This is a genomic window from Diplocloster modestus, from assembly GCF_019042245.1.
Taxonomy (GTDB): domain Bacteria; phylum Bacillota; class Clostridia; order Lachnospirales; family Lachnospiraceae; genus Diplocloster; species Diplocloster modestus.
Genome location: NZ_JAHQCX010000017.1, coordinates 57,672 through 115,342, shown reverse-complemented (window position 1 = coordinate 115,342; position 57,671 = coordinate 57,672). Strand labels below are relative to the sequence as shown.

At 48.3% G+C, this 57,671-nt stretch carries 54 protein-coding genes (2 of these 54 cut by a window edge); 48 read left to right on the top strand and 6 right to left on the bottom strand.

Annotated elements, in window-relative coordinates:
• The 9 genes from KTH90_RS19895 to KTH90_RS19855 all read left to right on the top strand — a co-directional run.
• On the top strand, positions 1-211 hold the final stretch of the coding sequence (locus KTH90_RS19895) for a substrate-binding domain-containing protein (protein ID WP_158354859.1). The gene continues 815 nt to the left of window position 1, outside the view; only the last 211 of its 1,026 coding nucleotides appear in the window; its start codon lies off the left edge, out of view; the stop codon is at positions 209-211.
• Positions 212-285: 74 nt separating this feature from the next.
• Positions 286-1,785 (top strand): sugar ABC transporter ATP-binding protein, encoded by a 1,500-nt coding sequence (locus tag KTH90_RS19890; protein ID WP_158354861.1) that lies wholly within the window; start codon positions 286-288, stop codon positions 1,783-1,785.
• Entirely contained in the window at positions 1,778-2,722 is a 945-nt protein-coding gene (locus KTH90_RS19885; protein ID WP_238727313.1) for an ABC transporter permease, read from the top strand. The genes KTH90_RS19890 and KTH90_RS19885 overlap by 8 nt, the downstream gene beginning before the upstream one ends.
• 12 nt (positions 2,723-2,734) lie before the next feature.
• Positions 2,735-4,015 carry an ArgE/DapE family deacylase gene (locus KTH90_RS19880; protein WP_238727312.1) on the top strand — a complete coding sequence of 427 codons (1,281 nt, stop codon included), beginning with the start codon at positions 2,735-2,737 and terminating at the stop codon, positions 4,013-4,015.
• Positions 4,016-4,198: 183 nt separating this feature from the next.
• The gene (locus KTH90_RS19875) at positions 4,199-4,942 is read left to right on the top strand and encodes a glutamine amidotransferase (RefSeq protein ID WP_158354867.1); all 744 of its coding nucleotides are present in this window, start codon (positions 4,199-4,201) and stop codon (positions 4,940-4,942) included.
• Positions 4,943-5,174: 232 nt separating this feature from the next.
• Entirely contained in the window at positions 5,175-5,696 is a 522-nt protein-coding gene (locus KTH90_RS19870) for a DUF1653 domain-containing protein (protein WP_158354869.1), read from the top strand.
• 253 nt (positions 5,697-5,949) lie between these two features.
• Positions 5,950-7,338 (top strand): beta/alpha barrel domain-containing protein, encoded by a 1,389-nt coding sequence (locus tag KTH90_RS19865; protein ID WP_158354871.1) that lies wholly within the window; start codon positions 5,950-5,952, stop codon positions 7,336-7,338.
• An 18-nt stretch (positions 7,339-7,356) separates the two neighbouring features.
• The gene (locus KTH90_RS19860; protein WP_158354873.1) at positions 7,357-8,040 is read left to right on the top strand and encodes a GntR family transcriptional regulator; all 684 of its coding nucleotides are present in this window, start codon (positions 7,357-7,359) and stop codon (positions 8,038-8,040) included.
• Between the two features lie 65 nt (positions 8,041-8,105).
• The gene (locus KTH90_RS19855) at positions 8,106-9,314 is read left to right on the top strand and encodes an NADP-dependent isocitrate dehydrogenase (RefSeq protein WP_158354875.1); all 1,209 of its coding nucleotides are present in this window, start codon (positions 8,106-8,108) and stop codon (positions 9,312-9,314) included.
• A 75-nt stretch (positions 9,315-9,389) separates the two neighbouring features.
• Here the strand turns inward: KTH90_RS19855 and KTH90_RS19850 are convergent, their stop codons facing one another.
• Positions 9,390-10,859 carry a GntR family transcriptional regulator gene (locus KTH90_RS19850; protein ID WP_158354877.1) on the bottom strand — a complete coding sequence of 490 codons (1,470 nt, stop codon included), beginning with the start codon at positions 10,857-10,859 and terminating at the stop codon, positions 9,390-9,392.
• Positions 10,860-11,013: 154 nt separating this feature from the next.
• Between KTH90_RS19850 and KTH90_RS19845 the strand changes: the two genes are divergently transcribed.
• From KTH90_RS19845 to KTH90_RS19750, 20 genes are all read left to right on the top strand, one after another.
• Positions 11,014-13,278, top strand: coding sequence for an EAL domain-containing protein (locus KTH90_RS19845; protein WP_238727311.1), 2,265 nt, complete (start codon positions 11,014-11,016; stop codon positions 13,276-13,278).
• Positions 13,279-13,500: 222 nt separating this feature from the next.
• Entirely contained in the window at positions 13,501-16,140 is a 2,640-nt protein-coding gene (gene mutS, locus KTH90_RS19840; protein ID WP_158354881.1) for a DNA mismatch repair protein MutS, read from the top strand.
• A 25-nt stretch (positions 16,141-16,165) separates the two neighbouring features.
• Complete coding sequence (mutL, locus tag KTH90_RS19835; protein ID WP_158354883.1) at positions 16,166-18,340, top strand: DNA mismatch repair endonuclease MutL; 2,175 nt, start codon at positions 16,166-16,168, stop codon at positions 18,338-18,340.
• 45 nt (positions 18,341-18,385) lie between these two features.
• Positions 18,386-19,312, top strand: coding sequence for a tRNA (adenosine(37)-N6)-dimethylallyltransferase MiaA (miaA, locus tag KTH90_RS19830; RefSeq protein ID WP_158354885.1), 927 nt, complete (start codon positions 18,386-18,388; stop codon positions 19,310-19,312).
• A gap of 128 nt (positions 19,313-19,440) precedes the next feature.
• Positions 19,441-20,718 (top strand): methionine gamma-lyase family protein, encoded by a 1,278-nt coding sequence (locus tag KTH90_RS19825; RefSeq protein ID WP_158354887.1) that lies wholly within the window; start codon positions 19,441-19,443, stop codon positions 20,716-20,718.
• The gene (locus KTH90_RS19820) at positions 20,715-21,950 is read left to right on the top strand and encodes a BaiN/RdsA family NAD(P)/FAD-dependent oxidoreductase (RefSeq protein ID WP_158354889.1); all 1,236 of its coding nucleotides are present in this window, start codon (positions 20,715-20,717) and stop codon (positions 21,948-21,950) included. The genes KTH90_RS19825 and KTH90_RS19820 overlap by 4 nt, the downstream gene beginning before the upstream one ends.
• A gap of 2 nt (positions 21,951-21,952) precedes the next feature.
• On the top strand, positions 21,953-23,545 hold the full coding sequence (locus KTH90_RS19815; RefSeq protein WP_158354891.1) for an NAD(P)/FAD-dependent oxidoreductase: 1,593 nt from the start codon (positions 21,953-21,955) through the stop codon (positions 23,543-23,545).
• 74 nt (positions 23,546-23,619) lie between these two features.
• Positions 23,620-23,880, top strand: a complete 261-nt coding sequence (locus KTH90_RS19810; RefSeq protein WP_158344347.1) for a DUF4321 domain-containing protein — start codon at positions 23,620-23,622, stop codon at positions 23,878-23,880.
• A 113-nt stretch (positions 23,881-23,993) separates the two neighbouring features.
• The gene (gene radC, locus KTH90_RS19805) at positions 23,994-24,692 is read left to right on the top strand and encodes a RadC family protein (protein ID WP_158354894.1); all 699 of its coding nucleotides are present in this window, start codon (positions 23,994-23,996) and stop codon (positions 24,690-24,692) included.
• 15 nt (positions 24,693-24,707) lie between these two features.
• Positions 24,708-25,724 (top strand): rod shape-determining protein, encoded by a 1,017-nt coding sequence (mreB, locus tag KTH90_RS19800; RefSeq protein WP_158354896.1) that lies wholly within the window; start codon positions 24,708-24,710, stop codon positions 25,722-25,724.
• A 17-nt stretch (positions 25,725-25,741) separates the two neighbouring features.
• A complete protein-coding gene (gene mreC, locus KTH90_RS19795) occupies positions 25,742-26,581 on the top strand; it encodes a rod shape-determining protein MreC (RefSeq protein ID WP_158354898.1) in 840 nt (279 codons plus the stop codon).
• Positions 26,582-26,619: 38 nt separating this feature from the next.
• Positions 26,620-27,138 carry a rod shape-determining protein MreD gene (gene mreD / locus KTH90_RS19790; RefSeq protein WP_158354899.1) on the top strand — a complete coding sequence of 173 codons (519 nt, stop codon included), beginning with the start codon at positions 26,620-26,622 and terminating at the stop codon, positions 27,136-27,138.
• Positions 27,131-29,989 carry a penicillin-binding transpeptidase domain-containing protein gene (locus KTH90_RS19785; protein ID WP_330656120.1) on the top strand — a complete coding sequence of 953 codons (2,859 nt, stop codon included), beginning with the start codon at positions 27,131-27,133 and terminating at the stop codon, positions 29,987-29,989. Before mreD ends, KTH90_RS19785 begins: the two co-directional genes overlap by 8 nt.
• 11 nt (positions 29,990-30,000) lie before the next feature.
• Complete coding sequence (gene minC / locus KTH90_RS19780; protein ID WP_158354901.1) at positions 30,001-30,666, top strand: septum site-determining protein MinC; 666 nt, start codon at positions 30,001-30,003, stop codon at positions 30,664-30,666.
• 21 nt (positions 30,667-30,687) lie between these two features.
• Positions 30,688-31,476 carry a septum site-determining protein MinD gene (minD, locus tag KTH90_RS19775; RefSeq protein ID WP_158354903.1) on the top strand — a complete coding sequence of 263 codons (789 nt, stop codon included), beginning with the start codon at positions 30,688-30,690 and terminating at the stop codon, positions 31,474-31,476.
• Between the two features lie 19 nt (positions 31,477-31,495).
• Complete coding sequence (minE, locus tag KTH90_RS19770; RefSeq protein ID WP_158354905.1) at positions 31,496-31,771, top strand: cell division topological specificity factor MinE; 276 nt, start codon at positions 31,496-31,498, stop codon at positions 31,769-31,771.
• Between the two features lie 11 nt (positions 31,772-31,782).
• Positions 31,783-32,886 carry an FtsW/RodA/SpoVE family cell cycle protein gene (locus tag KTH90_RS19765; RefSeq protein WP_158354907.1) on the top strand — a complete coding sequence of 368 codons (1,104 nt, stop codon included), beginning with the start codon at positions 31,783-31,785 and terminating at the stop codon, positions 32,884-32,886.
• 18 nt (positions 32,887-32,904) lie between these two features.
• On the top strand, positions 32,905-33,300 hold the full coding sequence (locus KTH90_RS19760; protein ID WP_158344356.1) for a methylglyoxal synthase: 396 nt from the start codon (positions 32,905-32,907) through the stop codon (positions 33,298-33,300).
• Entirely contained in the window at positions 33,284-34,261 is a 978-nt protein-coding gene (locus KTH90_RS19755) for a D-alanyl-D-alanine carboxypeptidase family protein (protein WP_158354909.1), read from the top strand. Before KTH90_RS19760 ends, KTH90_RS19755 begins: the two co-directional genes overlap by 17 nt.
• Positions 34,262-34,364: 103 nt before the next feature.
• The gene (locus KTH90_RS19750; RefSeq protein WP_158354911.1) at positions 34,365-34,784 is read left to right on the top strand and encodes a twitching motility protein PilT; all 420 of its coding nucleotides are present in this window, start codon (positions 34,365-34,367) and stop codon (positions 34,782-34,784) included.
• Between the two features lie 152 nt (positions 34,785-34,936).
• Here KTH90_RS19750 and KTH90_RS19745 read toward each other — a convergent pair whose 3' ends face one another.
• On the bottom strand, positions 34,937-35,524 hold the full coding sequence (locus KTH90_RS19745) for a DUF1349 domain-containing protein (protein WP_158354913.1): 588 nt from the start codon (positions 35,522-35,524) through the stop codon (positions 34,937-34,939).
• A 166-nt stretch (positions 35,525-35,690) separates the two neighbouring features.
• Between KTH90_RS19745 and KTH90_RS19740 the strand changes: the two genes are divergently transcribed.
• The gene (locus KTH90_RS19740) at positions 35,691-36,311 is read left to right on the top strand and encodes an HAD family hydrolase (protein ID WP_158354915.1); all 621 of its coding nucleotides are present in this window, start codon (positions 35,691-35,693) and stop codon (positions 36,309-36,311) included.
• Between the two features lie 124 nt (positions 36,312-36,435).
• On the opposite strand, the gene KTH90_RS19735 is transcribed toward KTH90_RS19740, so the two are convergent.
• Positions 36,436-36,657: a DUF378 domain-containing protein gene (locus tag KTH90_RS19735; protein ID WP_158344360.1), complete on the bottom strand. Its 222-nt coding sequence runs from the start codon at positions 36,655-36,657 to the stop codon at positions 36,436-36,438.
• 118 nt (positions 36,658-36,775) lie between these two features.
• Here KTH90_RS19735 and KTH90_RS19730 point away from each other — a divergent pair, with 118 nt between their 5' ends.
• The 15 genes from KTH90_RS19730 (at position 36,776) to KTH90_RS19660 (ending at position 50,570) form a co-directional block, all read left to right on the top strand.
• Positions 36,776-38,167 (top strand): HlyD family efflux transporter periplasmic adaptor subunit, encoded by a 1,392-nt coding sequence (locus KTH90_RS19730; protein ID WP_158354917.1) that lies wholly within the window; start codon positions 36,776-36,778, stop codon positions 38,165-38,167.
• A 46-nt stretch (positions 38,168-38,213) separates the two neighbouring features.
• Positions 38,214-38,918 carry a YggS family pyridoxal phosphate-dependent enzyme gene (locus KTH90_RS19725; protein ID WP_158354919.1) on the top strand — a complete coding sequence of 235 codons (705 nt, stop codon included), beginning with the start codon at positions 38,214-38,216 and terminating at the stop codon, positions 38,916-38,918.
• A 73-nt stretch (positions 38,919-38,991) separates the two neighbouring features.
• Positions 38,992-39,519: a cell division protein SepF gene (locus KTH90_RS19720; RefSeq protein ID WP_158354921.1), complete on the top strand. Its 528-nt coding sequence runs from the start codon at positions 38,992-38,994 to the stop codon at positions 39,517-39,519.
• Between the two features lie 286 nt (positions 39,520-39,805).
• A complete protein-coding gene (gene aroB / locus KTH90_RS19715) occupies positions 39,806-40,915 on the top strand; it encodes a 3-dehydroquinate synthase (protein WP_158354923.1) in 1,110 nt (369 codons plus the stop codon).
• Positions 40,908-41,462 (top strand): signal peptidase II, encoded by a 555-nt coding sequence (gene lspA, locus KTH90_RS19710; RefSeq protein WP_238727310.1) that lies wholly within the window; start codon positions 40,908-40,910, stop codon positions 41,460-41,462. Before aroB ends, lspA begins: the two co-directional genes overlap by 8 nt.
• The gene (locus KTH90_RS19705; RefSeq protein ID WP_158354926.1) at positions 41,449-42,366 is read left to right on the top strand and encodes an RluA family pseudouridine synthase; all 918 of its coding nucleotides are present in this window, start codon (positions 41,449-41,451) and stop codon (positions 42,364-42,366) included. The genes lspA and KTH90_RS19705 overlap by 14 nt, the downstream gene beginning before the upstream one ends.
• 148 nt (positions 42,367-42,514) lie before the next feature.
• On the top strand, positions 42,515-43,153 hold the full coding sequence (locus KTH90_RS19700; protein WP_158354927.1) for a cytidylate kinase-like family protein: 639 nt from the start codon (positions 42,515-42,517) through the stop codon (positions 43,151-43,153).
• 199 nt (positions 43,154-43,352) lie between these two features.
• Complete coding sequence (gene lepB / locus KTH90_RS19695; protein WP_158354929.1) at positions 43,353-43,907, top strand: signal peptidase I; 555 nt, start codon at positions 43,353-43,355, stop codon at positions 43,905-43,907.
• Between the two features lie 12 nt (positions 43,908-43,919).
• Complete coding sequence (locus tag KTH90_RS19690) at positions 43,920-44,453, top strand: Holliday junction resolvase RecU (RefSeq protein WP_158354931.1); 534 nt, start codon at positions 43,920-43,922, stop codon at positions 44,451-44,453.
• A 199-nt stretch (positions 44,454-44,652) separates the two neighbouring features.
• On the top strand, positions 44,653-45,918 hold the full coding sequence (gene hisZ / locus KTH90_RS19685; RefSeq protein ID WP_158354933.1) for an ATP phosphoribosyltransferase regulatory subunit: 1,266 nt from the start codon (positions 44,653-44,655) through the stop codon (positions 45,916-45,918).
• Between the two features lie 2 nt (positions 45,919-45,920).
• A complete protein-coding gene (gene hisG, locus KTH90_RS19680; protein WP_158354935.1) occupies positions 45,921-46,556 on the top strand; it encodes an ATP phosphoribosyltransferase in 636 nt (211 codons plus the stop codon).
• Positions 46,557-46,696: 140 nt separating this feature from the next.
• Positions 46,697-47,989 carry a histidinol dehydrogenase gene (gene hisD, locus KTH90_RS19675; protein WP_158354945.1) on the top strand — a complete coding sequence of 431 codons (1,293 nt, stop codon included), beginning with the start codon at positions 46,697-46,699 and terminating at the stop codon, positions 47,987-47,989.
• Between the two features lie 117 nt (positions 47,990-48,106).
• Positions 48,107-48,697 (top strand): imidazoleglycerol-phosphate dehydratase HisB, encoded by a 591-nt coding sequence (gene hisB, locus KTH90_RS19670; RefSeq protein WP_158354947.1) that lies wholly within the window; start codon positions 48,107-48,109, stop codon positions 48,695-48,697.
• A gap of 124 nt (positions 48,698-48,821) precedes the next feature.
• Entirely contained in the window at positions 48,822-50,069 is a 1,248-nt protein-coding gene (hisIE, locus tag KTH90_RS19665; protein ID WP_158354949.1) for a bifunctional phosphoribosyl-AMP cyclohydrolase/phosphoribosyl-ATP diphosphatase HisIE, read from the top strand.
• Positions 50,070-50,219: 150 nt separating this feature from the next.
• A complete protein-coding gene (locus tag KTH90_RS19660; protein WP_158354951.1) occupies positions 50,220-50,570 on the top strand; it encodes a hypothetical protein in 351 nt (116 codons plus the stop codon).
• Between the two features lie 42 nt (positions 50,571-50,612).
• On the opposite strand, the gene aroC is transcribed toward KTH90_RS19660, so the two are convergent.
• The 3 genes from aroC to KTH90_RS19645 form a co-directional block, all read right to left on the bottom strand.
• On the bottom strand, positions 50,613-51,713 hold the full coding sequence (aroC, locus tag KTH90_RS19655) for a chorismate synthase (RefSeq protein ID WP_158354953.1): 1,101 nt from the start codon (positions 51,711-51,713) through the stop codon (positions 50,613-50,615).
• Between the two features lie 97 nt (positions 51,714-51,810).
• On the bottom strand, positions 51,811-52,149 hold the full coding sequence (locus tag KTH90_RS19650; protein WP_158354955.1) for a cupin domain-containing protein: 339 nt from the start codon (positions 52,147-52,149) through the stop codon (positions 51,811-51,813).
• A gap of 281 nt (positions 52,150-52,430) precedes the next feature.
• Positions 52,431-54,833 carry a cation-translocating P-type ATPase gene (locus KTH90_RS19645; RefSeq protein ID WP_238727309.1) on the bottom strand — a complete coding sequence of 801 codons (2,403 nt, stop codon included), beginning with the start codon at positions 54,831-54,833 and terminating at the stop codon, positions 52,431-52,433.
• A 488-nt stretch (positions 54,834-55,321) separates the two neighbouring features.
• Between KTH90_RS19645 and KTH90_RS19640 the strand changes: the two genes are divergently transcribed.
• The 3 genes from KTH90_RS19640 to tgt all read left to right on the top strand — a co-directional run.
• Positions 55,322-55,741, top strand: coding sequence for a BlaI/MecI/CopY family transcriptional regulator (locus tag KTH90_RS19640; RefSeq protein WP_158354959.1), 420 nt, complete (start codon positions 55,322-55,324; stop codon positions 55,739-55,741).
• A complete protein-coding gene (locus KTH90_RS19635; protein WP_238727308.1) occupies positions 55,734-57,377 on the top strand; it encodes a M56 family metallopeptidase in 1,644 nt (547 codons plus the stop codon). Before KTH90_RS19640 ends, KTH90_RS19635 begins: the two co-directional genes overlap by 8 nt.
• A 157-nt stretch (positions 57,378-57,534) precedes the next feature.
• A protein-coding gene (gene tgt, locus KTH90_RS19630) for a tRNA guanosine(34) transglycosylase Tgt (protein ID WP_158354963.1) crosses the window boundary here: on the top strand, positions 57,535-57,671 show its start. The gene runs 994 nt beyond the window's last position; the window shows 137 of its 1,131 coding nt (coding positions 1-137); its start codon is at positions 57,535-57,537; its stop codon lies off the right edge, out of view.

The window sequence follows — 57,671 nt, the reverse complement described above, 5'->3', positions numbered from 1 at the left end:
CGGCTTCGACGCTTCGGCGGAGGAACAGAACGTGATCGCAGAAGGCGGATGCTATAAGGGAAGTATTATGCAGTTCCCCAGCAAGCTGGCGGAGACAGCGGTAGAATGCGTAGATAAAGTACTGGCCGGAGAAACTCTGGAAGCGGATACTACGGTAGAGGTCGGCGTGTACACGAAGGATAAGATCTTCTACGCATCGGATCTGCAGTAGAAGAGATCTGATACGGGAAGTCATGGAAAAGAACGCAGCTAAAAACAGGAATTTAAAAAGAGGGACGAAGGCTTATGGACAGCGGATACATATTGGAGTTTCTAGGCATCAGTAAATCTTTTGTAGGCGTACAGGCGTTAAAAGAGGTTAGCTTTGGCGTGAAAAAAGGTGAGGTCCATGCACTGCTGGGTGAAAACGGCGCGGGAAAATCAACGCTGATGAAGATTCTCTCAGGGGCATACAGCAAGGACACGGGCAGAATCCTGATCGACGGCCGGGAAGTGAACATCCGTCACACAAAAGATTCGGAAAAGCTTGGAATATCCATCATATACCAGGAGCTGAACCTGATACCGGAGATGTCGGTCGCGGAAAATATTTTTCTGGAACGGCAGCCGAAAAAGGCGGGATTCCTGGATTGGAAAAAAATGAATAAGGACGCCATTGAGGTCTTGAAAAGGATCGACATGAACATTTCGCCCAAAGTATTGATCTCAACGTTAAGTGTAGCCCAAAGGCAGATGATTGAAATTGCCAAGGCGATCTCGCTGAATGCCAGAATCGTGATCATGGACGAACCCACCTCCGCCCTGACGGAAGGGGAAACCCGAAAGCTGTTCCAGGTCATCGGGAATCTGAAGGAGCAGGGAATCACGATGATCTATATCAGCCACCGGATGGAGGAAGTATTTGAAATATGCGATTCCTATACGGTTATGCGGGATGGAACTTTTATCAGCAGCGGCAGTATTCAGGATGTGAATCTGGATAAGATTATCGAGTACATGGTCGGAAGGCCGATGTCCCAGGTGTTTCCGGAAAAGAAAAATAAAATCGGCGATGTCATTATGCAGGTACAGGACCTGCATAATGACAAGGAAGTCCGGGGAATCTCTTTTGACCTGCGCAAAGGGGAAGTGTTGGGATTCGCAGGACTGGTGGGAGCCGGAAGAAGCGAGACTTTAAAAGCGGTGTTTGGGTCGGATAAGAAGGCGAAGGGGACCGTGATGATAAACGGAAAGAAGGCATCGATCCATTCCCCGAAAGACGCGATCCACAATGGACTGGGATTCCTGCCGGAAGACCGGAAAGGGGAAGGCCTGGTCACCGAACTGTCCGTTGTGGACAATGTCGTGATGGCGAAACCGGAGAACGCCATGGTCAAAGGCTTCTTCTCCGCCAAACGGGCGAAAGAACTGTGCCGGCGGTATATTAAGGAGCTGATGATCAAGACTCCGTCTGAGACCCAGACAGCGAAGTATCTAAGCGGCGGAAACCAGCAGAAGGTGGTTCTGGCCAAATGGCTGAACTGCGGACCAGAGATCATCATACTGGATGAACCCACCCGCGGTATCGATGTCAACGCGAAGATGGAGATTTACAATATGATCACGGATCTGGCCGCTCAGGGAAAATCGATTATTCTGATCTCATCCGAGATGCAGGAAATTATCGGACTTTGCGACAGAGTAAATGTCATGTTTGAAGGAAAGATTGCAGGCGTACTGATGAAAGAAGAGTTAACACAGGAAAAGATAATGCATTATGCAACCGGGGGGAACCAGAATGAATGAAAAAGTAGAAACAAAGAAAAGGATTAACTGGAATGATCTGGCCATCGTCTTGATTTTACTTGTGCTGATCGTGATACTGGCGATCATCAAACCGGTGTTCCTGTCAGCGGAAAACCTGCTGAACATTATGCGGCAGGTGACGATCGTGGCCATTCTGGGCATCGGGATGTCCTATGTCCTGATATCCGCGGAGATCGACCTAAGCGTGGGTTCCCTGGCGGCATTATCCGGTATTATCGTAGCTTTCACCCTGAAATCCGGATGGAATATGGGAATCTGTATATTCCTGGCGCTTCTTGCCAGCGTGTTCTGTGGATTCTTAAATGGGGCCATACACACATTCGCGAAGATACCGTCCTTTATTGTGACTATGGGTATGCTCAATATCGCCAGAGGAGTCGTGCTGGTCATCACGAATTCCTATCCGATCACCGGTCTGCCCGCTGCTTTTAAGGTCCTGGGGAGGGGATATTTAGGACCGATCCCGATCCCGGTCATCATCATGGTGGTCTGTTATGTGATCGGCTACATCGTGTTAAAATACACGAAATTCGGCCGCAGCATCTATGCGATCGGCGGAAACATCGAAGCAGCCAGGTTATCGGGTATCCCGGTGTCCAGAAATAAGGTGTTGATCCATACCATCAGCGGACTGACCGCAGGAATCGCAGGGGTTGTCCTGGCTTCACGCGTGTTCTCCGGACAGCCGGGGGCAGGAAACGGACTGGAATTGGATGCCATAGCTGCATGTGTAATCGGCGGTACCAGTACTTCCGGAGGAAAAGGACGTCTCTGGGGAACATTCCTGGGAGCCCTGATTATGGGAATTATAGCAAACGGCATGAACCTGCTGAATATTTCGACCAACTGGCAGCTGATCATGCAGGGGACAATCATCATCGTGGCAGTCGGACTGGACAGACTGAAGAGCGATTAACTGGAGGGGAATATGGACGAGATTAAAAATAGCATACAGGAAAAGCAGGAAGATTATCTGGAATTCTTGAGAAAACTTATAGGAATGGATACTTCCGTCATCCGCCACGGAGAAGACGGACAGGAAGCTAAGGCGCAGGAGTTCCTGGCGGAGTACCTGAAGAATCTGGGCTGTGAAGTGGATATGTTCGAGCCGGATAATGAGCGCATGAGTAAACATCCCGGATATAACCGCGGGCATCAGTATAAAAACAGGCCGAACGTAGTCGGTACTTACAAAGGAACCGGCGGCGGCAGGTCCCTGATCTTAAACGGCCATATCGATACGATGCCTTCCGGAGAGCTGAAACGCTGGAAATATAATCCGTGGGAGATGACGGAGGAAGACGGAAAACTGTACGGACTGGGCACAGACGACATGAAAGGCGGCCTTTCCGCTGCGATACTGGCACTGGAACTGGTGCTTTCCACGGGATTTCGGCCGCGAGGCGATATCATGATCCAGAGCGTGGTAGATGAGGAAGGCGGAGGAAATGGTTCTCTCTCCTGCGTGGATATGGGATACCGGGCCGACGGCGTGATCATCGCAGAAGGAACGAATCTGGAAGTATTCCCGGTGAACCGGGGTGCCTGGCTTGGCGAGGTGGAGATCGACGGCCTGCCGATCCATGCCAGTTTAAGGGGATTTGGACAAAGCGCGATCGACAAGATGGTCAAGGTCATGAACTGTATGCGGGAACTGGAATTAAAATGGCTGACCACCAAGCGGCATCCCCTGCTGGATCCTCCAACGATCAACTTTGGTTATATTCAGGGCGGGATAGCGGCCTCCACCGTAGCGGAAAGCTGCCTGATGAAATTCGAAATTGAGTACTATCCATCGGAGCTGGATAAACTGGGCAACCGGTTTCTGGTAGACAAAGATGAAGTGGTGAAAGAAGTGGAAGATTATGTAAATGCCATGGCAAACGGCGACGAATGGCTGAAGGATCATCCGGTCCGCTTCCACTGGTTCCAGGACTGCGCCCCCTTTGAGACAGACGCCAATGACCCTCTGGTACAGACACTGGCGGATGTGGCTATGGATGTGACGGGCAGAAGAGTGATCGCGGGAATGTCCGCGGGCTGCGACGCCAGACACTTTACCAATATCGCTAAGGTTCCTACGGTCGTATATGGCCCCGGGACCTGCCAGAACGCCCATGTGGTAAATGAATATCTGACGAAAGACCAGTTTTTTAAAGCCATCGAGTCCTATGCGAAGATGATTATAAACTGGACCGGCCTGAGATAGAGGGGACTGGCTTCTTTCGGCGGTAAAGCAGGCAGGTATGCAGCTCATGGAGAAAGGTGCCTGTCCCCGGAAGTTGCCTCGGACAGGCCCACATCCGGGGATATACCTGTAAGCTGCGGAGCTATTCAGAAAGAGAAGCATTAGCCAACTTTACACAGTACATAAAATTTACAGGAGAATGGTATGAGAAAATTCAACGTTTTATTTGCGGGCGAATCCTGGTTTTTTACCACGACGGAAACAAAAGGTTTTGATCAGTTTACCATAGGGGGATATGAGACAGAGATCGGCCGCGTACGCGCTTATATGGAAGAATATGCGGATATCACGCATATTCCGGCCCATCTGGTAGCCACAGAGTTTCCGGATTCTGCGGAAAAACTGAAGGAATACGATGCTGTGCTGGTCAGTGATGTGGGAGCCAATTCTTTTCTCCTGCACCCGGACACCTTTCAGCGCAGTATCCGGACGCCTGACAAACTGAAGGCGATCGCGGAATATGTGGAGCAGGGCGGTGCGTTCGGAATGATCGGCGGTTACATGACCTTCATGGGAATCGAGGGGAAGGGCCGGTATCACGGTACGGTTATCGAGGAGATTCTGCCAGTAACTATGATGCAGACAGATGACCGCAGAGAGCATCCCGAGGGAATAACAGTGACAGCCTGCCAGGACCCGCTGGCTGATGGACTGCCTTCCCCATGGCCGTATCTTTTAGGATATAATAAACTGAGCGCCAAGGATGGAGCCAGGGTAATCGCGCAGTATGAAGGGGATCCGATCCTGGCGCTTGGAACCTATGGGAACGGCAGGACCTTCGCCTGGGCCAGTGACTGCGCACCGCACTGGATGCCGGCTGCATTCTGCGAAAGTGATTTGAACAAGGAACTTTGGAGAAGAGTTTTAACCTGGGCTGTTGGAGAATAAGAGAAACGGCAGGCATCTTGAACGGCTGGAAAAAATTGGTATTCTGATAATAAAATAAATAAACAGGCCGGGGTATGCGGTTTTACAGCCGCTGGCTCCGGTTTGTTTATTTTTGACAGTATTGCAAATTCAACCGGAATCAACTAAAATAGTGCTTATGTATATTGATATCTGTAAATGTATATCTGTAGATCTACTATAAATAAAGCGGCAGCATCGAAAGGAGACGGGTATGATGGATAAACAGCAGCCAGTACCGGGAGAGTTTTACAGGCGCGATCCGGATCAATTATATCAGATTATCACAGTGGCACAGGATATGGATGACGGGGAATGCAAAGTGGTTTACCAGGCTCTAAGCGGGGAGTTCCCGGTTTATGTGGAACCGTTGGAGCGTTTTGGGAGAGAGACGAACCGTGTGCGTCCAAAAAAATGCAGAGATGTTTCCAGTCGTGAGGAGACAATAGAAAGTAAGCGTATACAGGATGGAATCGCCCAACCAGAAGAGATCGATCCGGACGGCTTGGAGGAGGGGACAGTGAATCCCAGGCTACTGGAATTTCTGGATGCTTCCACCAATCAGGAGAAACTGGATATCCTCCAGAAAATCCGCAGGGAGATAGACGATAAATTAATGGATGATCTGGCGATGTCTATGGATCTTACTTTAAGCGGGAAAGATGTTCAGCAGAAATATAAGGAATTGCAGAATTGCCTGCTTACCTATATCAAATACGAGAGTGCCAGAAGATGAATTTGTATTCAGAAACGGGTGCGGCAGTAGATTTACTCTACTGCCGCATTTTGATTCCACAGAAAGATCCATGGACACAGCTGATTTAGTCAGCATCCTTGCATTCCAGTTTGTAAAAGCCTGGACCGGATATGAGATTTGGACTGGAAATGAGATTACGCTTGACACAGAGAGTATTATTGTATACAATGATACCTAAATAATGGAAAAAATAGTAAAGTCCAGAAAAAAGAGAAATAGGAGTGTGGCGATTATGGACAACAGACCGGTTAAAATGAATGAGCACACAAATTTGCTTCAATTGGAAGAGCATATCTACCCATTGGTGGACGTAGACAGGCCAAACGTATTCCGAAATTTATTTCCCTACGATGAGATCCCGAAGATCGCGTTCAACGACCGGATCGTGCCGCACAACATGCCGGAGCAGATCTGGATCACAGACACCACATTCCGGGACGGGCAGCAGTCCAGAGCGCCTTATTCCACGGAACAGATCGTGAAGATATATGATTATTTTCATAAGCTGGGCGGTCCAAACGGAATCATCCGCCAGTGCGAGTTCTTCCTGTACAGTAAGAAAGACCGGGATGCGGTCTACAAATGTATGGAGAGAGGCTACCGGTTCCCGGAGGTCACCAGCTGGATCAGGGCCAATAAAAAAGACTTTGAACTGGTAAAAGAGATTGGCATGAAGGAAACGGGTATCCTGGTCAGCTGTTCCGACTATCATATTTTCTATAAGATGAAAATGACCAGAAAACAGGCGATGGAACATTATCTGAGTATTGTCAGGGAGTGCCTGGAGACCGGGATCAGCCCCAGATGCCATCTGGAGGATATTACCCGGTCCGACATCTTCGGTTTTGTCATTCCGTTCTGTGTGGAGCTGATGAAACTGATGGAGGAATATCAGATACCGATCAAGGTAAGGGCCTGTGACACCATGGGATACGGGGTAAATTACGCCGGTGCCGTAATCCCTCGGTCAGTACAGGGAATTATCTACGGGCTTACCACCCATGCGGGCGTACCTTCGGAACTGATCGAATGGCATGGGCACAACGATTTCTATAAAGCGGTTTCCAACTCCACTACGGCCTGGCTCTATGGGGCCAGCGGAGTAAACTGTTCCCTGTTCGGGATCGGAGAGCGCACCGGGAATACACCGTTAGAGGCGATGATCTTTGAATACGCACAGCTGCGCGGTACCCTGGATGGTATGGATACTACCGTAATTACGGAGATGGCGGAATATTTCGAAAAGGAAATCGATTATCACATTCCGTCCCGGACCCCCTTTGTAGGCCGGAACTTTAACGTGACCAGGGCAGGCATCCATGCGGACGGCCTGCTGAAGAATGAAGAGATATACAACATCTTCGATACCGGAAAATTTCTGAACCGTCCGGCCTTGGTAGCGGTATCCAATACATCCGGCCTGGCCGGGATCGCCCACTGGATCAATACATATTATAAATTAAAAGACCAGCGGCAGGTGGATAAGAACTCCGAGCTTGTAATGAAGGTAAAAGACTGGGTGGATGCCGAGTATGATGCCGGCCGTGTCACCGTGATCACCGACAATGAACTGGTGGTTGTTATCACAAATGCTTGTAAAGAGCTGGGGATTGTTTTATAATCGATAGGAGGATCCGAATTGAGTGATTACGATGTGCAAAAAGAAGTGACGGATAAATTTTCACTCCGTGGCAGAGTGTTCCATAAGCTTCGCGAAGATATCTTAAGCGGAAAGTACAAGCAGAACGAGGAGCTTCGGGAGGTAGCCATCGCTACAGAGCTGGGAGTCAGCAGAACCCCGGTCAGGGAGGCGATCCGGCAGCTGGAGCTTGAGGGCCTGGTCAATCTGATCCCCAACAAGGGGGCCTATGTGACCGGAATCACCATCAAGGATGTGAAGGATATCTATGTAATCCGCTCGTATCTGGAAGGACTGTGCGCCAAGTGGGCCACGGAATTCATCACCGAACAGCAGCTTTGCGAGCTGGAAGAAAATATCTATCTGTCGGAATTTCACGCGGAAAAAGAACATTATGATCAGGTACTGGAACTGGATAACCGGTTCCATCAGCTGTTGTATGATGCATCGGGCAGTAAGATCCTGGATCATGTCCTTTCGGATTTTCATCATTATGTCCAGCGTGTACGTAAGATATCCATTGCAACCCCGGAACGGGCGCTTAAGTCCAACGAGGAGCACCGTAAAATCGTGGAGGCGATCCGCGAAAGGGATGAAGAGCAGGCGGAGAATCTGGCTAACGAACATATCATGAACACGATGGAAAATATCAGTAAATACGGTCTGGAAAATATTCTCGGCTGAGGAAGGGCAGAAACAATACGGCACTCCCAGGAGAATAAAGGCTACAATAACTAGGAGGATGAGTAATGGAAAAAATCAAAATGACGACCCCGTTGGTTGAGATGGACGGAGACGAAATGACCAGGATTCTGTGGCAGATGATCAAAGACGAGTTATTACTCCCGTTCCTTGAACTGAACACGGAATATTATGATCTCGGTCTGGAACACAGAAATGAGACCGATGACCAGGTAACCTTTGATTCCGCTGAGGCCACCAAGAAGTACGGCGTGGCGGTCAAATGTGCCACCATCACGCCCAACGCGGCCAGAATGGGAGAATACAGCTTAAAAGAGATGTGGAAGAGCCCCAACGGCACGATCCGCGCGATCCTGGACGGCACTGTTTTCCGTGCCCCCATCGTGGTAAAAGGCATCGAGCCCTGTGTGAAGAATTGGAAAAAACCCATCACCATTGCCAGACATGCCTACGGCGACGTCTATAAGGCTACGGAAATGAAGATTCCGGCAGCGGGCAAGGCAGAGTTAGTATACACGGCAGCAGATGGAACCGAGACACGGGAATTGATTCATGCATTTGACGGTCCTGGAATCATCCAGGGAATGCATAATCTGAACAAGTCCATCGAAAGCTTTGCCAGAAGCTGCTTTACCTATGCGCTGGATACCAAGCAGACCCTGTGGTTTGCCACCAAAGATACGATTTCCAAAAAATACGATCATACCTTCAAAGATATTTTCCAGGAGATCTTTGATAAGGAATACAAGGAAAGATTCGATGCCGCCGGTATTGAATATTTCTATACGCTGATCGACGATGCGGTAGCCCGTGTGATGAAGTCGGAAGGCGGTTACATCTGGGCCTGCAAGAACTATGACGGGGATGTGATGAGTGATATGATCTCCTCCGCGTTCGGATCTCTGGCTATGATGACCTCCGTACTTGTTTCTCCGGACGGATATTTTGAATATGAGGCGGCTCACGGAACGGTTCAGAGACATTATTACAAGCATCTGAAGGGAGAGGAGACTTCCACCAACTCTGTGGCCACGATCTTCGCCTGGACCGGGGCCCTGCGCAAACGCGGGGAGCTGGATCAGAACGCCGCGTTATCCGAATTCGCCAACCGGCTTGAGAAGGCCTGTATCAAGACCATTGAGGACGGCAGGATGACGAAAGATCTGGCCTTGATCACAACCATCCAGAATCCGACGGTATTGAGCAGTGAAGGATTCATCAAAGCGGTGAGAGCGACTTTGGAAGAAATGCTGTAAAAAAATGCTGTAAGAAAAAATCATTGCTGCATTTTTATCGCTATTATCGCTATGAGCATTTAGTGCCTGTATGGATTACGGGGTAAAAACCGGCGGCGTCCGGATCGACACGGCTTCCGGCAGCCCGTATTTGATTAAAAAATTACGGACCACCGTCAGGATATGGCAGTAGCAGGCGGAGAGTCCGGAGGCGAAGCTTCCGGCATCCCCGGCCTGAAGACAATGAAAAGCTTTCAGACTGAGTAGGCTTAGCTGGTTTTTACTATTGATTTCGCCGCTGTAAAAAGAGAAATAGTAACCCCATAACAGCAATTTGCTAACCTCCTCCAAAATAATCCGGTAGGGCTGTAAATCTAAATAATTCAGAATGCAGAAGAGAAGATCATTTAATGGTATCGCCGCTGGTTTCTCAAAGTGTGATTGCAGGGCGTTTAGATCCTCAGGTGTGATCCGGTCGAAAACGCGCAGCGCGGCAGGCCCGATCAGCAGAGCCATGAGCTGCAGGCCGCTCAGATAAAGCAGCGTATCATGCTGGAAAGTTTTGTCCTTCATGCAATGAAAGGTGGCCTGGTCATCCTGCATGATAACCAGAGTCCCTTTGGCATTTAAGGTTTGACCAAAGCCCAGTTGATTTATCAGGGAAAGCGCTTTTCGAATCGTGGATACGGATACGCCGTATTGTCCTGCCAGTTTGGCTTCCGGCGGGAGATAGGAACCGGATGGATAGAGTCCGGTTCCTATTTTATTGATGAGATCCCTGGCGATCTGGGTATAATAATGATCCCGGCCCCGCTCTGCATGCCAGACATAGGAGGCATTGGGATCCTCCTTCACGTTTGGATAACTCAATGCGAACGCATCAAGCAGGCAAAGGATATAGACGGTGATATCATGATAAATGTCCTGGAAACAGCGTTTGGCATCCTGGGGTGTGTTTTTTTCCAGAGCCTGGATTATGATGGCTATATACCTGCGGACATTCTGCAAATTCGACAGGCCGGCAGGTGAGCTGTATTCCACAAAAAACGGTGCGTGAGCATGAACCTGCAGACTCGAATACAATTCGTTGAACAGTGAATTACCAGACGCTTGTAATACATCATGCAGAAGGAAATTAATGGTGCGCCAGTTATTTTTTGAGTTAATTTTTTGGGTATATGCCAGTGCATTAGCGTAATGTTCCATGCTCCGCACATCACAGACAGAAACGGAGAAAGATAACAGAATGGGCATGATTATTTCTAACGTCCTATATGCGTCTGCAATGGCAGAACGGCATTTTAAGATATACGGGACGGAAGAGGGCGCTGTACCGTTACCGGGCCAACGGTAAATTACAACCGCCGGTTTCCGCTCCTGTGTACGGATAAGTCCTTCCTCTTTCAGCGCGCGCAGTACATCTTTGACCGTGCGTATCCCTACATGGTAAATCTCGCAGATCTGGCTCATGGACGGCAGAGAACTGCCATAATCAAATTGGCCGCTTATAATCTGCTTTCGCAAATTTTGATATAGATAGTCAAATAATGTTCTTTTATTATTCATCCCGATCCCTCCAGGTATTATATCATAAAAAATGGCAATAAGCTATATGCTTACGTACCCAAATACTATCTTGTGTGTCGGTTTTTGTTTTGTTAAAATAATATTAAAAAAACGAAAAATAAACAAGATCGAAAATTGTCATTCAGGAGCAGTTATGAAAAAAATAAAAATACTGACCGTGGGTAAGTATCAGAGAAAAATATCGCTTACCATAACAATACCAGTCATAGCTTTGACCGTGATCATTCTTGCCATGTCTGTCATTACGGTCTGGAATGCGGCTGAACTTCATTACATTATTTCACATAAGACACAGAGATATGTAAAAGATGTATCCCTTCAATTAGCCAGTGATATTGAGGGAAGGCTGAAGAAAATCACCCAGGATATGATGTCTCTGGAAGACAGCGTGCTGAAAATCTACGATGGTCAGGATGTAGAAGGGTTAAAAGAATTTTTATTGCGGAAGGCCGACATATTGGAATTTGATTCCCTGATGATAAGTTCTTGTTTGGGAAAAAGCTATTCGACCGGAAACAGCGTAGAAAATCTTTACGAGCTTCCCGGGGTACAGGACGCTTTAAACGGTGAAAATGGGGTTTCATTCCTGGACGGGCAGAGCATCCTCTATTCTGTTCCGTTCTATAAGGACGGACAGGTGGTGGGGGTCCTGTCCGGGATACGAAGCAAATCCAATATGCAGAAACTAATCCAGCCCCACAGCTTTGACGGGAAGGGCCTGACCTGTATCTCAGACAGCGAGGGAAAGGTCATCATTTCACCCACGGACCTGGATCCTTTTTTAAGGCTGGATAACATTTTTACACAAGAAACGAAACCCCGGCAGCGGGAACTTCAATCCATATATCAGATGCGGGATAATATGCGGAACCATCAGGGAGGGGTCTTTACCTTTACATCCATTAACGGCTCAGAACTGGTTCTTTCCTATGACGAACTGGAACCCTATGGCTGGATATTGCTGACACTGGTTCCAGCGGATCTGATTACTGGTGACACGGATCGGTATGTGACTAGAACCTTTCTGATCACTGCAGGGATCATTATAGTATTTGCGCTGTCCCTGCTGATCGTAACCAATACGTTCCGAAGTCACAGAAAAGTGCTGGAGCGGATCGCTTTTGAAGATGCCATAACCGGCGGTATGAGTAATGCAGCTTTTCAACTGCGATGCAAGGAAATGCTGCAGAAGGCTTCCCCAGGTACCTACACCGTGATTTCACTGAATATAAAAGATTTCAAATTGATCAATGAAAATTTTGGAAGCCCCTCGGGGGACGCCACCTTGCGCTATGTGGGAGAAGTGCTGAAGAGAAATCTTAAGGCGGATGAGCTTTGTGCCCGGGGAGAAGCCGATAATTTTTTCCTGTGTCTGAAAGAATCGGACAGGAACCGTATCCAATCCAGAATGGAACGGATACTGGAAGATGTGAACTCCTTTAACAAAAACAGAGAGGAACCATATTTTTTAACCATTTCCCAGGGAGCTTATCTGGTGGAACAGCCATCCATGGATATTATGCTTATCCAGGACCGCGCAAAGACTGCCTGCCGCACCCAGCGATACCAATCACAGCAGACAGTGACTTACTATGATTCTGCAATTACCAGGCAGCTGCAAAAGGAGCATGAGTTAAGCGACCTGTTCAGAAATTCCATACAGAATCACGATTTTCAGGTGTATCTTCAGCCCAAGGTATGTCCGTACAGCGGCCGCATAATGGGGGCCGAGGCATTAGTACGCTGGCAGCACCCGAAACGGGGAATGATCTATCCCTCGGAGTTTATCCCTCTTTTCGAAAGAAACGGTAATATCTGCTGTCTGGACAATTATATGTTCGAGGAAGTATGCGCCCTGATCGCACGATGGATCAAAAATAAGCAGCCGGTTATCCCGATATCCGTCAATCTGTCCCGCCAGCATTTCAAGAATCCGGATCTGCTGCCCCACCTGTCCGAAATCGCCCGAAAATATCTGGTGCCGGATGGAGTGATTGAGCTGGAACTGACCGAATCTGTTTTCTTTGACGACAGGAGAATCGAAATCGTAAAAGGAAATATCAAGACCATGCATCAACTCGGGTTTTTATGTTCCCTGGACGATTTCGGTACCGGTTATTCTTCTCTCGGCCTGCTAAAAGAGTTTGATATCGATACGATCAAGCTGGACCGCAAATTTGCCCAGGACATCACAAACCCCAAAAGCCAGCATATTCTGGCGTGCATCATGGAACTGACCAAAAATCTGAACATAAAAACAGTCGCAGAAGGGATCGAGACACAAGAACAACTCGACTGCCTAAAAGGATTGCACTGCGATCTGATCCAGGGCTACCTGTATTCAAAGCCCCTGCCCATCCCTGAGTTTGAGCAATGGGCAGAAAGCCGCCTATTCTAACATATCCATCTGCTGGAAAAACCGGGACTGATTCCGGAAGCCTCAGGCGCGGCACCGACGCCTCAGGTACGGAATCATCCCGTTTTTCAATTGGATTCAGAGTAACCCTCGGCAACCCAACATCTAGTGGTGGGATTTTCCTTGAAATCAGGTTGTTGTGTTCCGGGAATTCAGGTGCTATAATAAAACGGATAATACGCGAAGATAAGGAAGGTTTCACAGATGGCAGAATTAACACCGATGATGCAGCAGTATGTAAAGACGAAGGAAGAGTACCATGATTGTATTTTGTTTTATAGATTGGGCGATTTCTATGAGATGTTCTTTGAGGATGCGCTGACGGCTTCCCGGGAGCTGGAGATCACCCTTACGGGAAAGGACTGCGGCCTTGAGGAACGGGCGCCCATGTGTGGGATTCCCTACCACGCGGTGGAGGGGTATCTGACGAAACTGGTGAAAAAAGGATACAAGGTGGCGATCTGCGAGCAGGTCGAGGACCCTAAGATGGCCAAGGGCCTGGTGAAACGGGAAGTGGTCCGCATTGTGACGCCGGGAACGAATTTTAATACGCAGACTTTGGATGAGTCGAAGAATAATTATCTGATGTGCATCGTTTATCTGGATGAGAAATACGGGGTTTCGGTTTCCGATATTACCACCGGGGAGTTCCTGGTGACTGAACTGGATACAGACCGGAAACTGATTGATGAGATCCATAAATATATGCCTTCAGAGATTATCTGCAACGACTCTTTTTACGTCAGCGGGATGGATCTTGAAGATCTGCAGAGCAGGCTGGGCATCACAATTTATTCCCAGGACGCCTGGTATTTTGACGACGAGAAATGTATCCGGGTGCTCAAGGAGCATTTCCAGGTGGGCAGCCTGGATGGATTGGGACTAAAGGACTATGACTGTGGTATCATCGCCGCAGGGGCCATGCTGCAGTATCTCTATGAGACACAGAAGACGCCGCTCCAGCATATGACCACCCTGACTCCCTATGCCACTGGGAAATTTATGGTGATCGACAGCTCCACCAGGAGAAATCTGGAACTGGTGGAAACGATGCGGGAAAAGCAAAAAAAAGGTTCGCTGCTGTGGGTGCTGGATAAAACGAAAACTGCCATGGGGGCCCGTATGCTGCGCAGCTATATAGAACAGCCTTTGATCAATGAAAAAGAGATCGAAAAAAGACTGTCTGCGATCGAAGAACTGAACCGGAACGCGATTACCAGGGAGGAGATAAGGGAGTATCTGAATCCCGTCTATGACCTGGAACGGCTGATCAGCAAGATCAGCTATAAAACTGCCGGCCCCAGGGATCTGAATGCCTTTGCCGGTTCTTTGTATATGCTGCCGCATATTAAGTTCCTGTTAAAGAATCTGCAGGCGCCGCTGCTGCAGGAGATCTATGAGGAAATTGATGAGTTAAGCGACCTGTATGAACTGGTGAAAACATCGATCCAGGAGGAGCCTCCGATCACGATCCGGGAGGGCGGAATCATCCGGGACGGCTACCATGAAGAGGTGGACAAGTTAAGGCACGCCAAGACCGAAGGGAAGAACTGGCTGGCCGATCTGGAAGCCAGGGAAAAGGAAAAGTCCGGCATTAAAAATCTGAAAATAAAGTTTAATAAGGTATTCGGCTATTATTTGGAGGTTACAAATTCCTATAAGGATATGGTGCCGGATTATTTTGTGCGCAAGCAGACGATGGCAAATGCCGAGCGCTACATTACTCCTGAATTAAAAGAGCTGGAGGATATGATTCTGGGAGCGGAGGATAAGCTTACGGTGCTGGAATACAACCTGTTCTGCCAGGTCCGGGACAGGATCGCGGAAGAGGTCGTGCGGATCCAGACCACAGCCCGGGCGGTTGCGAAGACCGACGTGTTTGCCTCTCTGGCGCTGGTAGCAGAGCGGAATAACTATGTCCGTCCGAAGATTAATCAGAAGGGGATCATTGATATCAAGGACGGCAGACATCCGGTTGTGGAGCGGATGATTGCCAATGATATGTTCATTCCAAACGATACCTATCTGGATCACAGGGATAAGAGAATTTCCATTATTACGGGGCCGAACATGGCTGGAAAATCCACCTATATGCGGCAGGCGGCGCTGATCGTGCTGATGGCCCAGATCGGCAGCTTCGTTCCGGCCAAAAGTGCTAATATCGGGATCGTGGATCGGATCTTTACCCGGGTCGGCGCTTCCGATGATCTGGCATCCGGGCAGAGTACTTTCATGGTGGAGATGACGGAGGTTGCCAACATTTTGAGAAACGCCACTTCGGACAGCCTTCTGATCCTGGACGAGATCGGAAGGGGAACCAGTACGTTTGACGGACTGAGTATTGCGTGGGCCGTAGTGGAATACATAAGCAATCCGAAGCTTCTGGGGGCAAAGACGCTGTTTGCCACTCATTATCATGAGCTGACGGAGCTGGAGGGAAAACTGAACAATGTGAACAATTATTGTATCGCGGTAAAAGAAAAGGGGGATGACATCGTATTCCTGCGGAAAATCGTCAAGGGCGGTGCGGATAAGAGCTACGGGATCCAGGTGGCCAAGCTGGCCGGTGTGCCGGATCTGGTCATCGACCGGGCAAAAGAACTGGTGGAGGAGTTAAGCGACGCTGATATTACGGCAAAGGCCAGAGATATCGCGGCCGGTTCCAATGGATTTCTTACGGAATCCCTCCATTCTATGGACGTGGAACAGATGTCCCTGTTCGACACGGTCCGGGATGATGACATTATATTGGAATTAAGGGATATCGATATCAGCACTCTGACACCGATTGACGCGTTAAATACCATTTACCGCCTGCAGAACAAGATTAAAAACCGGTGGTAGGAGCCTTGCGCCACGGGAGGAAAATATGGGTAGAATAGAAGTATTAGATCAACACACAATCGACAAAATCGCGGCCGGTGAAGTGATCGAGCGGCCTTCGTCTGTGGTTAAGGAGCTGGCGGAGAATGCCATCGATGCAGGGGCCAGCTCGGTTACGGTAGAGATAAAAGAGGGAGGCATCAGCTTCATCCGGATCACAGATAACGGAAGCGGTATCGAGAAAGATCAGGTGCCGACGGCGTTCCTGCGCCATTCCACCAGTAAGATCCGGGCAGTGGAGGATTTAATGACGATTCATTCCCTGGGATTCCGGGGCGAGGCTTTATCCAGTATTGCCGCGGTTGCCCAGGTGGAACTGGTGACAAAGACCCATGCGGAGGGCACGGGAATCCGCTATCTCATCGAAGGGGGAAAAGAAGTCAGTCTGGAGGAAGTGGGAGCCCCTGACGGGACCACATTTCTGGTTAGAAATCTTTTCTATAATACGCCGGCCCGGAAAAAGTTTTTGAAAGCTGCCATGACGGAGGCCGGCTATATCAATGACCTGCTGATCAAATTAGCGCTGTCGCATCCGGACATTTCCTTTAAATTCATTAATAATGGGCAGGTAAAGCTGCACACTTCCGGGAATACAAACCTAAAGGATATTATTTACGGTGTATATGGCCGGGAGATCGCTTCTGAACTGATCGCTGTCGAGGCCGGGGATGCTGGAGTGCAGATCCGGGGATTTATCGGCAAACCGGTCATATCCAGAGGCAACCGGAATTATGAAAATTATTATATCAACGGGCGGTATATTAAGAGCCAGATTATATCCAAGGCCATTGAGGATGCCTATAAAACCTTTATGATGCAGCACAAATATCCGTTTGCCGTCCTGCATTTTACCATTGAAGGGGATCTGTTGGATGTCAATGTGCATCCGACCAAGATGGAGCTGCGCTTTTCCAATCAGGAGGAGATCTATCAGCTGATCGTCCGCACCCTTAAGGATGCGCTGTCCGGCAGAGAGCTGATTCCGGAAGTTACGCTGGATCTGCGGCTGACAAGGAGGGGCGGCCAACCGGATGTACTGGTAAACGAAGCGACGGAAGGGAAAAGTCCTTTTGGGTTGGAATATGAGGCACAAAAAAAGGGGAATCCTTCTGATAGCAGGATAAGCTTGCAGCCGGAAGCGGATAAGAAAAGTGATCCGGGCCAGAAAAACCTGGAATATTTCATGCAGGAAATGCGCAGACGTGTGCGTGCCAATCATGAGGCGCAGATGGAGACGCAGCGTCTCTATGAGCAGATACAGCCTATTCATAAAACGAGAAACCCGGGAGAGGACAGCGGGGATATTGCGTCAAAGGAATTTCATCAGAATGGATTATACGAGGATAACCAGACAGAGAATGGAAAACCAGAGTATCAGGCATTTATACAGGAAGAAAGTTTTTACGGCCGGACGGATACGCAGGGAAGGATAGATACGGTAGGCGCAGAAGCGGAAAGTGCGGCGGCAGCGGACGGGATAAGAACACAGCCGGATGCAGGTGTACCGGCCGATTATTCTTCTGGATTTACAAAAGCAGAACAATTGGAATTGTTCGAGCACCGACTGCTGGATAAGGATTCCAGGATGGATCACCGGATCATCGGACAGCTGTTTGAGACCTATTGGCTGGTACAGTTCCAGGAGCATCTGTATATCATTGACCAGCACGCGGCCCATGAGAAGGTTCTGTACGAGAGAACCATGAAAAGCCTTGGGGCCAGGGAGTTTACGTCCCAGCTGCTAAGCCCGCCGATTATTCTGACGCTTACCATGCAGGAAGCGGAGCTGCTGAAATGTTATCAGGATTATTTCACGCAGATTGGGTTTGAGATCGAGCCTTTCGGCGGCAATGAATACTCAGTCAGGGCTGTTCCGGACAATCTGTTCGGTATCGCGCAGAAAGACCTGCTGGTTGAATTAATCGATGGGCTGGCGGATTTTCATATAACCATGGAAGCAGATATGATCAATCAAAAAATCGCGTCCATGTCGTGTAAGGCCGCGGTAAAAGGAAATCAGGCATTATCTGAGGCGGAAGCGAAAGCTTTGATCGACGAGCTCTTAGAGCTGGAGAATCCATATAACTGCCCGCATGGCAGGCCGACGATTATTTCCATGTCTAAATATGAGTTGGAAAAGAAATTCAAGAGAATTGTATGAGGCGAAAATGACGGAGCATAGATATAAAAGACAGAAGGTGACAATATGAAACGGCCGCTTGTTATCCTGACGGGGCCGACAGCGGTGGGGAAAACCCGTTTATCCATAAGTCTGGCCAAGGCCATCGGCGGAGAGATCATATCTGCGGACTCGATGCAGGTATACCGGTATATGGACATCGGTTCCGCAAAAATACGGATGGAAGAGATGCAGGGCGTGCCTCATCATCTGATCGATGTCTTGTCCCCCTTTGAAGAATTTCATGTAGTAAAATTCAAAGAACTGGCCCAGGAAGCTATAGAACAGATTTATGACAGAGGGAATATACCGATCCTAACCGGAGGTACCGGATTTTATATCCAGGCTGTTTTATACGACATTGATTTTACTGAAAACGGGGAGGATCCGTCTGTGCGCGAGGAATTAGAAGCGCTGGCACGGGAAAAAGGGGCCGCTTATCTGCACGGGTGCTTATCCGAAGTAGATCCGGAATCGGCCGGGATCATTCATGCCAATAATATAAAGCGCGTCATCCGTGCGCTTGAATACTACCGGCAGACAGGCCAGCCCATATCCGCTCACAATCAGTCGGAAAGGCAGAAGGAGTCCCCATACCGATTTTCCTACTTCGTGTTAAATGATGACCGCCCGAAGCTCTATCAGCAGATTGATTCCCGGGTGGATCAGATGCTGGCGGATGGATTGGCGGACGAGGTCCGTGCCCTAAAAGCCATGGGCTGCACGAAAGAAATGGTTTCCATGCAGGGCCTGGGCTACAAAGAAATCCTGGCCTGGCTCGACGGAGAATGCACGTTTGAGGACGCAGTCTACATTCTCAAACGGGACACACGGCATTTCGCAAAGCGCCAGCTCACATGGTTCAAAAGAGAACGGGATGTGATCTGGATCAACAAACCAGATTTTGACTACGACGAAGACCGGATCCTCGCGTTCATGCTTAACAAAATATAAATAGTATAAATAGGGACATGTCCATTTCGGTTTGGGACATGTCCAGACTGAAATGGACATGTCCCAAATTGAAATGGACATGTCCCCCATAATCGACATTCGGGAAAGGTGAACAAAGGAAAAGAGCAATGACAGAAGCAATGTATAAAGACCTGGGCGTCAGCCCGCAAGTATTTCAATATGGAAAAGAGATAGAAGGTACCCTGGCAGAACGTTTTGAGCAGATTGATAAAATCGCGGAATATAACCAGCTGAAGGTGATAAAGGCCATGCAGCGGCACAGGGTAAGCGAAGCGTGCTTTGCTGCTACCAGCGGGTATGGATACAATGACCTGGGACGGGATACGCTGGAGGAAGTATACGCATCAGCCTTTCATACCGAAAGTGCTCTGGTGCGGCCGCAGCTGACCTGTGGGACCCATGCGCTGGCTGTGGCGCTGGCGGCGAATCTGCGTCCGGGGGACGAGCTGTTCTCACCGGTTGGAAAGCCCTATGATACGCTGGAGGAAGTCATTGGGATCCGGCCTTCCAAGGGGTCCCTGGCGGAGTATGGTATCACGTACCGGCAGGTGGATCTTATGGAGGACGGTGGTTTTGACTATGAGAATATCCGCAGAGCCATTAACGCGAAAACGAAGCTGGTGACCATCCAAAGGTCGAAAGGCTATCAGACCCGACCTACCTTGTCTGTGGAGAGAATAGGTGAGCTGATCCGGTTTGTAAAGGAGATAAAGCCGGAAGTGATCTGCATGGTGGATAATTGTTACGGAGAATTCGTGGAGACGGTAGAGCCCACCGACGTGGGAGCGGATCTATGTGTGGGATCTCTGATTAAAAATCCCGGCGGCGGCCTGGCGCCGATCGGAGGCTATATCGTCGGAAAGCAGGAGCTGATCGAAAACTGCGCGTACCGTCTGACCTCACCTGGATTGGGCAGGGAAGTCGGAGCGACTCTGGGCATACTGAATTCTTTTTATCAAGGCTTCTTTCTGGCTCCCACAGTCACGGCCAGCGCATTAAAAGGGGCTGTATTCGCGGCTAATGTCTATGAGGCTCTGGGTTTTCCCGTGGTGCCCAATGCGCAGGAGAGCCGGCATGACATTATACAGGCAGTTACCTTCGGAAAGCCGGAGGGTGTGATCGCATTCTGTAAAGGAATACAGGCGGCAGCTCCGGTGGACAGCCATGTGACCCCGGAGCCCTGGGCGATGCCCGGTTATGACAGTGATGTGATCATGGCTGCGGGAGCGTTCGTGTCGGGTTCCTCCATAGAATTAAGCGCGGACGGTCCCATCAAGCCGCCTTACGCTGTCTATTTCCAGGGAGGGCTTACATGGCCCCATGCCAAGTTTGGAATACTGATGTCGTTGCAGAAGCTGATCGATGCGGGAGTGGTAAGACTATGAAAAAAGTTGTGATCGTGGGTGCCGGGGCTTCCGGGCTGATGGCGGGTATCGCTGCGGCGCGCACAGGTGCTCAGGTGACCATTCTGGAACATACGCCACAGATCGGGAAAAAAATCCGTTTAACCGGTAACGGCCGGTGTAATCTGACAAATATCGATCAATCACCGGGAAATTACAGAGGGTCACATCCGGAATTTGCACAGGAGGCTATCAAACGGTTTTCCGTGCCGGATACGATTAAATTTTTCGGCGAACTGGGAATTTATACAAAAAACAGAAACGGCTATCTATATCCACATTCTGATCAGGCGGCTGATGTGGCGGAAGTATTGAGAGCCGAAAATGAACATCAGCATGTAAAAATATCCTGTAATTCTGCCATACGGTCTATATCTGCGGACAAGCATTTTCTGATAGAAACAGAGAGCTGGACCTATCCGGCCGACGCTCTGATCCTGTGCACAGGTTCGAAAGCCGCTCCGAAGACAGGTTCGGACGGCAGCGGATATCAGCTGGCCGAACAGCTGGGGCACCGGATTGTGAAGCCTCTTCCAGCGCTGGTGCAGCTAAAGGCAGCCGGTAAGGAGTTTCAGAAGCTGGCCGGCATCCGTGCGGAAGCGAAAGCGACCTTAAGAGTAGGAGATTACGCGGTTCAGTCAGATCAGGGAGAAGTTCAGCTGACCGGGTATGGGATATCAGGTATCCCTGTATTTCAGATCAGCCGTTTTGCCGCAGAGGCGCTGGAACAGCAGAAAAAGGTCCAGGTATGGTTAGATTTCTTTCCTGAGTTTACGGCGGATAATCTGTTGACGTTTTTTCAGCAGCGAATCAGTCATATATCGTATAAGCGGATGGGACAGTTCTTTACCGGTATGCTGCCCGGAAAGCTTCCGGAGGCGGTGCTCCATAAGGCCGGACTGGAGGCGGCTTTGCCGGTGGGCCAGCTTGCGCCGGAGGGAGTGATGAAGCTGGTCCTGCTGCTGAAAGCATATCCGGTGGACATCACCGGCACCAATTCTTTTGACCAGGCACAGACCTGCGCCGGAGGGGTAGATACGCAAGAAGTTGATCCCGGCACCATGGAATCCAGGATCGTCCCGGGACTGTATCTGGCCGGTGAACTTTTGGATATTGACGGAGCCTGCGGCGGTTATAATCTCCAGTGGGCCTGGACCAGCGGCTATATTGCCGGCACCAGCGCAGCAGGAGGCCGGCTGCCAAGAAAGGAATAACAATGATCCGCATTCAACAGTTAAAACTGAACATCGGGCATACCCCGGAAATGCTTCAGCAGGCAGTTGCAAACGCCCTGAAGCTGCCTACGGAACAGATAAAGAATTTCCATATCATAAAGCGCTCCATCGATGCCAGAAAAAAGCCGGACATCTTCTATGTCTATGCCATCGATGTGGATATCCCAAAGGAACAGCAGTTTTTGAAAAAGAGAAACAGTAAAAATCTGACCTTGGTAAAGAAACAGCGGTATCAGTTCCAGGTTTCGGGAGCGCAGCCGCTTACAAACCGGCCGGTGATAATCGGGAGCGGTCCGGCCGGTTTGTTCTGTGCGCTTCTGTTAGCCCAGCATGGGTATCAGCCTCTGGTCCTGGAGCGGGGAGCTGGTATGGAGGAGCGAAAGTCCGCGGTGGAACGCTTCTGGCGGACAGGGGTACTGGACACGGAATCGAATGTCCAATTCGGGGAGGGCGGAGCGGGAACCTTCTCAGACGGCAAACTGAATACCCTGGTCAAAGATAATGCCGGCCGCAGCCGGAAGGTCCTGGAGATCTTCACGGAAGCGGGCGCGTCACCGGATATCCTGATCGAACACAAACCTCATATCGGTACCGATGTTCTGGAAACCGTGGTAAAAAATATCCGGCAGGAGATCGTCCGCCTGGGCGGAGAGATCCGGTTTCATTCCAGGGTGACGGATCTGGAAATCAGGAATCAGCGGATCTGTTCAGTAACCGTTAACGGTACCGGACGCATACCGGCCGAGCTGGTGGTACTGGCGGTCGGACACAGCGCCAGAGATACGTTTGCCCGGTTAAAGGAACTGGCCGTTCCCATGCAGCCGAAGCCGTTTGCCGTGGGGGTCCGGGTGGAGCATCCCCAGGATATGATTAATCTGGCACAATACGGGGCAGAAGCTGCGGGCAAACTGCCTGCTGCGGATTATAAGGTTACCGCGTCCGTGTCCACCGGTCACAGCGTATATTCGTTTTGCATGTGTCCGGGAGGATATGTGGTGAATGCCAGTTCCGAGCGGGAGGCCATCGCCGTGAACGGTATGAGTTACCAGGCCCGCGACGGGAGCAACGCAAACAGCGCTATCGTGGTGACGGTTACGCCGGATGATTTTGGTTCCGTAGATATTCTCGGGGGAGTAGAATTTCAGCGGAGACTGGAGCATGCCGCATTCCGGGCGGGGGAAGGCAGGATTCCGGTACAGCTTCTGAAAGATTTTCGGGAAGCCGTGCCCAGCCGGAATCTGGGAGATATCGTGCCCTCCATCAAAGGGGAATGGAAGTTCGCGGATCTGCGGGAGGTTTTCCCAGAGGTTTTATCCAGATCTATCCTGGAAGCCATGCCGGTGTTCGCAAATAAAATACCGGGATTCGCAAGGCCGGACAGTATACTTTCCGGTGTGGAAAGCCGTACATCTTCCCCGGTCAGGATCCTGCGGAACTCTTCTTATGAAAGTGAAATACAGGGGCTTTATCCCTGTGGAGAGGGAGCGGGATATGCGGGAGGAATCACGTCGGCGGCCATGGACGGAATAAAGACCGCCGAAGCCGTTGCACAGAGGTTTAAGCCTCTTGCTTAACAAATTATTAAGGAAATTATAGATATACAAGCATCCTGTTTTGTGTTAGAATAAAAAATCGGAGGATAAGGTTTATGAGAGCATCAGCAGGTAAAAATGCGTGGGCATGTTTTCTGCTCATTCTGGCAGGAATTGTACTGGGTGGCTTTATCGGCTCCCTGACAGAAGGAGTATCCTTCTTAAGCTGGCTGAATTACGGGCAGCAGTTCGGACTGGACAGTCCCATTATCCTGAATCTGGGGATTCTGGTCATCACGTTCGGACTTCATATTAAAATAACCATAGCCAGCATTATCGGTGTCATTCTGGGTATAATCATTTACCGAATGATATAACGATCAAGAAATACCAATGATTCATATCGTTTCATACAGTAAGAATCCTTAGTAGGAACGGCGCAGCCGTATTGTCGCGATTGGAGAGAGACAATACTAAGGAGTGATAGAACATGGAAAAAAAGAACATAACGGTAAAAGAAATGCCAAGTGATCAGAGGCCCTATGAAAAATGTCTGGCTCTGGGCGCGGGGGCGCTGACAGACACAGAGCTTCTGGCGGTGATCATCCGCAGCGGCGTCAAAGGGGAACGCAGTCTGGATCTGGCGGATCGAATATTACAGCTATCCGGTATCGGACAGGGGCTTCTGGGAGTCTGCCGTGTTGGGATACAGGATTTGATGAAGATAAAGGGAATTGGGAAAGTGAAGGCCATTCAGATACAGTGTGTGGCTGAATTATCCAGGAGAATAGCCAAAAAAGCTGCGACAGAGAGCCTTCGTTTTGAAAGGCCGTCTACTATTGCGGATTATTATATGGAAGATTTCCGTCATCTAGAGCAGGAACATCTCATGGTGCTGCTTCTGAATTCCAAAAATCGCTTGTTGAGAGAACAGGTTATTTTCAAAGGTACCGTCAATGCTTCTTTAGTATCCCCACGGGAAATATTTATTCTGGCACTGCGTTACGGAGCGGTCAATATGATCCTGGTCCATAACCATCCCAGCGGAGATCCGTCTCCCAGCAAAGCGGATGTGGACATATCCAGAAGGATCAAACAGTCCGGAGAACTGATCGGTATCCGCATGTTAGATCATATTATTATAGGAGATCAAAAATACTGTAGTTTACAGGAAAGAGGAATTATTTAGGAGGACTAACGCAAAATGACGAACAATGTTTTTGGAGTGGATTTAGGGACATGCAATATCAAAATCTACGACCGGCATGCCGACCAGATTTATAAAGAGAAGAATATTATAGCCATTGCCAATAAAAAGGATGTGTTTGCCATCGGGGATGAGGCCTTTGAGATGTATGAAAAAGCGCCGGCTAATATCAACGTGTTTTTCCCGATGAACAATGGCGTGATTTCCAATATCAATGCAATGCAGCAGCTCCTTTCCAAATTCTTAAGCAGCCATTCGAAAGGCAGTTTAAAGGGAAGTGAATTTATCATGACATTTTCCAACGACATCACGGAAGTGGAGAAGAAAGCGTTTCATGATGTGGTGTTAAACAGCAATTTTAAACCCAAGCAGGTGGATATGGTGGAAAAGGCGGTAGCCGATGCTGTGGGACTGGGTGTGGATGTTAAGAGTGCCAAAGGCGTTATGATCATCAATATCGGGGCGGATACCACCGAGATCGCGATTATCTCTCTGGGAGGGATCGTGATCAGCCGCCTGATCCATGTGGGCGGAAACCAGCTGGATGAGGATATCCAGAATGTGCTGAAACGGGAATATAATTTTTATATCGGTGACAAAACCGCCGAAAATCTGAAAAAGCAGCTGGCGTGTGCCACGGACTGTGAAGAAGCCAGCGCGAAAGCATATGGGATCGATGTGGTTACCGGGCTGCCAGTGGAGGTGGAAGTGCCGGGCACTCTGATTTTCGAGGCGATTTCTGATCATCTGCATACGATTATCGATTCTGTTAAAATCATACTGGAGAGGACGCCGCCGGAACTGGCTGCGGATATCGTGGCCAACGGTGTATATGTGACCGGCGGTTCTTCCAGAATCCGGAATCTGGACAAATTCATACGCAAGGAGACGAATCTGAAAGCGAATATCGTGGAAGAGCCGGAAGAGAGTGTGGTAAGAGGGCTGGCGAACATTATCGCCGATGACAGCCTGCGTTCCCTGAACTTTGTACGGCAGACCAGGGTTTATCATTAATCGGACAGAGGTTATTCATGAGAAAGAAAAAGAGATTTTCGATACCAAGTAAATATCTGCTGCTGGTCCTTACCCTGCTGTGTATCGGGCTGATGCTGCTTACGTTCACTACGGATCTGGCTACAGGGCCACTGCGCAGTGTCTCTAACTACGTCTTTGTACCGATCCAGAAGGGGATCAATCAGATCGGCTGGTGGATCAGCGATAAGAAGGAGAATCTGGCGGATTTAAAAGAAGTCCGGGCCAAAAATCAGGAGCTGCAGCAGCAGGTGGACGAGCTGACGGAGGAGAATACGATCCTTCAGCAGGATAAATTCGAGCTGGAACGTCTGCGGGAACTGGTGAAGCTGGATTCCGAATATTCTGATTACCAGAAAGTCGGAGCCAGAATCATTGGAAAGGACCCCGGCAATTGGTTCGACAAATTTCTGATTGATAAAGGTACCAATGACGGCCTGGCGGTGGATATGAATGTAATCGCAGGCGGCGGGCTGGTGGGGATAATCACCGAGGTAGGACCAGATTATGCCACAGTCAGGTCGATCATCGACGACACTACCAACGTCAGCGCCATGATCGAGACCACTTCGGACCGCTGTATTGTGGAAGGAAATCTGCAGTTGATGAACGAGGGGATTATCCAGTTCAGTGAACTGTCGGACAAAGAGAATAAGGTCAATGCAGGGGACAAAGTGGTAACATCGATTATCAGCAGCAAGTATCTGCCGCGGATACTGATCGGATATGTAAAAGAAATCGTACCGGACGCCAATAACCTGACAAAATCAGGTACGATCACTCCGGTGGTGGATTTTGAGCATCTGGAAGAAGTGCTGGTGATCACGGATCTGAAATAATACTGGAAATTACCGGCAGAAAGGAGGACAAAAGGCAAGTGAAGAGAACTCTGGTGGTCACCGTATTGATAATTGTATGTTATGTGCTGCAGTGTACGCTGTTCCAGAGCCTGGCTCTGGCGAGTATATCTCCGAACCTGCTGATTGTCGTTACTTCCTCCTTTGGTTTCATGAGAGGCAAAAAGGAAGGGCTGATCATTGGCTTTTTCTGCGGCTTTTTGATAGATATTTTTTATGGTGACATTTTGGGCTTTTACGCGCTGATGTACATGCTGATTGGGTATGGGAACGGATTCTTTCACAAGATCTTTTTCGACGAGGATGTGAAGCTGCCCATGATCCTGATCACTTTAAGCGAGATTGTATTCAGTTTTGTGATTTATTTCTTTTTGTTTTTGCTGCGCAACAGGCTGGATTTTCCGTATTACCTGGTCCACGTGATCATTCCGGAGGTGGTGTACACCGTGGTGGTTACCGTGATCCTTTACCGGATTATTCTGTGGATCAACCGGAAGCTGGAGGCGGCCGAGAAAAGGAGTGCAAACAAATTTGTTTAGAGAGTTACTAAGAGATATCAAAGATTATATCCTGGACGTTGTAAAATCCAGAGAGTTTGTCATGATAATCGTCTTTCTCGCGCTGGCGGCCTTACTGGTTCAGAGGCTGTTTGTTCTTCAGATCGTGAATGGAGAGGATTATTTAAATACGTTTACGCTGAAAATAAAAAAAGAGCGGGTTTTAAACGGCACCAGAGGTAATATTTACGACAGTAAGGGGAATCTGCTGGCTTATAACGAGCTGGCTTATTCTGTTACCATAGAGGACAACGGGGAATATGACAGCATATCGAAAAAAAATCAGGAGCTCAACCATATTATCGATCAGGTAATACAGATCGTGGAAGGCAACGGCGATACCATGATCAGCGATTTCCAGATTGTGCTGGACAGTAACGATAACTATATCTTCTCAGTGGAAGGGACTTCCCTGATGCGCTTCCGCGCCGACGTTTACGGGAAGAAAACCATAGATGCGCTGGAACCTGAGCAGAAAAATGCGTCTGCCGACACGATTATGGCGCGTCTGTGCGCGGATAATAAGACCGGATACGGTATCTCTGCCGATTTCACAAAAGAAGAGATACTGAAAATAGCCAGTGTGCGGTTTGCCATGGCCGGAAACAGCTATCAGAAATATATGGCGACCACGATCGCGACAGATGTCAGCGACGAGACCGTTGCGGTTATCATGGAAAACAGCGATAAGCTGCAGGGGGTACAGATAGAGAAAGGATTTCTCCGCAGATATAACGACAGCCTGTACTTTTCCCATATTATCGGTTATACCGGCAAAGCGTCCCAGGAAGAGCTGGATGAGCTGAAGAAACAGGATGACAGCTATGCCCTGAATGATATCATCGGAAAATCCGGAATCGAACAATATATGGAAACCGACCTGCAGGGGAAAAAGGGAATGGAAAAGTTCTATGTAGACAACCTGGGCAAGGTTCTCGAGGTATCCGAGCGGACCGAACCGGAGGCGGGCAACGATCTGTATCTGACCATCGACCGGGATCTGCAGATAGCCGTCTACGACATTATCGAACAGAAGCTGGCGGGAATTCTGATATCCAAGATCCGGAATATCAAAGAGTACACTCCCTCATCCAACAGCGGAGCCGGAGATATCGTCATTCCCATCGACGACGTATATTATGCATTTTTCAAACACAGAGTACTGGATACCGGGCATTTCGCCAAGCCGGAAGCTAAGGAGACGGAAAGCGCGGTGTATGATAAATTCGTCGGAAGCCAGCAAAGCGTGTTAAGCCGGATCCGGTCCGAACTCACCTCCGCTGCCCCAACCGCTTACCGGGCGCTGCCGAAGGATATGCAGTCCTATATGAGTTATATCGTCAACACATTCCTGACGGATCATGAGATATTGATCTCCAAGGCTGTGGATACCAAAGATCCCACTTATATCGCCTGGAAAACGGACGAGACCATCGGACTTAAGGAATATCTGGAGTATGCGATTTCCAAAGAGTGGGTCGATATTTCCAATATATCTGTGGAAGATAAATATCTGGATTCCGCTCAGATCTATGACGCGCTGGTGGATTATATCATCACCTCCCTGGAAAACGAGGAAGGGTTCAGTTCTCTCATTTATAAATACATGATCCGCGATAATTCCCTTAGCGGGAAAGAAGTTTGTATGTTATTATATGAGCAGGGCATTCTTCCGGCCGACGACGAGGACAAAGCGGCGGTTGAGAGCGGCCAGATGTCAGCTTACCAGTTTATGATGAAAAAGATCTCGAATCTCCAGATAACACCGGGCCAGCTGGGGCTGGACCCATGTTCCGGTTCCGCGGTAATTACCGATGTGAATACCGGACAGGTTCTGGCCAGCGTATCCTATCCGGGGTACGATAACAACCGGCTGGCGAATTCCATGGATTCGGCATACTTCCAGAAGCTGCAGTCGGATAAAGAGGCGGCTCCCATGTATAACAGGGCGACCCAGGAGCGTACGGCTCCCGGTTCTACCTTTAAGATGTTATCCGCAGTTGCGGGACTCTCCGAACAGGTGATTTCTACAACTGCCACTATACAAGATTTGGGTGTTTATGATAAAATAACACCATCACCGAAATGCTGGCTCTATAACCGCTCCCATGGAACTCACGGCGCGGAGAACGTGTCAACGGCGCTTCGGGATTCCTGTAACTACTTTTTCTACGAAGTGGGTTACCGGCTGGGGACTGTCAATGGCACCTATAAGAGCGAATACGGCCTGGAACGTCTGAAAAAATATGCGGCGATGTTCGGCCTGACTTCCAAGTCCGGGATCGAGATTCCGGAATCGGAGCCGCAGTTTTCCGAGGAGGATGCGGTGCGTTCTGCGATCGGACAGGGCTCCCACGCCTATACGACTTCCGAGCTGAACCGCTATGTGATGACGGTTGCCAATTCCGGCAATTGTTATGAGCTGACACTTTTGGATAAAGTGGCCAGTCCATCCGGAGAAACTATAAAAACATTTGGAACCAAGGAAGGCAATAAAGTGGATCTTCCGGATACGGTCTGGAATGCAGTCCACGAGGGCATGCGTATGGTGGTAGAAAAGACCTCGGCTTTCGACGGATTGACGGTGCAGGCCGCAGGTAAGACCGGTACGGCACAGCAGACCACCAGCAGGCCGGACCATGCGTTGTTCGTGGGGTATGCGCCCTATGACCAGCCCGAGATCGCTATCGCGACACGGATCGCCAACGGCTATACATCCGCGAATACTGCGGAAGTCACAAGAGATATTGTAAAATACTATTTTAAACTGGCAAGCGCGGAGGAGATTATAAGCGGTACTGCCACAGAAACACAAACAGTAACAGGAGACTAGGGGGATTAGCAATGAATCAGCCTGTAATCATCAAAAGCAATCGGTACGGTATTATTGTGATTCTGGACCGGGACATGCCTTTCCCGGAACTGCTGGACAAGATTGCTGAAAAGTTCCGTGACTCAGCCAAATTTTTTAAAGATGCACAGATGGTTGTCAGCTTTGAAGGAAGAAAATTATCGGAAGAAGAGATAGGGCAGGCATTAGAAGCGATCAGTGAGAATTCCGATATCAAGGTTCTGTGTGTGGTAGACACAGATCTGCAGAAAGAACAGGAATTCAAAAAATCACTGGATGAGAAATTGAATGAAATTTCCGCCCATGACGGACAATTTTATAAAGGCACTTTAAGATCCGGCCAGGTGCTGGAGTCTGAGACAAGCATCGTAATCCTGGGTGATGTAAATCCCGGGGCGAAGGTGATTGCCAAAGGCAACATTGTTATTCTGGGGGCATTTAAGGGGAATGCCTATGCGGGAGCGAATGGAAATCAAAACGCCTTTGTGGCGGCCTTATCCATGCATCCCATGCAGATCAGGATCGGCGACGTGATCGCCCGCTGCCCGGATGAATCACATAAGAAGAGCGATAATGAGCCGAAAATCTCCTATGTGGAGGACGGCAATATCTATATCGAGCCAATTACCAAAGAATCCATCGGAGAACTAAATTTATAAAAACATTTGGAGGGAATCAGCATGAGTGAAGTAATTGTAGTAACATCAGGCAAAGGCGGCGTCGGGAAGACGACAACTACGGCCAACGTCGGAACAGGCCTTGCCAAATTGGATAAAAAGGTGGTTTTGATCGATACGGATATAGGGCTGCGGAACCTGGATGTGGTTATGGGCCTGGAGAACAGGATTGTCTATAATCTGGTTGATGTAATAGAAGGAAACTGCCGGATTAAACAGGCTTTAATCAAGGACAAAAGATATCCCAACCTTCATCTGCTGCCGTCCGCGCAGACCAGAGACAAAACTTCGGTCACCCCTGAGCAGATGAAAAAACTGACCGATGAATTGAGGGAAGAATTTGACTACATACTTCTGGACTGCCCCGCGGGAATCGAGCAGGGATTCAAAAACGCCATCGCAGGAGCGGACCGGGCACTGATTGTGACGACTCCGGAAGTATCTGCGATCCGGGATGCGGACCGTATCATCGGGCTGCTGGAAGCCAATGGTTTAAAAAAGATCGAGCTGATCGTGAACAGAATCCGCATGGATATGGTGAAGCGGGGAGATATGATGTCCATTGATGATGTGGTGGATATCCTGGCTATCAATCTGATCGGCGCGGTTCCGGATGATGAGAACATTGTCGTCGCCACAAACCAGGGCGAGCCGCTGGTAGGAAGCGATTCCATGGCCGGACAGGCATTTATGAATATCTGCAGGAGGGTAATAGGAGAAGATGTGCCGCTGATGGATTTGGCAGTCAGCAGCGGATTCTTTGCAAAACTGGCCGGTTTATTTAAAAAATGATCAGGGGGAGGATACAACAATGGGATTGTTAGATTTATTTAAAAAGAAAAATTCAGGAGACGTTGCAAAAGATCGTTTAAAACTGTTGTTAATCTCCGACCGGGCGAATTGTTCACCGGAAGTAATGGAAATGATAAAAAATGATATTATCCAGGTAATTACAAAATATATGGAAATAGACCCCGAAGGCCTGGATATTCAGATTACCCAGACAGAATCGGAAGGAAGCAACGGCAGTGTTCCGGCACTGTACGCAAACATTCCGATTAAAGACATGAAGAAAATGAATAAATAGCAGGAGCGTTTATGTTCAAACAATATCAGCTTAGAAACTATAACTTCAGATTGTTGTTTTATATTATACTGGTTACCATAATGGGAATCCTGATCGTGGGCAGCGCCCAGGAATCATCACAGGACAAGCAGATCTTCGGTATGGCGATCGGTATGGTCGCTCTGATCGTGTGTTCCCTGATTGATTATCATTTCCTTCTGAAGTTTCAGTGGCTGATGTATCTGCTGTGTGTGGCGCTTCTTGTGGCGGTACTCATATTCGGTAAAGAGGTAAACGGTGCTACCAGGTGGATTCTTATTTTTGGAATTCAGTTTCAGCCCTCAGAGCTGGCGAAGGTGTTGTTGATTTTGTTCTTTTCCAAGCTGTTTTCCGATTATCGGGAATATATCAATACGGTGCGCTTAATCGGCGCCTCCCTGATCCTGATCGGAATCCCGCTGTTCCTGGTTTATAAGGAGCCGAACCTGTCGACCACGATTGCAATTACATTAATTTTCTGCAGCCTCTTGTATGTTGCCGGATTAAGTTATAAAATAATAGGTGGAGTACTGGCGGTAGTGATTCCTCTTGTTATCATTTTTTTCAGTCTGATTGTTCAGCCGGATCAGCCGTTTTTCCATGATTATCAGCAGGAGCGGGTGCTGGCCTGGCTGGAGCCGGAGAAATATCCGGATATTGCATACCAGCAGCTGAATTCCAAGATGGCCATAGGTTCCGGCCAGCTATACGGGAAGGGATTGGATACCAATGAGATCTCATCCGTCAAGAACGGTAATTTTATCGCGGAACCGCAGACGGACTTTATCTTCGCGGTGGCCGGTGAGGAATTGGGATTTATCGGTTGTTGTGCGATCATTATCTTATTGTTTTTAATTGTGTTAGAATGTATTTGGATGGGAAGGAAAGCCAGAGATCTGGAGGGGACCCTGATATGCTGTGGTATGGGGGCATTTATCGGGTTCCAGAGTTTTATCAACATCGGTGTAGCAACAGGACTGCTCCCCAACACGGGAATACCGCTGCCATTTGTCAGTTATGGGCTGACATCGCTGGTAACTCTGTTCATCGGTATGGGGATCGTGCTGAATGTAGGGATGCAGCCCAAGAAATATTAGCATTAGGAGGAATCGTAAATGAATATCGGATTAATCGCGCATGACTCGAAGAAGAAACTAATGCAGAACTTTTGCATTGCTTATCGGGGGATTTTAAGCAAACATGAATTATATGCCACAGGGACAACCGGACGTCTGATCGAAGAAGTGACGAATCTGAACGTTCACAAGTACCTGGCGGGTCATTTGGGGGGAGAGCAGCAGTTGGGAGCACAGATCGAACATAACCAGATCGATCTGGTGATATTCCTTCGGGATCCGCTGGCGCCCAAAGCCCACGAACCGGACGTCAACAATGTGGTGCGGCTGTGTGATATGCACAATATTCCGCTGGCGACCAACCTGGCCAGTGCGGAATTACTGATCAAATCTCTGGACAGAGGAGACTTAGAGTGGCGTGAGATGTATAAATAAAAAGATCAGAGGGGTAAGTGCCGCACTTTTTATGACAGTCCTGTTATCGGGCTGCGGACAAAGTGCAGTGCTTACAAATGCTTATGATTTTGACAATCCGGCCTATGGCCCCAGTGCATCAAGTGACGCAGGAGAGGTGTTAAATCCCTTTGCTGCGAATTTGTGCGTTACAGCGGGAGATGTGGACGCGGATATCGACATGTCGCAGTCAGAGAGCGCGGGTCTGTTCAACATCAACGGGCAGGACGTGCGGTACGCGAAAAATGTACATGAAGTTTTATATCCGGCCAGTATCACAAAGATCATGACTGCGCTGATCGCGCTGGAACAGGGAAATCTGGACGATGTGGTAACCGTCAGTGAGAACGCGGTGACCCTGGAAGCCGGAGCGCAGAAAAGCGGGATCAAGGCAGGGGACCAGATCGTTCTTCGGGACCTGCTGTACGGGATGATCATGTGGTCCGGTAACGATGCGGCTAAAGCGGTGGCGGAGCATATCGCCGGCAGCGAGGAAGAATTTGCCAACCGGATGAACCAGAGAGCCCGGGAACTGGGAGCTGTGGATACCCACTTTGTAAACGCCAGCGGTCTCCATGACGACAACCATTATTCCACCGTCTATGATCTCTATCTGATCTTCCAGAAAGTGACACAAAATGAAACCTTCCTGGATATGATGCAGACAAAGGAATATACAGCGACGGTAACATCCGCTGACGGCTCAGCCAGAGAGATAAACTGGAAAAATACGAACCATTATCTCACCGGCGACACCACCGCCCCCGAAAACGTAGTTGTAATCGGCGGGAAAACGGGGACGACGGAGAAGGCCCAGTCCTGTCTGACCGTGCTGGCCCAGGACGCTTCCGGGAATCCATATATTTCCACAATTTTAAAAGCCAAGGACAGAGACGCGTTATACGCACAGATGAATAATTTGTTGAGTATAATTAATAATTAAGGTTGTATTTTTTTATCATTCAGACTATAATTAAGTATAAATAACAGATGTTTTTGGTAAATTTAACGAACAAGAACATCCCGGAAACAAGGAGGAGATTGCAATGGTACAGTTAATCGTAGGCAACAAGGGGAAAGGAAAGACAAAACATCTCTTGGATAAAGTAAATCAGGAGATCAAAGCCGCTTCCGGAAACATTGTATATCTGGATAAAAGTGTGAAGCACATGTATGAGTTAAATAACAAGATTCGTTTGATCGATGTTTCAGAATATCTGATTGAAAACAGTGATGAATTTGTTGGTTTTTTAAGCGGGATTATTTCCCAGGATCATGATCTTGAGCAGATGTATTTAGACAGCTTCTTAAAAATCGCCCGTTTGGAAGGGCAGGATATCTCTTCTGTAGTCGCAAAAATAGAAAAGATCGGAGAAACCTTCGGTATTAAGTTTGTATTAAGTATCTCATTGGATGAAGACCAACTCCCTGAGTCAGTAAAACAGAACATCCTGGTTTCCCTGTAAACATACATAGGGAATAATTTAAAGTTCCATAAAACTACAATTTGAATTTAAAGTAAGAAAAAATAGAATAAAAAAGGCATTCTGCGGCAGATTGATCTGCACGGGAATGCCTTTTTTATGAGTGAGGCACAGCCCAAACCTTCGGAAGAATCTTATTGATGTGCAGGCCATTTACAGTCTGAAAGCTTTATTTCACTAAACCAAGCTGAAAATGAAGAGGCTTCCGGGCTGCATGCATAGATACCGAAGTGCACGTTCTTTGTGCCCTCGAACAGATGGAAAATACGCATTTGGCGGTATTCTTGGCCATCCATGGAACACTCAATACAAAAATCACTTTCACGTCGGCTGAGACGATACCAGACTGTTTTTACTTCTGCAGATATATCGGTGGTCGCCCAGTCCGAATATCCCAGATTCGTCACTACACTCCCCAGCCTTTGAAATTGTTCATTCTCATACTCTACGGATGCTTTACACCAGTTTTCACTATCCTCATAAACTGCGATACCGCACTGATCAAATCTGTGCTGGCTCTCGAAATCAGTCCGGACTGTAAACGAAAAATACTGCTCGCCGGTCTCATACAAAAGGGCAGGTGCATTGTCATTTTGGAAGCCATAATACGTCCTCTGCCAGAAATCGGTGAACGGATCTGTTTGGATCCTGATCCGGTCTTCCGCGATCTCATAGGACTTTGGTTCATGAATCCATTTCATATCTTTGATATCAAATTCCATATGGTACCTCCTGAATTGGCTTTTGGTTGAGCCTGCTATTAATTTAGCATTCCTGTGACGATATGGCAATGGGGATGGCCGACAAGTTTATAATTCATTTATTTCCAAAAGTAACTAGTCATAGTATAATGAGGTCAGCGACAAATTATAATTTGTGGAGGAATGTATGAAATATAAGAATTATATTTTTGATTTGGATGGTACATTAATTGACACTGAACAAGCGGTATTGAAAACATGGCAATTTACCCTAAAGGAATATGGATATGATTTTTCTATTAATGATGTTCGTGTTGTGCTTGGTGTTACAACAGATATTGGTTTGCAGAAACTGAATGCAACCGTAGATTCGGAATTTATAAATCATTGGCAGAAAAACTATGAGGTATTTGCGAGCGATAGTGACTATTTCGCTGGTGCGAAAGAGATGTTGCTAAAACTTAAATCATTGAAATGTCAGGTAGGTGCTGTATCGTCACGAAGCAAAAACGAATATGCTATGTACTTTAATTCTTTTGATTTTGATAAGATAATGGATTTCGTAGTATTAGAAGAAGATACGGAAAAACACAAGCCTGATGCTGAACCGTTATTAAAATTTATAGAAATGTCAAAAAGCAATCCAACTGAAAGTATATATATTGGGGATATGCCTACTGATGTACTGTGTGCAAAAAATGCGGGAATTACAGCCGCATTGGTAAAATGGAATGGTTCAAATGTTGAGGGTTCAAATGCAGATTTGGTGTTTAATTCTATGGATGAAGTCATTGTATTAGCCAACTAACTCCCAGTTTGTCATACGGATAAATCATTGAAAAACGAATAACCGCCGCCTGCCAACGGCACAAAAAAGCAGAAAATCTTTGAAAGGTTCCCTGCTTTTTCTATGCCTAGAACGGCTTCAACACTTAGTTACTATGAGCATGGCCCAAATCAGTAACACGACCATAGATGCTGATCATATATAAACCGCAGATACCTACGAGTCCATATACGATTCTGGATAGCCAGGTCATATTCCCGAAGAGAAAAGCAACAAGATCAAAACCGAAGAAGCCGATTAATCCCCAGTTGATTGCTCCGATGATAACAATAGTGAGAACCGTATAGTCAATACCTTTAGAACCCATAATATCATACCTCCTTTTCAGTCTGATTCTATTATTGTCCGAATTACAAGAAGTTATACACAAAAGAGGGAAAAAGTGGTATAATCGAAAAAGCGATGAAAGGATCGGAGGTTATAAGTTGTCAGGCAGCAGGAATAAAAAGGTTACGAAGTACCGGAAGCCTTTTCACATAAATATTGGAGTTATTATATTTGCAGCGATTTTTATTTATTTAGTGATTTGTGTCTATATGTATGCCACGCGCGTACGTATCTCACCTTATGAGGTAAAAGCCGGAAGTCTGGCTGAAGATAACACCTATACAGGCCTCATTCTGCGCCAGGAAACTGTGGTCCATGCGGAGCAGTCCGGGTATGTCAACTATTACGCAAGAGAAAAGGAAAAAGTAGCCAACGGAACAGTTGTCTATTCTATAGATGAAAGCGGAAAGGCCATGGCAGCTCTGGCGGAATCCGCAAAGGAAGAAAATATTCTTTCAGGTGATAATCTGAAAACCATAAAGTCGGAAATCCAGAATTTCAGTAACAGTTTCGATGATTCGGATTTTACCAGCGTCTATGATTTTAAATACAGCCTGGAGGGGGACATTATAGAATTAATGAACACCGCCATGCTGACGGATCTGAGTGATATCGCTTCGCAGGCCGGAGGAATGTTCAACACTTATTCTGCGTCCGAGCCTGGGGTCGTAGTCTATAATGTGGATCAGCTGGAAGAGATTACCGCTGATGTGGTGACTGCGGATATGTTCAACGAAGCAAATTATAAAAAGACGAATCTTCGGACCAATGAGATCGTGAATCCGGGTGACCCCACTTACAAACTGATTACCGGTGAGGACTGGTCTGTGGTGATCCAGATGGACGAAGAACAGGTGCGCCGGATGCAGGACATGCAGTATGTGCAGGTCCGGTTCCTGGATGATAATACAAAGGCCTGGGCTTCGTTTAGTATGTCCAGCAGGGATGGGAATACCTATGGAAAATTAGAATTCAGAAATTCCATGATCCGCTATGCCGATAAACGGTATTTGAATATAGAACTGATGCTGGATCAGACAAAAGGTCTGAAAATACCGGCGAGTTCACTGGTGGATAAGGATTTTTATTTGATACCGCTGGATTATCTGACGGTGGGCGGGAACAGCAGCCAGGAAGGCTTTATGCTGGAGACCTACGACGAGAACGGACAGGCGTCTATGGAAATGATTTATCCCACGGTTTATTCGGTCTCTGAGACGGAAGCCTATGTGGATACGGTAGAATTTCATCTGGGGGATTATGTGATTAAACCAGAATCCCAGGAACGCTATCAGATCGGGAAAAAAGCCACCTTAAAAGGCGTTTATAATATCAACAAGGGCTATGCGGTATTCCGTCAGGTCAATATCCTGTATCAAAATGAGGAATATTGTATTGTGGAAGAGGGAACCAAATATGGCCTGTCTATTTATGACTATATCGCTTTGGATGGTTCCGCGGTGAAAGAAGATGATATTATTTATCAATAGGTTCCAGACTTATGGACAGATTATTAGTAAAAAGGAGATGGATTCCATGGTAAAAGAGAATCTGGCAGAAGTAGAAACACGCATAGGCCAGGCCTGTGAAAGGGCTGGACGGAACCGGGAAGAGGTTACACTCATAGCAGTCAGTAAGACAAAGCCGGTATCTATGGTGGAAGAGGCGATCGGGGCCGGAATCGTAGATTTTGGAGAGAATAAAGTACAGGAAATCGTGGACAAATATGAGGTTCTCCCGCGAAATCTGAACTGGCATATGATCGGGCACCTGCAGAGAAATAAAGTAAAATACATTGTAGACAAAGTCTGCATGATCCATTCGGTGGACTCCCTGAAGCTGGCCGAGACGATCAGTGAGCTGGCGGTAAAGAAGAATGTGGAGGTGCCGGTGCTGATCGAGGTAAATATGGCGGGGGAAGATTCCAAATTCGGCGTCACGCCGGAGGCTGCGCCTGCTCTGGTGGAAGCCGCCGCTAAGCTTCCGGGTATCCGGGTCAGCGGGCTGATGACCATTGCCCCGTTTGTGGAAAACCCCGAAGATAACCGGATTCATTTCCGTAATTTAAGGAAATTATCTGTTGACATAACAGGGAAAAACATTGATAATGTATCTATGAGTGCCTTGTCGATGGGAATGACAGGTGATTATGAGGTAGCAATCGAAGAGGGGGCTACGATGGTACGGGTCGGCACAGGTATTTTTGGTGCCAGAAATTATACCATTCCTGGCAACCGGTAATACATACCCTTCGGGTATGCGTGCGGTTTATTACCGCATGGGAACGAATAGTATATAGATAGGAGAGTTAGTCATGGGCGTTTTGGACAAGTTTTTGGATGCTATGAAGCTAAATGATGATGACGATTTTGATGACGATTTCTTCGATGATGAAGATTTTGACGATACACCAAAGAAAAGAAAATTTAAGAAAACCGATATAGACGATGATGACGATTTTATGGAAGACAAGCCGGCAAAGGTAAAACCCATAAAGCAGCAGGCAAGCAATAAGGTAACCCCGATGCGTCAGCCAAGGAGGACAGGAAGCGGAATGGAAGTCTGTGTGATTAAGCCTACTTCCTTTGAGGACACCAGAGAGATTACGGAGACCCTTTTGTCTGAAAGGACAGTGGTACTGAATATGGAGGGGCTGGATATGGAGCTGGCACAGCGGATTATTGATTTTACCTCAGGATCCTGTTTTGCCATCAACGGAAATCTGCAAAAGATCTCCAGTTTCATTTTCATTGTAACTCCGTCCAGCGTGGATATTTCCGGTGATCTTCAGGATATTTTAAATGGTGCGTTTGATGTGCCGGCTATCCAGACAGATTTCTAAAGCAGCTGGAAAGGAAAAGCAAAACAAGAGATTAACTAAGAGATATCAACTACATATTTTACATAGCCAGGACGGGAGATTACATCCGAAGTGATGGGATGGTTCGGCGGCTATGCTTGTGCAGAGCGTCAGTAAGAAGCTTTTACTCCTGATGCTCTTTCTTTTGGAGTGATAAGGTTGAACAAAAAGAGGTTCATCCCTACTTTTGCGTTACATACGGAAAAAAGGTTCCGTGAACCTGCTTTCGCAGTATTTATGGCGCAGTAAAAGCGTACAGGAGGAAAAAATGGCCGAGAGATTACCGGTAAAAAAAGATGGAAACAAGTGTTATGATATCATATTGGAACAGGATTTTCAGGCGCTGCCGGCTGCGCTTAAGGAAACCGGTATAATCCGGAAAAAAGTATGTGTAGTCACCGACAGCCATGTGGCCCCTCTCTATGCAGATCAGCTGAAAGAGTATCTGATTCCTATCGAGGAGTCTGTAACCGAGTTCGTATTTGAGGCAGGAGAAGCCAGCAAGACGCTGGCCACCGTGCAGAAACTCTATGAGCATCTGATCCGGAATCATTTCGAGAGAAAAGACATCCTCATCGCTCTCGGAGGCGGTGTGGTGGGGGATTTAACCGGATTTGCCGCCGCTACCTATCTGCGTGGAGTGGGCTTTATCCAGATTCCGACCACATTGCTGTCCCAGGTGGATTCCAGCATCGGTGGAAAGACAGGTGTGGACTTTGACTGCTATAAAAACATGGTGGGTGCTTTTCATATGCCGAAGCTGGTCTATATCAACTTACACACACTGGATACTCTGGACGACCGGCAGTTTGCCTCGGGGATGGGAGAAGTACTCAAACATGGCCTGATTCGGAACGCTTCCTATTATGAGTGGATCCTGGGTAACCTTTACGAAATCGAGGAAAAGGAGCCGGAAGTACTGCAGCACCTGGTATCTGAAAGCTGCAAAATAAAGAGAGCGGTAGTAGAAAAAGATCCGACGGAACAGGGAGACCGTGCCCTGTTAAATTTCGGTCACACCATAGGCCACGCCATAGAAAAATTAAAAGACTTCACCATGCTTCACGGAGAATGCGTCGCTTTGGGCTGCGTAGCCGCCGCCTATATCTCCTGGCAGCGGGGCAGTCTCTCAGAGGAAGAATTCTTCGAGATCCGCGATATGTTCGTAGGCTTTGGTCTCCCCATATCCTTAACCGGCCTGAATACAGAAGATATCATCGATACCAGCAGATCCGACAAGAAGATGTCCGGCGGCCAGGTGAAATTTATCCTGCTCAAAGGGATCGGAAAAGCTGTAATAGACAAAACCGTAACGGAACAGGAAATGAAAGAAGCCATAGATTATATATCTGTAAAAAGTGAGGACCTAAATGACTAGCGAAAAGAAGATGAAACGTAACAGCTGTATATGTGGAATGATCGGTATGATTGTCCTGATTCTTTTGGACCAGTGGACGAAACTGCTGGCAGTACGCCATTTAAAAGATGGTTCTTACCCGCTCATCGACGGGGTATTCAGCCTGCAGTACCTGGAAAACAGAGGCGCGGCGTTTGGCATGATGCAGGGCCACCAATGGCTCTTCGCCGTTATGGCGGTGATCATCGTCAGCGTGTTCGGCTACGCCTACTACCGCCTTCCCTGTCAGCGGAGATTCCGGATCCTGCGCATTGTTCTTTGCTTCCTGTTAGCGGGTGCCCTGGGGAATCTGATAGACCGGCTGACCAGAAACTTTGTAGTTGATTTTTTCTACTTTGAACTAATCAATTTCCCGATTTTCAATGTGGCTGACTGCTATGTAACCCTATCCGCAGTCATGCTGATTCTCCTCTATCTGTTCTACTACAAAGACGGAGACTTTGAGAACCTGATACCTAAGAAATACCGATCCCAAAAGGAGTCCAAGAAAGACAATGACCAAATATGAATTCCAGGTGTCTGATCCACAGTCCGGCCAGCGAATAGACAAATATCTCTCATCCATGATGGGAGATTTCTCTCGTTCTTATCTGCAAAAATTGCTAAAAGACGGGCAAATCACCATCAACGGCCAGACGGCCCGCCCCAGCAGTAAGACTGCGGCTGAAGACAAAATAGAAGTCCTGGTGCCCGACCTTGCAGAACCGGACATCCAGCCGGAGGACATTCCGCTGGACATCCTGTATGAGGACAGTGACCTGATCCTGGTTAACAAACCCAAGGGCATGGTGGTGCACCCGGCGGCCGGTCATTCCGGGGGTACTCTGGTTAACGCCCTTATGTTCCACTGTAAAGGCCAATTGTCCGGCATCAACGGAATCACCCGCCCCGGCATTGTCCACCGGATCGACCGTGACACCACCGGCGTCCTGGTCGTCTGCAAGAACGACAATGCCCACAGCAGCCTGGCCAGCCAGCTCAAGAGCCATTCCATCACCCGGCGCTACCGTGCCATTGTGCATGGCGTCCTGAAAGAAGATGGGATTGTAAACGCCCCGATCGGGCGTCATCCCATCGACCGCAAAAAAATGGCAGTCAATCCCAAAAACGGAAAAGAAGCGGTCACTCATTATCACATTCTGGAGCCTCTGCGCAACTTCACTTACATGGAATGCGAACTGGAGACTGGCAGAACCCATCAGATCCGTGTCCACATGGCCAGCATCGGCCATCCGCTATTAGGAGATGAAGTTTACGGCCCCTCCAAATGCCCCGTAAAAGGTCTGCATGGCCAAACCCTGCACGCTATGGTCCTTGGGTTTATCCATCCTGTCACCGGGGAGTATATGGAATTTACCGCTCCGCTCCCCCCTTACTTCACCGATCTGTTAACTATCCTAAGAAGCCCCTGATCCTCCGCCCGCTTCCGCTCCTTAAAAATATTTTACATTTCACATTGATTAGGTTATAATAAATATACAACAAGGAGCGGCTTTAACATTGGTAATCAGACATCCTTCGGGAAAGAAGATGCCGAAGCCCAAAAGGAGAGTGAATAGTATGGGTAATACTATAATTACGATCGGAAGGCAGTACGGCAGCGGTGGCCGTGAGATTGGAAGAAAAGTAGCGGAAAAGCTCGGAGTCAAATGTTACGATAAAGAATTGCTGGCAGTAGCAGCCAAAGAGAGTGGGATCTGTGAAGAATTATTTGAAAATCATGACGAAAAGCCCACCAACAGCTTCTTATATTCCCTGGTTATGGATACGTATTCCTTGGGATATTCTTCCGCGGCATTCTCAGATATGCCCATCAACCATAAGGTATTTCTGGCTCAATTCGATGCCATTAAAAAAATCGCAGACGAAGGTCCCTGTGTATTAGTTGGCCGCTGTGCGGATTACGCACTGGCGGACTATCCGAATATGGTAAGTGTATTTGTTCACGCGGACATACAGGCGAGAGTCCGTCGTATTGCGAGAATCTATGATCTGACGGATGCGAAGGCGAAAGACATCATCCATAAGACCGACAAAAAGAGAGCCAGCTATTATAACTACTATTCCAGTAAAAAATGGGGCGAGGCTACCGGATACAACCTGGGTATCGACAGCGGAATCCTGGGTATTGACGGAGCGGTCAAAATGATTCTCGAATTCGTAGAAATCAAAGAATCCACTCCAGACCCCAAACTATAGCGAGGAGCAAAGATTTCAAATAAATTATGGAACCGCCGGTCAGCTTTTGCAGCTGACGGGCGGTTCCATTTTGCATGGAATCCCTCAGGCTTTCCAGGTATTAGCCCAATGTCAAATCTATTGGTAATTTTATGAAAGTGGTGTTATAATAGTTGGGAAGTGCGCTTGCGCTTTATCAAGTAACGGAGGCTGTTCATACATGGCAAAAGACAATAGAGAAACTGAAAACAGAGAAGTAAGTATAGGGAGGGAGATCTTAAGCTGGGTTGGAGTTATCGTGTTCGCAGTGGCGCTGGCATTGTTTTTGAACGCGTTTATTCTGGTCAATGCGGAAGTCCCTACCAAATCGATGGAGAATACAATCAAGGCAGGAGACCATATTATGGGCCTGAGAGTATCTTATTGGTTCAAAGGGCCGGAACGGGGGGATATTGTAGTATTTAAGTTTCCCGATGACGAAACTCAGAACTTTGTGAAAAGAGTGATTGGGCTTCCGGGTGATTCCATTGAGATCCTGGACGGAAAAGTCTATATCAACGGCAGCGATACCCCTTTGGATGAACCTTATCTGAAAGAGCCCCCTTACGGGTCTTTTGGTACCTTTACCGTACCGGATGGCTGTTATTTTATGATGGGAGATAACCGGAATGATTCCCATGATTCGAGATTCTGGAATCATACTTATGTGACTGAGGATGAGCTGATCGGGAAAGCATATTTTAAATATTATCCGGGCTTTCAAATGCTGCATTGACGGAGGGATGATATGGCTACCTGGAATTCAAGAGGCTTAAGGGGATCTACCCTGGAGGAGCTGATTAACCGGACCAATGATATATACAGGGAGAAGGGGCTGGCTTTGATTCAGAAGGTCCCGACCCCTATCACCCCGATTAAGATTGATAAGGATAACAGGCATATTACCCTGGCGTATTTTGAACAGAAAAGTACGGTGGATTATATCGGGGCTATTCAGGGGATACCGGTCTGTTTTGACGCAAAAGAGTGTACGACACAGACATTTCCGCTTCAGAATATCCATGCGCATCAGATGCAATTTATGGAAGAGTTTGAACATCAGGGAGGAATCGCATTTCTCCTTCTTTTTTATACTTCTGATAACTTATTTTATTATCTTACCTTCCGGCAGCTGCAGAAGTTCTGGAGCAGGGCTGAAAACGGGGGACGCAAGAGCTTTCGCATGGAGGAGCTGGAACAGGGGTTCGAGATACATCCGGGAAATGGCGTGATGGTTCCGTATCTGGAAACGCTGCAGAAAGATCTGGATCAAAGGGATTGACAGTATGCGGATTGTTTATTATAATAAATGGGATTTAATTTGATACCAAATTAGAGAAATAACACTTTAAAGCGATAAAGAAAAAAGTTGCTAAAAAGCTGATGAAAGCGAATGAAAAGACTGGCCTGCTACTGACAGGATGGAGTTTTGATGCAGGCGTCAAGGGCCAGGAAACAAGGAGCAGGAAACGGAGGCAGTTATGAAACAGCAATTATTACATACGCCGGAGGGTGTCCGGGATATTTATAATGAAGAATGTGCCAGGAAAAATGTGCTGCAGGAAAATCTACGCCAGGTTATGCAACTATATGGATACCGGGATATTCAGACGCCCACGATCGAGTTTTTCGATGTGTTCAGCAAGGAGATCGGAACCACGCCGTCCAGGGAGTTGTACAAATTTTTTGACCGGGAAGGGAATACTCTGGTACTTAGGCCGGATATTACGCCATCCGTAGCGCGTTCCGCGGCTAAATATTTTATGGATGAAAAGCTTCCGCTGCGCATGTGTTATATGGGAAATACGTTCATCAATCATTCCAGCTATCAGGGCAGGTTAAAGGAGACCACCCAGATGGGTGCGGAGCTGATCGGAGACGGAAGTGTGGATGCAGACGCTGAGGTGATCGCACTGGTGGTGGAAGCGTTGCTGAAGGCAGGTTTAAAAGATTTTCAGGTGAGTATCGGACAGATTGATTTCTTCAAAGGGCTTCTGGATCAGGCCGGAATAGAAGAAGACACCGAGGAAATGCTCCGGGAACTGATATCCAATAAAAATCATTTTGGAATCGAGGAACTGGTGGAGGAGCAGCAGCTCAGTGTGGAGCTCAAAAAGGTATTTCTGAAAATGCCGGAGCTGTTCGGCGGTGTTGCCGTGCTGGATGCGGCGGAGGAACTGACCCGCAATGACAGATCCTTACAGGCGCTGGAACGGCTGCGGGAGCTGTATGAGGTATTGTGCTGTTATGGTTATGAACCGTATATTTCCTTTGATCTGGGGATGATCAGTAAATATCATTATTATACCGGGGTGATTTTCAGGGCTTATACCTACGGAACCGGAGACGCGATCGTGAAAGGTGGCAGGTATGATAATCTGCTGGGGCATTTTGGCAAGGAAGCCCCGTCCATCGGTTTCGCGATAGTGATTGACCAGCTGATGATGGCACTGTCCAGGCAGAAAATCGATATCCCTCTATCGAACAGCACAACTCTTTTAATCTATGAAGAGCCGCTGCGCAAGGCAGCGATTCCTTTGGCCGTGGGGCTTAGAAAGACGGGAGCCCGGGTCGAAATGGTATTGAAAAGCCCGGATCATGAGCTGCCGGAATATCTGGAGTACGCCAGGCGGAACCGGATCGGAGGAATGCTGATCCTAAGGCCTGATGGGAAGATCGAAATGATACATATGTCGGATGGAAGCAGGCAGACCGTGAACCTGAAAGATCTGATTGAAGGAGTGTAAGAATGAGATATTTGACATTTGCATTGGGTAAAGGACGGCTGGCCAGCAAAACACTGGAGATGTTTGAAAAAATCGGCATTACCTGTGAAGAGATGAAGGACAAGGGATCCAGAAAGCTGATCTTTGTCAACGAGGAGCTGAAACTTAAGTTTTTCCTGTCCAAGGGACCGGATGTTCCCACTTATGTGGAGTACGGCGCTGCGGATATCGGGATCGTCGGAAAGGATACTATACTGGAAGAGGGCCGGAGAATGTACGAGGTGCTGGATCTGGGCTTTGGAAAATGTACGATGTGTGTGTGCGGGCCTGAATCTGCCCGGGAATTATTAAAGCATCATGAGCTGATCCGGGTGGCAACGAAGTATCCGAATATCGCAAAGGATTATTTTTATAATAAGAAACATCAGACGGTCGAAATTATTAAATTAAACGGCTCGATCGAGCTGGCACCGATCGTTGGGCTTTCGGAAGTGATTGTGGATATCGTGGAGACCGGCTCCACGCTTAAGGAAAATGGGCTGAAGGTTTTGGAAGAGGTGTGTCCGCTGTCCGCGCGCATGGTGGTGAATCAGGTCAGCATGAAGATGGAAAATGAGCGGATCAGCCGGATCATTCAGGATTTGAAGAGTATTCTGTAACGTAAATATGAATACATGCCAATATGCATAACAGTGATACGCATGTTAATGAATTTAAAAATATAATATAATTAAGAAGAAATACAACTATATACAGAAATACAAATACAGATGTACCGTATACAGGAGGCAAGGTTACCATGAAAACCATACAGATAACGGAAGAATCCAGAAAAAATCTTCAGGAACAGCTGCTCAAAAGAAGCCCTTCCAGTTTCGGAGAGTATGAAGAGCGGGTGGCACAGATCGTAAACGAAGTAAAGCAAAAGAAGGATCAGGCCTTATTTTCCTTTACCGAAAAGTTTGACCATACTGTAGTTACGGCTGATAACATTCTGGTTACAAAAGAGGAGATCGAGGAAGCCTACACGCTGGTCGATCCGGAGCTGGTAGAGATCATCCGGAAGGCCAGGGCCAATATCGTGGAATACCACGAGAAGCAGCGCCAGTACAGCTGGTTCGACAGCAAGCCCAACGGTTCCATGCTGGGACAGAAAGTGACGCCGTTAAAGCGGGTGGGCGTCTATGTGCCCGGGGGAAAAGCGGCATATCCCTCTTCCGTGCTGATGAATGTGCTTCCGGCCAAAGTCGCGGGTGTGGAAGAGCTTATTATGACGACTCCTCCGATGAAAGATGGAAAAGTATATCCCGTCACCCTGGTAGCGGCTAATGAGGCAGGCATCGACCGGATCTACCGGGTGGGCGGAGCCCAGGCGGTCGCCGCGCTGGCTTTCGGAACGGAAAGCGTGCCGAAGGTAGATAAAATCGTAGGGCCGGGGAACATCTATGTGGCTTTGGCCAAGAAGGCCGTATACGGTCATGTAAGTATCGATTCTATCGCGGGTCCCAGTGAAATCCTGGTATTGGCGGATGAGACGGCCAATCCCCGTTATGTGGCGGCAGACCTTCTGTCCCAGGCAGAGCATGACGAGATGGCGTCCGCGATCCTGGTCACGACCAGCAGGGAGCTGGCGGAACAGGTGTCCAAAGAGGTGGAAACCTTCGTGGCGGAGCTTTCCCGTACGGAAATCATGCAGGAATCCCTGGATCATTACGGATATATTCTGCTGGCAAAGGATATGGAAGAAGCTGTCGAGACAGCCAACGAGATCGCATCGGAGCATCTGGAGATTATGACAGCCGATCCCTTTGAAGTGATGACAAAGATCCGGAACGCGGGAGCGATATTTATCGGTGAATACAGCAGTGAACCGCTGGGCGACTATTTTGCAGGACCGAACCATGTGCTTCCCACCAACGGGACAGCTAAGTTCTTCTCCCCCCTAAGCGTGGATGATTTTATCAAGAAGTCCAGTATCATCTACTATTCCAGGGAGGCGTTAGAACCGGTTCATGAGGACATTATCAAATTCGCTACGGCGGAACGGCTGACAGCCCACGCCAATTCTATTAGAGTCCGCTTTGAAGAATAATTATTTTGCTTCAGCTATGTAATAGATCTGTTTAGCAGATCGTCTGAAAAGGTCGAAATAATAGATCGATCTTTTCGATTTTATGAAGTAGCCGTTTGAAAGAATAGGAGAGGTGTCATGCAGCAGAGGATCGGAAGAGTTGAGAGAAATACCAGTGAGACAAAGATAAAAATGGAGCTGAATCTGGATGGAAGCGGTAAGACCCAGATCGATACCGGAATCGGTTTTTTCGACCATATGTTAAATGGCTTTGCACGGCATGGCTTGTTTGACCTGGACGTGAAAGCGGAGGGCGATCTGATCGTGGACTGTCACCACACGGTGGAAGATACGGGTATCGTGCTGGGAAACGCGATTCGCAAGGCCGTGGGGAACAAACAGGGAATCAAACGGTATGGAAGCCTGATGCTTCCCATGGACGAGTCGTTAGTCCTGTGCGCGGTAGATTTGTCCGGGCGGCCGTATCTGGTCTATGACGCAGAATTTACGTCAGACAGAGTCGGCTATCTGGATACAGAGATGGTACGGGAGTTTTTCTATGCCGTCAGCTATGCGGCCGGAATGAACCTGCATCTGAAGCTGATGTACGGCAGCAACAATCATCATATCATTGAGGCGATGTTTAAGGCCTTCGCCAAAGCGTTGGATGAGGCAACCGTGTATGACAGAAGAATACAAAATGTACTGTCTACAAAAGGAAGCTTGTAAATAGAATCCTGTAAATAGGAAGCTTGTAAATAGAATCAAATAGAAGTCTGTAAAAAATCCATAACAGAATTATTTAAAGGAATTCCTTAAATGGGCCAAATGTAAGGAGTGTAAGGTAAATCTTATGAATAAGAAAAAACTCATACCATATATAAGAATCCACGGCCGCTCGGACAATGCGCTTGCGCAGGCTCAGAGCTTCGCAGACCGGGGAGCCGATGCGCTGCTGATACTGGACTGCTCCGCAGATGATATCAGTCACGACGAAGTGATCGGGGAAATAAAAGAAATCTACCGGAAGGTGGATCTGCCCATCATCGCGGGCGGAAATATCAAACGGCTGGAGGATGTGAAGAAACTTCTCTACGCCGGATGTGATAAAGCACTGCTGGAGCTGTCTAACGAAGCCCACACAGCGCTTCTTAAGGAAGCTTCCAAACGCTTCGGGAAAGAAAAGATCGCCGTGTCTGCAGATGATCTGGAATCTCTGCAAACACATCGCGCCGATATTCAGGAAAACGCCTCTCTGGTCGTCTATTATGGTTCGGAAGATGCCGGTTTGGTGGAGCGGAATATGGTGATGTCCTGGATTATTTTCCTGACTGTGGACATGGAAGCTGCGATCCCCGGATACCTGGAACAGTCCGCACTTACCGGTGTATCCAGCGTGTCATTGAGCCGTGACACGGTGGATTATATGCAGTTAAAGGAACAGTTCCGGGCCAAGGGATATCCAATGGATGTCATGGAGAGCGCGTTAGCCTGGGAAGAGTTTCAGTTGAACAGTGACGGTCTGATTCCCGTGGTGGTTCAGGATTACCGCACGGACCAGGTTCTGATGCTGGCCTACATGAACGAGGAAGCCTTTCGGGTGACTCTGCAGACAGGACGAATGACTTATTGGAGCAGAAGCCGCAGCGAACTGTGGGTGAAGGGCCTGACGTCCGGACATTTCCAGTATGTCCGCTCGCTGAGTGCGGACTGTGATAAGGACACGATCCTGGCAAGGGTATCCCAGGTGGGAGCAGCGTGCCATACGGGAGCGGTTTCCTGCTTTTTCAACGAACTGGTGAAAAAACAGTACGATGAGACCAATCCCCGGAAAGTGTTCGAGGATGTCTATGGTGTTATCATGGACCGCAAAGAGCATCCGAAGGAGGGGTCCTACACGAACTATCTGTTCGATAAGGGAATCGACAAGATCCTGAAAAAGGTGGGGGAAGAAGCGACGGAGATCATCATAGCCGCTAAGAATCCCGATCCGGAAGAGATAAAATATGAAATATCAGATTTCCTGTATCATGTTATGGTTTTGATGGCGGAACGGGGCGTGACCTGGGACGATATCATGAGAGAACTGGCCAGAAGATAGAAATGCAGACAGATCATACCGGTCAGGCGGCACAAACCTCAAATTGCGGCATAAACCTCAAATTTCTCACATATAGTATACAAAAGGATGGATAAGTTATTCCAAATGTACAGGATGCGCTGTCCTGACTGAGAATAAGGAGGAAATAAGATGCCCAAAAACCCGATGGAATACCGGCAGCAGCTGTTGGCAGAAGCCAGAGCAACCATGTCTTCCAGTCATGGTGAATCTGCATTTCGCAATCCCGGCCTGATTCATCCCAGATACGGAAGAACGCAGGAACAGCAGGAGACAGAAGGAAAGGTTAGCTTTTTCAAAGTGCGCTGTGTCATTGCTGTTGTTCTTTTTCTGGGATTCCTCGTACTATACACGACGGGGGCTTCTGTTTTTCAGTATGACAGCCAGAGAATTGTTTCCACGTTTTCTGACACGATAGAAGCAGAAGACGTATCCGCCTATATCCAGGATGTGAAAAATCAATTATTCCCGGAGGATTCCTGATCCTTCGGGAATTGCCTTTTTCAGCCGTTCTTCAGCCGGATATCATTTGAAAAATTCCGTAATTTTATCCAGGCGGGAAGTCATACTCTGGAACAACATGTCGATCAGGGCAACAGCTGCCATAGATTCCACTACCACTACGGCCCTGGGGACGATAACCGGATCGTGACGCCCCTTGATGCAGATTTCCTGAGACTCCTGACTGCGGTTGACCGTCATCTGCGGGGCAGCGATTGATGGTGTTGGTTTGACCGCGGCCCGGAAAATAATATCGGAACCGTCGCTGATACCCCCCAGAATTCCCCCGGCGTGGTTTGTTGCTTTCCTGATATTACCGGAAGCGTCGATACCGTAGGGGTCATTATTGTCCAGTCCGGTAGCCCGGGCAGCGGCAAAGCCGTCCCCGATTTCAAACCCTTTCACGGCGCCAATGGACATAATAGCTTTGGCCAGGTTAGCATCCAGTTTTTCAAAAACGGGTTCACCGGCCCCCTGGGGAAAATTCCGAATCACACATTCGATGACGCCGCCGGATGAATTTTGATTATGCATACATTCCTGCAGATAGGCGGCAGCCTCCCCGGCAGCGACCGGATCAGGCATATGGAACGGGTTACGGTAAATCTCTTCCGGATCAAAGCATTTGGGGTTTGCATCCACCGGTCCGATGGACTTCGTATAAGTGGTTAAAGTGACCCCCAGCGTCTGGAGAAGCTTACATGCGACAGCGCCTGCGGCCACCCGGGCGATCGTCTCCCTACCGGAAGAACGTCCGCCGCCGCGGTAATCCCGGAAACCATATTTTACATCAAAATTCAGATCTGCGTGGCCCGGCCGGTAATAATTGGCGATTTCACTGTAATCCTTGGAACGCTGATCCGTATTACGCACCAGCATAGCGATGGGTGTCCCGGTGGTACGGCCCTCAAAAACGCCGGAGATTATCTCCACCAGATCCCCTTCCTTGCGCTGTGTAGCGAATTTGGACGTACCCGGTTTACGCCGGTCCAAATATACCTGAATATCTTCTTCCGTCAGCGCAAGACCACTCGGGCAGCCATCCACCACCACGCCGATACCATTACCATGAGATTCGCCCCAGGTAGCTATTTTAAATACAGTTCCATATGTAGATCCGGACATTTGAAGTCAACTCCTTATCGTATTTGATTATTTATTCAAACCTGAGTTCGGACAAAAAAGTTCCGCAAGCGGATCTGTCTTATCCCACAAAATAAAACTATGCATAGAGGACGACAGCAACCAGTACCATGTCCTGGCTTCCGGTATTCATAAGTCCATGATACTGGCCAGGCCGGATCAGTCCGGCTTCCCCAGCCCGAATGGACTTCTCCTCCTTCTGATCTTGAAAGATCCCTTCTCCGGAGAGAACATAATAAACCTCGAAGTTCCCTAAATGCTGGTGATAACCGATAGACGACCCGGGCGGCAGTACCATGCGCAGCATAACCTCGCCCTTCCCCATCAAATCCTCCTCATTTAACACCGGATACAATTCGATCTCGCCTTTCCCTCCAAAACGATTCGAAACGCGTCTGCCTTCTTCTCTCCTAATCATGTATTTTCCCCCTGCTCAATCAAAACGAACCGCGACCAAAAAAGCGCCGCTTATTATTTTCAATTCCCACATGTGTGCGGGCTCATAATAATCCCTAAGTGTATAATATCGTACACTTTCCGATTCCAGCTGTCAATAAAAAACACTGGAAAGGTGCCTTTCACGGTTAATTATGGGAGGGGACAGGCCCCTTTCTCCACGCAGCTGCCCGAAAGCCTGTCTTTACTGCCGAAAGGTGCCAGTCCCCCTCCACCGATATCTTTGCAGCCTTCCGCAAACAACTACGGAAGAACCTTAGGAGCAGCGGAGTTCTGCCGTTTCCGATTGCGGAAATAAGAAGCAATTTTCCGATATCCCCGTTTCCCATAATTCAGAATCTCATAAATAGTATCTATAATATGCGGAGTAAAGAGCACCAGCCCCAGAACCACGATGATCTCCCGGAACTTAATGTCCACCATATTTAACATATCCGGCACCAGGAGCAGGCTTACCAGGAAAAGGAAAAACATCATATAATAGATGACCTTGCGAAGAACCGATTCCAGCGGATATACCTTTCGGATCATATACAGGCTGGTGATACCGGTGGTGAGGACACACATGGTAGAACGCACGGACACAGAGGTTTCAAACAGCCGGCAAAATGCGGTAATGCAGATAATCTCCAGTACGATGGTCAGCGCACCGGTCAGCGCATTTTGTAATACGTTCTTTAAAAAGCTTCCGCTGACCCGGTTAAAATTCGGTTCCAATGAAAGCACAAAGGTGGGAATACCGACGGCCCACATACTGATAATCGACAGCTGGATGGGTATGAAAGGATAGGAGGCACTGATCAGCAAAGACATAATGGTCAGGATCAGGGAAAAGATCGTCTTGACCAGAAAAAGGGACGCAGCGCTCTGGATATTGTTGATGACACGGCGGCCTTCCCGCACGATATAGGGCATGGATCCGAAATTGGAATCCAGCAGTACCAGATTGGAACAGTTTTTGGCGGCATCGCTTCCGGCCGCCATGGCGATACTGCAGTCGGCCTCCTTTAACGCCAGTACGTCGTTGACACCGTCGCCGGTCATGGCAACAGTATGTTTGGCCTTTTTCAGAGCAAGCACGATTTCTTTTTTCTGCTCCGGTGTGACCCGTCCGAATACCTGGTATTTTTCAACAGCTTCCTGAATCTCTTTTTTTGTTTTCAGTTTCGTGGCATCTACGTAGGCATCGGCCCCATTAAGACCTGCCTTTCTCGCTATATTGGCTACGGTGGCTGGATTATCCCCGGAGATGACCATCAGCCGGACATCGCGCTCGGCAAAATAGCGAAGTGTTTCTTTGGCATCGCTGCGGATGACATCGCTTAACAGGATGATAGCACAGGCTTTTAAGTGCTCCGGCAGACCGGTCCCTTCGGCCATAGCGGGACTGTGGGCCAGTACAAGGACCCGGATTCCCTTGGATGTGTGCATATCTATTTTCTGGCGCAGGAAAGAATCTTCCTGGGGGAACATAAACTCATAAGCGCCCATGATATAGGTTCCTTTTCCCTCAAAGGATACACCACTGTACTTTCTGGCCGAAGAGAACGGGATCGTATGGACAGCCCGATAGTTCTGGTATTCCGGGAAATGTTCCTTCATCGCCATAAAGGTGGCGTTGTCATCCTGAAGGCTGTGCATGATATTTCCTATAATTTCTTCCGCGGGGACATTCTCCTCAAGTAAAATCAAGTCCTCCACCTTCATGGTACCCTCGGTCAGCGTACCGGTTTTGTCCAGACACAGAACATCCACCCGGGCCAATGTCTCGATACAGAACAGCTCGTGTACCAGGACCTGGCGTTTACCCAGATGAATGACACCGACGGCCAGCGCGATACTGGTCAGCAGCACCAAGCCCTCCGGTATCATACCCAGAACGGCCGCCACCATATTGACGACGGAGTCGGCAAAGGCGGCTTCGCTGATGAAATACTGGCTGGCAAACAAACCGGCGCCCAGCGGGACGATCAGAATACTGATGATCTTCAGGATAATATTGATGGAACGCTGCAGCTCGGAGGAGTGTTTTTTTAATTTACGGGCTTCGGACATGATTTTAAAAGCAAAATTATCTTCCCCCACATGCTCCACCTGGACAGCCGCCTGGCCGGATACCACAAAGCTGCCGGAAAACAGATGGTCTCCCGGACGCTTCACAATGATATCGGATTCCCCGCTGATCAGGGATTCATTCACCTCAAGGGTTCCCTGGCGGACCACAGAGTCGGCGCAGATCTGATTGCCGGTAGTGAGCAGCATGATATCGTCCAGCACCACGTCATCGACGGAAATCTTCTCGGATTTGTGATTTCTGCGGACGGTCACTTTGGAGGCGGTGATCAGGGATAGTTTGTCCAGGGTTTTTTTCGCACGGATTTCCTGGAATATCCCGATCGCGGTGTTGCAAATCACGATTCCCAGAAAGAACAGATTCTTAAAGGAAACGACGAATATAATCAGGCCGGCTAAGACCGCATTGATTAAGTTGAAAAACGTCAGGAGGTTGTCTCTTATGATCTGTTTGATACTCTTTGCGTTGGCATCCTCCTGATAATTAAACCGGCCGTCATTCAGCCGCTGTTCGACCTCCTCAGAGGTCAGGCCGCCGCGGATATCAATCCCTTTTTCGAGTTGTGCATTCATTCGGATAATCTCCATTTTTCGTATTGTTCCAATATATTCTATGTTATCTATTATAACGCTATTTCTCATATTGTCATTTAAAAAAATATAAATTTTCTCTTATAATATTCTAAATATTACAAGAGGGGACTGGCATCTTTCGGCAGTAAAGTGAAACCTTATGGCGGCTGCGTGGAGAAAGGGGCCTGTCCCCGGATGCCGGCTTATTCGAAGAAAAAATACCTGTCCCGGGATGCCGGCTTATGCGAAGAAAAAAACGTCTGTTTCCCCGGATTCGGGTCTATTCGAGTCAACATCCGGGGACAGGCCCCTTTCTCCACGTAGTTGCTGGAAGGTTTCACTTTACTACCGAAAGATGCCAGTCCCCTCCCGGCAGTTTTGATTAATATTCCTAAACAGGCATTGACAGCAATATTACACACTTGTATAATATAATTGTGATTATACAAGTGTATAATATTTTGCCGATAAAGGGAGGACTGTATCAAATGAGAACAGGAGAGTCGGAGTATAATCGGTTATGCGGGAAGCATCTGCCGGAAGCGGAGCTGGAGATTATGCAGGTCGTGTGGAAATGTGAGGAACCGGTAAGCGCAAGCTATATCCTTTCTGAGCAGACGGGCCGGGACTGGGCGCTTCCCACGCTGATGACTGTATTGTCCCGGCTGACACAAAAAGGGTTTCTGATCTGTGAAAAACACGGGCGCAATAATTATTACCGCCCGGCTGTATCAGAAGAATCGTATAAGGCGGCGGAGGGGAAGACTATGCTGAAAAAGCTGTACCGAAATTCCTTTCCGGATATGGTAGCTTCCTTATATAATGGCAAAGCGATACAAAAAGAAGATCTGCTGGAACTAAAAAAGATGATCGATGAGCTGGCGGGAGAGGGGGATATCCATGACTGAGTTTATTCTGAACATGGCGGCCGTGTCTGTCACCACCGGGGTACTCCTTCTGCCGCTGCTGCTGTTTTCCAGATTCCTGAACCAGCGAATCCGCATGAGCTGGAAAAAAGGAATCTGGTTCATGCTGGCTGTCCGCCTGCTGATTCCGGTTCCATTTCCGGAGGCGGTATTTCACGTGCAGATTCCGGATGGAGAAATGCGGGCAGCCACGTCAGTCGCTGAAAATGAACCGGCGGGCCAGGTCATACAGGGAGGCGGTAACAAACTGCATCAGGACGCAGAAAAAGAAGCGAAATCATCAGCCGGCAAACCGGGGAAAGACGCGGCATCGGCAGGTGACTCCAATATTCTTACGGTTCTGATGTGGATATGGGCGCTGACAGCCATCGGTTTTCTCCTGTCCTACCTGACCGGGTATCTTTTGTTCGCAGAAAAATTAAAGAGGAGTGCGGCAGAGGTCACCGACCCCGTGACCCGGAACACCTTTTTAATACTGTGTGAACAGCTGGGCTTAAATCCAGGCCGGATCGAGTTGATGTGGAGCAGCGAAATGAGCCTTCCCTGCGCCTTTGGATATATACGGCACAGGATCTGCCTGCCGCAGCGGAAGATGGAAGAACAGGAGCTGCGCTATCTGCTAAAACACGAATTGTATCATATCAGGCAGCATGATCTGTGGTATAAGCTGCTGTTCCTGATCGTGAACGCTCTCTACTGGTTTCATCCCCTTGTGTATCTGATGCGCCGGGAGGCGTACAAAGATATGGAGTGCCGCTGCGACGAATTGGTTATAAAAGATTCCGGCCTCTCCGGGAAAAAAGCCTATGCGCTGGTTCTCCTTTCCGCGGTCTCTTGTGCAAGACAGCCGGGCGGAGCGTTCTCCACCGGATTTTCAGAAAACAGGAAATCACTCGAAGGGCGTCTGAAAAATGTGATGAACAGCCGGAAAAAACGGCTTGGCACAGCGGTGGCAGCAGCTCTTGCGGCAGCGCTCCTCCTGCTTCTGGCAGGCGGCCTGTTCAAACTGCAGCAGCCGGGAGCCGGGCGGGATCTTTTGACAAGGCTCGACCTGACGCAGGAGGAAGAAAATGAAATCACCAACAGGGAAATAAGCGGCACTGCCGCCAAATATTCCTATGAAACCGATGGGTCATACCGGAGAGTAACGCTGCAGCTGGAGATGTGGGAAAAAGGGGAGTTACAGGACATACTGGGACAGCAGACACTGCCCTTAAGCGAGAAAAAAGGGGAGCTTACAGCAGCCTTTGACTCCGACGCGATCTTTCGGGAAAATCAGGAGATCGGCTGGCGCGCCGGCATCCGGCAGATACCGGAAGGATTCATTCGCAAGCGTTTGAATCCGGAATCAGAGGTTACGACAAAGTGGAGTGTAAGGCTGCCGCAGGAACCCCAATTTATAGGGGCCGCCTATGGATGTCTGGGGGATCTGCCGGCAGAAAAAGAAACTTCCATAGAAGAAGGCCGGCCGATCATTCTGGCCCAGCTGATCATGGACGCAGACAACCGTTTGGAAGTGATCTCCATAGATCCCACAGATGAAGAAACACTGCGCACCTATGATCTCGTCTATCTGCTTACCTGCCGTTTTTCCAAAGAGGAACCAGATCAAACTTAAACACAGAACCCGGTCCGGCTTGTATATCCAGCACTTATACCGTGATTTCACCTGCCGCAGAAGCCGCTCCCCTCTCTATTGAATCTTATCCAGGTATATGATACACTCTAACAGAATGTTAGGACAACACTACTACTTATAAATTATGGAGAATAAAATGTACCGATTACTGAAACAGGACGGAAAAGCAAAAAGAGGGGAGTTCCACACCGTTCATGGTGTGATTCAGACCCCTGTATTTATGAATGTCGGAACCGCGGCGGCAATTAAAGGAGCCGTATCCACAGAAGATCT

Bases quoted from the DNA above. Each gene is read 5' to 3' on its own strand.
- KTH90_RS19890 (WP_158354861.1), top strand. From the start codon at position 286: ATGGACAGCGGATACATATTGGAGTTTCTAGGCATCAGTAAATCTTTT.
- KTH90_RS19885 (WP_238727313.1), top strand. From the start codon at position 1,778: ATGAATGAAAAAGTAGAAACAAAGAAAAGGATTAACTGGAATGATCTG.
- KTH90_RS19880 (WP_238727312.1), top strand. From the start codon at position 2,735: ATGGACGAGATTAAAAATAGCATACAGGAAAAGCAGGAAGATTATCTG.
- KTH90_RS19875 (WP_158354867.1), top strand. From the start codon at position 4,199: ATGAGAAAATTCAACGTTTTATTTGCGGGCGAATCCTGGTTTTTTACC.
- KTH90_RS19870 (WP_158354869.1), top strand. From the start codon at position 5,175: ATGATGGATAAACAGCAGCCAGTACCGGGAGAGTTTTACAGGCGCGAT.
- KTH90_RS19865 (WP_158354871.1), top strand. From the start codon at position 5,950: ATGGACAACAGACCGGTTAAAATGAATGAGCACACAAATTTGCTTCAA.
- KTH90_RS19855 (WP_158354875.1), top strand. From the start codon at position 8,106: ATGGAAAAAATCAAAATGACGACCCCGTTGGTTGAGATGGACGGAGAC.
- KTH90_RS19850 (WP_158354877.1), bottom strand. From the start codon at position 10,859: ATGAATAATAAAAGAACATTATTTGACTATCTATATCAAAATTTGCGA.
- KTH90_RS19845 (WP_238727311.1), top strand. From the start codon at position 11,014: ATGAAAAAAATAAAAATACTGACCGTGGGTAAGTATCAGAGAAAAATA.
- mutS (WP_158354881.1), top strand. From the start codon at position 13,501: ATGGCAGAATTAACACCGATGATGCAGCAGTATGTAAAGACGAAGGAA.
- mutL (WP_158354883.1), top strand. From the start codon at position 16,166: ATGGGTAGAATAGAAGTATTAGATCAACACACAATCGACAAAATCGCG.
- miaA (WP_158354885.1), top strand. From the start codon at position 18,386: ATGAAACGGCCGCTTGTTATCCTGACGGGGCCGACAGCGGTGGGGAAA.
- KTH90_RS19825 (WP_158354887.1), top strand. From the start codon at position 19,441: ATGACAGAAGCAATGTATAAAGACCTGGGCGTCAGCCCGCAAGTATTT.
- KTH90_RS19820 (WP_158354889.1), top strand. From the start codon at position 20,715: ATGAAAAAAGTTGTGATCGTGGGTGCCGGGGCTTCCGGGCTGATGGCG.
- KTH90_RS19815 (WP_158354891.1), top strand. From the start codon at position 21,953: ATGATCCGCATTCAACAGTTAAAACTGAACATCGGGCATACCCCGGAA.
- KTH90_RS19810 (WP_158344347.1), top strand. From the start codon at position 23,620: ATGAGAGCATCAGCAGGTAAAAATGCGTGGGCATGTTTTCTGCTCATT.
- radC (WP_158354894.1), top strand. From the start codon at position 23,994: ATGGAAAAAAAGAACATAACGGTAAAAGAAATGCCAAGTGATCAGAGG.
- mreB (WP_158354896.1), top strand. From the start codon at position 24,708: ATGACGAACAATGTTTTTGGAGTGGATTTAGGGACATGCAATATCAAA.
- mreC (WP_158354898.1), top strand. From the start codon at position 25,742: ATGAGAAAGAAAAAGAGATTTTCGATACCAAGTAAATATCTGCTGCTG.
- minC (WP_158354901.1), top strand. From the start codon at position 30,001: ATGAATCAGCCTGTAATCATCAAAAGCAATCGGTACGGTATTATTGTG.
- minD (WP_158354903.1), top strand. From the start codon at position 30,688: ATGAGTGAAGTAATTGTAGTAACATCAGGCAAAGGCGGCGTCGGGAAG.
- minE (WP_158354905.1), top strand. From the start codon at position 31,496: ATGGGATTGTTAGATTTATTTAAAAAGAAAAATTCAGGAGACGTTGCA.
- KTH90_RS19765 (WP_158354907.1), top strand. From the start codon at position 31,783: ATGTTCAAACAATATCAGCTTAGAAACTATAACTTCAGATTGTTGTTT.
- KTH90_RS19760 (WP_158344356.1), top strand. From the start codon at position 32,905: ATGAATATCGGATTAATCGCGCATGACTCGAAGAAGAAACTAATGCAG.
- KTH90_RS19750 (WP_158354911.1), top strand. From the start codon at position 34,365: ATGGTACAGTTAATCGTAGGCAACAAGGGGAAAGGAAAGACAAAACAT.
- KTH90_RS19745 (WP_158354913.1), bottom strand. From the start codon at position 35,524: ATGGAATTTGATATCAAAGATATGAAATGGATTCATGAACCAAAGTCC.
- KTH90_RS19740 (WP_158354915.1), top strand. From the start codon at position 35,691: ATGAAATATAAGAATTATATTTTTGATTTGGATGGTACATTAATTGAC.
- KTH90_RS19735 (WP_158344360.1), bottom strand. From the start codon at position 36,657: ATGGGTTCTAAAGGTATTGACTATACGGTTCTCACTATTGTTATCATC.
- KTH90_RS19725 (WP_158354919.1), top strand. From the start codon at position 38,214: ATGGTAAAAGAGAATCTGGCAGAAGTAGAAACACGCATAGGCCAGGCC.
- KTH90_RS19720 (WP_158354921.1), top strand. From the start codon at position 38,992: ATGGGCGTTTTGGACAAGTTTTTGGATGCTATGAAGCTAAATGATGAT.
- aroB (WP_158354923.1), top strand. From the start codon at position 39,806: ATGGCCGAGAGATTACCGGTAAAAAAAGATGGAAACAAGTGTTATGAT.
- lspA (WP_238727310.1), top strand. From the start codon at position 40,908: ATGACTAGCGAAAAGAAGATGAAACGTAACAGCTGTATATGTGGAATG.
- KTH90_RS19705 (WP_158354926.1), top strand. From the start codon at position 41,449: ATGACCAAATATGAATTCCAGGTGTCTGATCCACAGTCCGGCCAGCGA.
- KTH90_RS19700 (WP_158354927.1), top strand. From the start codon at position 42,515: ATGGGTAATACTATAATTACGATCGGAAGGCAGTACGGCAGCGGTGGC.
- lepB (WP_158354929.1), top strand. From the start codon at position 43,353: ATGGCAAAAGACAATAGAGAAACTGAAAACAGAGAAGTAAGTATAGGG.
- KTH90_RS19690 (WP_158354931.1), top strand. From the start codon at position 43,920: ATGGCTACCTGGAATTCAAGAGGCTTAAGGGGATCTACCCTGGAGGAG.
- hisZ (WP_158354933.1), top strand. From the start codon at position 44,653: ATGAAACAGCAATTATTACATACGCCGGAGGGTGTCCGGGATATTTAT.
- hisG (WP_158354935.1), top strand. From the start codon at position 45,921: ATGAGATATTTGACATTTGCATTGGGTAAAGGACGGCTGGCCAGCAAA.
- hisD (WP_158354945.1), top strand. From the start codon at position 46,697: ATGAAAACCATACAGATAACGGAAGAATCCAGAAAAAATCTTCAGGAA.
- hisB (WP_158354947.1), top strand. From the start codon at position 48,107: ATGCAGCAGAGGATCGGAAGAGTTGAGAGAAATACCAGTGAGACAAAG.
- hisIE (WP_158354949.1), top strand. From the start codon at position 48,822: ATGAATAAGAAAAAACTCATACCATATATAAGAATCCACGGCCGCTCG.
- KTH90_RS19660 (WP_158354951.1), top strand. From the start codon at position 50,220: ATGCCCAAAAACCCGATGGAATACCGGCAGCAGCTGTTGGCAGAAGCC.
- aroC (WP_158354953.1), bottom strand. From the start codon at position 51,713: ATGTCCGGATCTACATATGGAACTGTATTTAAAATAGCTACCTGGGGC.
- KTH90_RS19650 (WP_158354955.1), bottom strand. From the start codon at position 52,149: ATGATTAGGAGAGAAGAAGGCAGACGCGTTTCGAATCGTTTTGGAGGG.
- KTH90_RS19645 (WP_238727309.1), bottom strand. From the start codon at position 54,833: ATGAATGCACAACTCGAAAAAGGGATTGATATCCGCGGCGGCCTGACC.
- KTH90_RS19640 (WP_158354959.1), top strand. From the start codon at position 55,322: ATGAGAACAGGAGAGTCGGAGTATAATCGGTTATGCGGGAAGCATCTG.
- KTH90_RS19635 (WP_238727308.1), top strand. From the start codon at position 55,734: ATGACTGAGTTTATTCTGAACATGGCGGCCGTGTCTGTCACCACCGGG.